Annotated in this window: 45 protein-coding genes and 1 pseudogene (1 of these 46 running past the window's edge); 24 read left to right on the top strand and 22 right to left on the bottom strand. The window is 50.5% G+C overall.

Annotation, left to right across the window (positions count from 1 at the left end; genetic code table 11):
- From rny to ACYVK4_RS27855, 6 genes are all read left to right on the top strand, one after another.
- A protein-coding gene (gene rny / locus ACYVK4_RS27880; protein WP_461130857.1) for a ribonuclease Y crosses the window boundary here: on the top strand, positions 1–1,075 show its 3' portion. 536 nt of this gene lie to the left of the window's left edge; only the last 1,075 of its 1,611 coding nucleotides appear in the window; its start codon lies off the left edge, out of view; it ends in the stop codon at positions 1,073–1,075.
- A 123-nt stretch (positions 1,076–1,198) separates the two neighbouring features.
- On the top strand, positions 1,199–1,852 hold the full coding sequence (locus ACYVK4_RS27875) for a DUF4230 domain-containing protein (protein ID WP_461130856.1): 654 nt from the start codon (positions 1,199–1,201) through the stop codon (positions 1,850–1,852).
- Between the two features lie 52 nt (positions 1,853–1,904).
- Entirely contained in the window at positions 1,905–3,911 is a 2,007-nt protein-coding gene (locus ACYVK4_RS27870) for a M1 family aminopeptidase (protein WP_461130855.1), read from the top strand.
- A complete protein-coding gene (locus tag ACYVK4_RS27865; protein ID WP_461130854.1) occupies positions 3,908–4,213 on the top strand; it encodes a VOC family protein in 306 nt (101 codons plus the stop codon). Before ACYVK4_RS27870 ends, ACYVK4_RS27865 begins: the two co-directional genes overlap by 4 nt.
- A gap of 46 nt (positions 4,214–4,259) precedes the next feature.
- The gene (locus ACYVK4_RS27860) at positions 4,260–4,388 is read left to right on the top strand and encodes a hypothetical protein (RefSeq protein ID WP_461130853.1); all 129 of its coding nucleotides are present in this window, start codon (positions 4,260–4,262) and stop codon (positions 4,386–4,388) included.
- A gap of 173 nt (positions 4,389–4,561) precedes the next feature.
- Positions 4,562–5,776, top strand: a complete 1,215-nt coding sequence (locus ACYVK4_RS27855; RefSeq protein ID WP_461130852.1) for a glycosyltransferase family 1 protein — start codon at positions 4,562–4,564, stop codon at positions 5,774–5,776.
- A gap of 189 nt (positions 5,777–5,965) precedes the next feature.
- Here the strand turns inward: ACYVK4_RS27855 and ACYVK4_RS27850 are convergent, their stop codons facing one another.
- On the bottom strand, positions 5,966–7,642 hold the full coding sequence (locus ACYVK4_RS27850; protein ID WP_461130851.1) for an NFACT RNA binding domain-containing protein: 1,677 nt from the start codon (positions 7,640–7,642) through the stop codon (positions 5,966–5,968).
- 291 nt (positions 7,643–7,933) lie between these two features.
- Here ACYVK4_RS27850 and ACYVK4_RS27845 point away from each other — a divergent pair, with 291 nt between their 5' ends.
- The 7 genes from ACYVK4_RS27845 (at position 7,934) to ACYVK4_RS27815 (ending at position 18,824) form a co-directional block, all read left to right on the top strand.
- Positions 7,934–11,185 (top strand): SusC/RagA family TonB-linked outer membrane protein, encoded by a 3,252-nt coding sequence (locus ACYVK4_RS27845; protein ID WP_461130850.1) that lies wholly within the window; start codon positions 7,934–7,936, stop codon positions 11,183–11,185.
- A gap of 13 nt (positions 11,186–11,198) precedes the next feature.
- The gene (locus tag ACYVK4_RS27840) at positions 11,199–12,947 is read left to right on the top strand and encodes a RagB/SusD family nutrient uptake outer membrane protein (RefSeq protein WP_461130849.1); all 1,749 of its coding nucleotides are present in this window, start codon (positions 11,199–11,201) and stop codon (positions 12,945–12,947) included.
- 121 nt (positions 12,948–13,068) lie between these two features.
- Positions 13,069–13,329 carry a hypothetical protein gene (locus tag ACYVK4_RS27835; RefSeq protein WP_461130848.1) on the top strand — a complete coding sequence of 87 codons (261 nt, stop codon included), beginning with the start codon at positions 13,069–13,071 and terminating at the stop codon, positions 13,327–13,329.
- Positions 13,330–13,430: 101 nt separating this feature from the next.
- Complete coding sequence (locus tag ACYVK4_RS27830) at positions 13,431–14,639, top strand: AGE family epimerase/isomerase (protein ID WP_461130874.1); 1,209 nt, start codon at positions 13,431–13,433, stop codon at positions 14,637–14,639.
- Between the two features lie 101 nt (positions 14,640–14,740).
- Complete coding sequence (locus ACYVK4_RS27825; protein ID WP_461130873.1) at positions 14,741–17,158, top strand: endonuclease MutS2; 2,418 nt, start codon at positions 14,741–14,743, stop codon at positions 17,156–17,158.
- Positions 17,159–17,286: 128 nt separating this feature from the next.
- Positions 17,287–17,949, top strand: a complete 663-nt coding sequence (locus tag ACYVK4_RS27820) for an HAD family hydrolase (protein ID WP_461130847.1) — start codon at positions 17,287–17,289, stop codon at positions 17,947–17,949.
- A gap of 95 nt (positions 17,950–18,044) precedes the next feature.
- Positions 18,045–18,824: a hypothetical protein gene (locus ACYVK4_RS27815; protein ID WP_461130846.1), complete on the top strand. Its 780-nt coding sequence runs from the start codon at positions 18,045–18,047 to the stop codon at positions 18,822–18,824.
- 20 nt (positions 18,825–18,844) lie between these two features.
- Here ACYVK4_RS27815 and ACYVK4_RS27810 read toward each other — a convergent pair whose 3' ends face one another.
- Together ACYVK4_RS27810 and ACYVK4_RS27805 are read right to left on the bottom strand one after the other, a co-directional pair.
- Positions 18,845–19,360, bottom strand: a complete 516-nt coding sequence (locus ACYVK4_RS27810) for an MOSC domain-containing protein (RefSeq protein WP_461130845.1) — start codon at positions 19,358–19,360, stop codon at positions 18,845–18,847.
- 251 nt (positions 19,361–19,611) lie between these two features.
- The gene (locus ACYVK4_RS27805) at positions 19,612–22,314 is read right to left on the bottom strand and encodes a DUF5686 and carboxypeptidase regulatory-like domain-containing protein (protein ID WP_461130844.1); all 2,703 of its coding nucleotides are present in this window, start codon (positions 22,312–22,314) and stop codon (positions 19,612–19,614) included.
- Positions 22,315–22,525: 211 nt separating this feature from the next.
- Here ACYVK4_RS27805 and ACYVK4_RS27800 point away from each other — a divergent pair, with 211 nt between their 5' ends.
- Positions 22,526–23,887 carry a M24 family metallopeptidase gene (locus ACYVK4_RS27800; RefSeq protein WP_461130843.1) on the top strand — a complete coding sequence of 454 codons (1,362 nt, stop codon included), beginning with the start codon at positions 22,526–22,528 and terminating at the stop codon, positions 23,885–23,887.
- 38 nt (positions 23,888–23,925) lie between these two features.
- On the opposite strand, the gene ACYVK4_RS27795 is transcribed toward ACYVK4_RS27800, so the two are convergent.
- The 3 genes from ACYVK4_RS27795 to fbaA form a co-directional block, all read right to left on the bottom strand.
- On the bottom strand, positions 23,926–25,053 hold the full coding sequence (locus tag ACYVK4_RS27795; protein ID WP_461130842.1) for an efflux RND transporter periplasmic adaptor subunit: 1,128 nt from the start codon (positions 25,051–25,053) through the stop codon (positions 23,926–23,928).
- On the bottom strand, positions 25,034–28,348 hold the full coding sequence (locus ACYVK4_RS27790; protein ID WP_461130841.1) for an efflux RND transporter permease subunit: 3,315 nt from the start codon (positions 28,346–28,348) through the stop codon (positions 25,034–25,036). Before ACYVK4_RS27790 ends, ACYVK4_RS27795 begins: the two co-directional genes overlap by 20 nt.
- Before the next feature lie 411 nt (positions 28,349–28,759).
- A complete protein-coding gene (gene fbaA / locus ACYVK4_RS27785) occupies positions 28,760–29,839 on the bottom strand; it encodes a class II fructose-bisphosphate aldolase (RefSeq protein WP_461130840.1) in 1,080 nt (359 codons plus the stop codon).
- 512 nt (positions 29,840–30,351) lie between these two features.
- Between fbaA and ACYVK4_RS27780 the strand changes: the two genes are divergently transcribed.
- From ACYVK4_RS27780 to ACYVK4_RS27770, 3 genes are all read left to right on the top strand, one after another.
- The gene (locus tag ACYVK4_RS27780) at positions 30,352–30,651 is read left to right on the top strand and encodes a hypothetical protein (RefSeq protein ID WP_461130839.1); all 300 of its coding nucleotides are present in this window, start codon (positions 30,352–30,354) and stop codon (positions 30,649–30,651) included.
- A 57-nt stretch (positions 30,652–30,708) separates the two neighbouring features.
- Positions 30,709–31,515, top strand: coding sequence for a sugar phosphate isomerase/epimerase (locus ACYVK4_RS27775; protein WP_461130838.1), 807 nt, complete (start codon positions 30,709–30,711; stop codon positions 31,513–31,515).
- 120 nt (positions 31,516–31,635) lie between these two features.
- The gene (locus ACYVK4_RS27770) at positions 31,636–33,207 is read left to right on the top strand and encodes a hypothetical protein (RefSeq protein WP_461130837.1); all 1,572 of its coding nucleotides are present in this window, start codon (positions 31,636–31,638) and stop codon (positions 33,205–33,207) included.
- Here ACYVK4_RS27770 and ACYVK4_RS27765 read toward each other — a convergent pair.
- Both ACYVK4_RS27765 and ACYVK4_RS27760 read right to left on the bottom strand, forming a co-directional pair.
- The gene (locus tag ACYVK4_RS27765; protein ID WP_461130836.1) at positions 33,176–33,406 is read right to left on the bottom strand and encodes a DUF2905 domain-containing protein; all 231 of its coding nucleotides are present in this window, start codon (positions 33,404–33,406) and stop codon (positions 33,176–33,178) included. The two genes, ACYVK4_RS27770 and ACYVK4_RS27765, sit on opposite strands and share 32 nt — an antisense overlap.
- Before the next feature lie 201 nt (positions 33,407–33,607).
- A complete protein-coding gene (locus tag ACYVK4_RS27760; RefSeq protein ID WP_461130835.1) occupies positions 33,608–33,856 on the bottom strand; it encodes a hypothetical protein in 249 nt (82 codons plus the stop codon).
- A gap of 23 nt (positions 33,857–33,879) precedes the next feature.
- Between ACYVK4_RS27760 and ACYVK4_RS27755 the strand changes: the two genes are divergently transcribed.
- Entirely contained in the window at positions 33,880–36,060 is a 2,181-nt protein-coding gene (locus ACYVK4_RS27755; protein WP_461130834.1) for a DEAD/DEAH box helicase, read from the top strand.
- Positions 36,061–36,178: 118 nt separating this feature from the next.
- Here ACYVK4_RS27755 and ACYVK4_RS27750 read toward each other — a convergent pair whose 3' ends face one another.
- Genes ACYVK4_RS27750 through apaG form a run of 3 tightly spaced genes read right to left on the bottom strand, consistent with a single transcriptional unit; the run spans position 36,179 to position 38,771 of the window.
- Complete coding sequence (locus ACYVK4_RS27750; RefSeq protein WP_461130833.1) at positions 36,179–37,543, bottom strand: monooxygenase; 1,365 nt, start codon at positions 37,541–37,543, stop codon at positions 36,179–36,181.
- 58 nt (positions 37,544–37,601) lie between these two features.
- Positions 37,602–38,381 (bottom strand): O-methyltransferase, encoded by a 780-nt coding sequence (locus ACYVK4_RS27745; protein ID WP_461130832.1) that lies wholly within the window; start codon positions 38,379–38,381, stop codon positions 37,602–37,604.
- A gap of 3 nt (positions 38,382–38,384) precedes the next feature.
- Positions 38,385–38,771, bottom strand: a complete 387-nt coding sequence (gene apaG / locus ACYVK4_RS27740; protein ID WP_012924864.1) for a Co2+/Mg2+ efflux protein ApaG — start codon at positions 38,769–38,771, stop codon at positions 38,385–38,387.
- A gap of 145 nt (positions 38,772–38,916) precedes the next feature.
- Between apaG and ung the strand changes: the two genes are divergently transcribed.
- Positions 38,917–39,582 carry a uracil-DNA glycosylase gene (gene ung / locus ACYVK4_RS27735; protein ID WP_461130831.1) on the top strand — a complete coding sequence of 222 codons (666 nt, stop codon included), beginning with the start codon at positions 38,917–38,919 and terminating at the stop codon, positions 39,580–39,582.
- 106 nt (positions 39,583–39,688) lie between these two features.
- On the opposite strand, the gene lepB is transcribed toward ung, so the two are convergent.
- The 9 genes from lepB to ACYVK4_RS27690 form a co-directional block, all read right to left on the bottom strand.
- Complete coding sequence (gene lepB / locus ACYVK4_RS27730) at positions 39,689–40,861, bottom strand: signal peptidase I (protein WP_461130830.1); 1,173 nt, start codon at positions 40,859–40,861, stop codon at positions 39,689–39,691.
- Between the two features lie 134 nt (positions 40,862–40,995).
- Positions 40,996–41,736 (bottom strand): 4-hydroxy-tetrahydrodipicolinate reductase, encoded by a 741-nt coding sequence (dapB, locus tag ACYVK4_RS27725; protein ID WP_461130829.1) that lies wholly within the window; start codon positions 41,734–41,736, stop codon positions 40,996–40,998.
- Positions 41,737–41,800: 64 nt separating this feature from the next.
- On the bottom strand, positions 41,801–42,649 hold the full coding sequence (locus tag ACYVK4_RS27720; protein ID WP_461130828.1) for a DUF5683 domain-containing protein: 849 nt from the start codon (positions 42,647–42,649) through the stop codon (positions 41,801–41,803).
- 68 nt (positions 42,650–42,717) lie between these two features.
- Positions 42,718–43,632, bottom strand: coding sequence for a ParB/RepB/Spo0J family partition protein (locus ACYVK4_RS27715; RefSeq protein ID WP_461130827.1), 915 nt, complete (start codon positions 43,630–43,632; stop codon positions 42,718–42,720).
- A gap of 102 nt (positions 43,633–43,734) precedes the next feature.
- Positions 43,735–44,517, bottom strand: coding sequence for a ParA family protein (locus tag ACYVK4_RS27710; RefSeq protein ID WP_041615784.1), 783 nt, complete (start codon positions 44,515–44,517; stop codon positions 43,735–43,737).
- Between the two features lie 253 nt (positions 44,518–44,770).
- A complete protein-coding gene (locus tag ACYVK4_RS27705) occupies positions 44,771–45,499 on the bottom strand; it encodes a beta propeller repeat protein (RefSeq protein ID WP_461130826.1) in 729 nt (242 codons plus the stop codon).
- A gap of 222 nt (positions 45,500–45,721) precedes the next feature.
- Positions 45,722–46,744: an SPASM domain-containing protein gene (locus tag ACYVK4_RS27700; RefSeq protein ID WP_461130825.1), complete on the bottom strand. Its 1,023-nt coding sequence runs from the start codon at positions 46,742–46,744 to the stop codon at positions 45,722–45,724.
- 42 nt (positions 46,745–46,786) lie between these two features.
- Positions 46,787–48,775: an alpha-amylase family protein gene (locus ACYVK4_RS27695; protein WP_461130824.1), complete on the bottom strand. Its 1,989-nt coding sequence runs from the start codon at positions 48,773–48,775 to the stop codon at positions 46,787–46,789.
- Positions 48,776–48,940: 165 nt separating this feature from the next.
- Positions 48,941–49,522, bottom strand: coding sequence for a hypothetical protein (locus ACYVK4_RS27690; protein ID WP_461130823.1), 582 nt, complete (start codon positions 49,520–49,522; stop codon positions 48,941–48,943).
- Positions 49,523–49,627: 105 nt separating this feature from the next.
- Between ACYVK4_RS27690 and ACYVK4_RS27685 the strand changes: the two genes are divergently transcribed.
- Together ACYVK4_RS27685 and ACYVK4_RS27680 are read left to right on the top strand one after the other, a co-directional pair.
- Complete coding sequence (locus ACYVK4_RS27685) at positions 49,628–50,695, top strand: Ldh family oxidoreductase (RefSeq protein ID WP_461130822.1); 1,068 nt, start codon at positions 49,628–49,630, stop codon at positions 50,693–50,695.
- 77 nt (positions 50,696–50,772) lie between these two features.
- Positions 50,773–51,759: an aldo/keto reductase gene (locus tag ACYVK4_RS27680; RefSeq protein ID WP_461130821.1), complete on the top strand. Its 987-nt coding sequence runs from the start codon at positions 50,773–50,775 to the stop codon at positions 51,757–51,759.
- Positions 51,760–51,822: 63 nt separating this feature from the next.
- Here the strand turns inward: ACYVK4_RS27680 and ACYVK4_RS27675 are convergent, their stop codons facing one another.
- Both ACYVK4_RS27675 and ACYVK4_RS27670 read right to left on the bottom strand, forming a co-directional pair.
- A complete protein-coding gene (locus ACYVK4_RS27675; protein WP_461130820.1) occupies positions 51,823–52,392 on the bottom strand; it encodes a hypothetical protein in 570 nt (189 codons plus the stop codon).
- A 140-nt stretch (positions 52,393–52,532) separates the two neighbouring features.
- Entirely contained in the window at positions 52,533–53,210 is a 678-nt protein-coding gene (locus tag ACYVK4_RS27670; protein WP_461130819.1) for a PepSY-like domain-containing protein, read from the bottom strand.
- Positions 53,211–53,510: 300 nt separating this feature from the next.
- Between ACYVK4_RS27670 and ACYVK4_RS27665 the strand changes: the two genes are divergently transcribed.
- The 3 genes and pseudogenes from ACYVK4_RS27665 to ACYVK4_RS27655 form a co-directional block, all read left to right on the top strand.
- The gene (locus ACYVK4_RS27665) at positions 53,511–55,016 is read left to right on the top strand and encodes a circularly permuted type 2 ATP-grasp protein (RefSeq protein WP_461130818.1); all 1,506 of its coding nucleotides are present in this window, start codon (positions 53,511–53,513) and stop codon (positions 55,014–55,016) included.
- A 151-nt stretch (positions 55,017–55,167) separates the two neighbouring features.
- On the top strand, positions 55,168–56,154 hold the full coding sequence (locus ACYVK4_RS27660) for a glycosyltransferase family 2 protein (RefSeq protein WP_461130817.1): 987 nt from the start codon (positions 55,168–55,170) through the stop codon (positions 56,152–56,154).
- Between the two features lie 76 nt (positions 56,155–56,230).
- Positions 56,231–57,671, top strand: a pseudogene (locus ACYVK4_RS27655) (gliding motility-associated C-terminal domain-containing protein); the annotation flags it as partial.

Genomic DNA, 57,671 nt, shown 5'->3' with positions numbered 1-57,671 from the left:
GAAAGCTGAAGCCGAATCAAGGGCGTCTTCTTACGTCAAAAACATCGTTGAAGAAGCGAAACTGACCGCCACTAAAGAGGCCAAAAAGGTCGTTATCGAAACGATTCAGCGGACGGCTACCGAACACGCCATTGAGAACTGCGTATCCGTTTTCAACATCGAATCCGACGATGTAAAAGGAAAAGTGATTGGTCGGGAAGGCCGGAACATCCGCGCCCTCGAAGCCGCTACCGGTGTCGAAATCATTGTTGACGATACGCCCGAAGCCATTATCATTTCTGGCTTTGATCCCGTTCGGCGCGAAATTGCCCGTCTGTCGCTTCACCGCCTTGTGCAGGATGGCCGTATTCACCCCGCCCGAATCGAAGAGATTGTCGCTAAAACCCGCAAGAATATCGAAGACGAAATCGTCGAGATTGGCGAGCGGACGGTTATTGACCTGGGCATTCACGGTCTCCACCCCGAGTTGATCAAAATGGTTGGCCGAATGCGTTTCCGTTCCAGTTACGGGCAAAACCTGCTTCAGCACTCACGCGAGGTAGCCAAGCTTTGCGCGACAATGGCCGCCGAGCTGGGCCTCAACGCCAAGCTGGCCAAGCGCGCCGGGCTGCTTCACGATATCGGTAAAGTGTGGCACGAAGAAGCCGAACTGCCCCACGCCATCCTGGGTATGGAGCTTGCCAAGAAATACAAAGAGAACCCCGAGGTTATCAATGCCATTGGCGCTCACCACGACGAAATCGAGATGACGAGCATGATCTCGCCCATCGTTCAGGTGTGTGATGCTGTGTCTGGCTCACGGCCCGGTGCCCGTCGCGAAATGATGGAATCGTACATCAAGCGGCTGAAAGAATTGGAAGAGTTAGCCGGTAACTTCCCCGGTGTTACCAAATGTTACGCCATTCAGGCCGGTCGCGAACTCCGCATTATGGTCGATGCGGATCACGTTTCCGACGAGCGTGCCGGTATTTTGTCGTATGAGATTTCGCAGAAGATTGAGAAAGAGATGCAGTATCCCGGCCAGATCAAAGTAACGGTCATTCGGGAAATGCGGGCCGTGGCCTACGCCAAATAGTTTGAGGATAGGAACGCAGATAGAACAGATTCAGAGGATTTGAACAGAGTAAGATCAGTTTCAAGCCGCACAATCTGTCCCATCTGCGTTCCTGTCATTTTACACGTGTTGGACTTAAACCAAATGGATTTCCTAACCACCGTTTTATTATTGCTCGTGGGCGCGGGCGGGGGCGTTGCGCTGGCCAATGCCTTACGCAAGCGTACCGGAATAACCGATGTCCGACGTGACTCGGTCATTCTGCTGGAGCGCATCGAGAAAGTATTCAAGGTGGTTATGGCCGAAGGTTATTTTTCGGAGATCTACAACTACCAGGATCAAAAGAAGATACTGTATCTGTTGAACGACCCCAAGAAAGCGATGGTCATTGCCAAGTCGAAGGTGCTGGTGGGGTTCGACTTTGCGAAAGTCCGCTTCCGGGCACCCGACAATGACGACAAAAAATTAATCATCGAATCGTTTCCCGAACCCGAAGTACTATCCATTGATACCGATTATACCTTCTACGACATTCAATCGGGTATACTGAATCACTTTAGCGGTGGCGATTACACGCAGATTCTGGACGAAGCCAAACAGGCTATGAACGAGCGCGCCATGCAAAGCGACCTGCCCAAAATAGCCAACAATCAGATACAGTACATGATGTATCAACTGGCTAATTCCATGGGCTGGCAGCTGCAGCTGCCCGAAGCCGAACAGAAGACGTTAGACATGCTAAAGGCACAGGCCGAAGAAAAAGGGCAATCCGATAAACTATTGCGATCGGGTAGCTAATGCCCGGCTAACTTACTACGGTAAATGTGGTTATAGTCAAAAAGCCAGGCTCATGCGTGTTCAATACCTTCTTCTGTTTTTTTTGCCCCTCTTTGCCAGGGCCCAGGATAATACTGATGGCGGAGTGTTTTGTCAGATAGGAAAAATCCGGTACCTAGATCGGGTGGCAGCGAACCCCAAAGCCAGACTGGCCTACCCCGGCGATGCCTCCATCGATGTTACCTATTATGGCCTCGACCTGTGCCTGACCACAACACCGGCCAGCCTGAAGGGAGCGGCTACCCTTACGCTCAAGAGCACCACATCCGCCCTTTCCAGTTTCTTTCTGGACTTGAATTCAACGTCGGCCACCACAGGCGAAGGACTCCGGGTTGACTCGGTAAAAACCGGCAACCAGAAGCTTGCCTTTCAACATGCCCAGAACAAACTGACGATTACCCCTCCCCAACCACTGGCCAACGGGCAAGCCTTCACGCTGACGGTATTTTACCAGGGTGTTCCGAACAGCAGTGCCCAGGGCAGTTTTAAATTCGATCGACATGACACGACCACCGATCCGGTTATCTGGAGTTTAAGTGAGCCCTATGGCGCACCCGACTGGTTTCCGTGCCGGGATACACCTGCCGATAAAGCCGATTCATCATCGGTTCGTATTACGGCTCCTGCCCAGCTGGTGTCTGTTTCCAATGGAAAGCTTATCAGCACCACGACCAATGCCGACGGTACCCGCACCTTCCTGTGGCGCAACAGTTACCCCATTGCCCAATACCTGATTTCCATCGCCGTATCGAACTATTCGCAGTACGACACGCCGTTCACATCTGGCAATCAGACCATGCCTGTCACACATTACATTTACCCCGAAACATTACCGCAGGTGCAGGCCAATCTTACCCTGACCCCTACCCTTCTTCAACTGTTTACGAATCGATTTGGGCCTTATCCGTTTTTGCGGGAGAAGTACGGCCATGCTCAGTTTGCGGCCAACAACGGTGGCATGGAGCATCAAACAATTTCCTCCATGGAAGCCCGCGCCTTTACCCCTGCCGTAATTGCTCACGAACTGGCTCATCAATGGTTTGGCGATAAAATTACCTGTCGCGATTGGCAAAATATCTGGCTCAACGAAGGCTTCGCTTCCTATGCCGAAGCCGTTTATACTGAGTTTGCCAATGGTCAGGCAGGGTACCGAACAACCATGAACAGCTTTATGGCCAGCGCCCGTAATGCCCGAGGCTCCATTTATGTACAGGACATCAGTAATGTCAATAACATTTTTAACTCCAGTCGTACCTACGCCAAGGGGGCAACGGTTTTGCATATGCTTCGGGGCGTGGTGGGCGACAGCACCTTTTACCGCACCCTGCGCACCTATGCCGCTACGCCAGCCCTCGCTTATCAGACAGCGATAACTGAAGATTTTCAGGCCGTAGCCGAGCAGGTTTCAGGCAAGAATCTGGCCTATTTCTTTAAGGAGTGGATTTATGGCGAAGGCTACCCAACCTATAAAGCAACGGTATCGCCGGGAGCTGCGGCTAATACAGCAACGGTAAGGCTGGAACAGCGAAACACAATCGCCACCAACCCTGGTTCATTTACCATGCCCATCCAGATGCGGGTACAATCAGCGGCTGGCGATACGACGGTCACGATCCTGAATGATCAGGCCGATCAGACGTTCACCTTACCCACGCGGGGAGCTGTGACCGGCTTAGTGATTGACCCGAACAACTGGATTCTGAAAACGGTAGAATCCGTTACGCTGTCGACTTCGGCTGTTGTAACGGCCATTACGGAACCCGCCCTGGGTAACCTACGCGTATACCCAAATCCAACCTCAGAAACACTTCTCGTTGATTTTTCTATGTCGACCCGTGGATCGGCGGGATTATCATTGACCAACCTACTGGGTCAGCGTGTCAAGACCATTCAGGAGCCAACACTTCCGGCGGGCGATCATACCCGAACGTTTAGCCTGCGGGGTTTGCCAGCCGGGCGCTACACCGTGACGCTCGAAACAAAAGACGGCCAGCAGAGCCGGATAGTTGTAGTGCATTGAGCGCTATTGAGCGCTTTTCTACATATAAAAAAGTAGTAGCTCTCATCCTGTTTATTGTTCCTGTACTCTTCTGTGACACCGTTTTCGGACAGGATATTGGCGTTACCCGCCACAATCATCTATCAATTCATGTTAAGGATGTGCCGACAAGCGCGGCTTTTTACCGGGATGTGATTGGCCTGAGGTCCATTCCTATACCCGAAAATCTGAAAGCGATTCGGGCCTGGTTTGATCTGGAAAACGGCCGGCAAATTCACTTGCTGGATGGACAAAGCGAACAGCACACACGACAAAAACGGTAGCCATTCTGCCTTGTTTGTCGAAGACATCAATAAAGCTGAACAGTACTTGAAAACAAAGAACTTACCCTATCACCGACAAGTTCGTTTCGATGGTATCGTTCAGATTTACTTCTCTGACATGGATGGGTATCTCTTTGAATTGGATGAGGACAAGAAACAATTGACGGCAAATTGAGCCATTTCAAGAATTAGTTAAGCTTTTTTGAGGTAGTAACTTTTCACTAAGCCACTACCTCAAAAAACCAGTAGTGGCCTAACATTTACTGGCTGGTTTGGTTTGGTTAGTAGGACTTACCAGCCTGTTCACTAGTTGATCAGGCCACTCTTATACAATTCCCTTCTAGCTTTATGAAAGTACCAGACTCAACGCACAGCGTAGGCAAGAATGCCACTTTATCAACACAATCTACTCTATCTACCTACTCTCATAAGTCGGTATTCGATTCAACATTAAGCGATGTCGCCGATTTGATTTGCTTCTCGCATTTACGCTGGAACTTTGTATACCAACGTCCGCAACATTTACTGGGGCGTGCTGCCAAGAATTATAGAGTTTGGTTTATTGAAGAACCTATCTGGGGAGATAGCCTGCACATGAGCCGTTGTCAGCAAACCGATCGTCTCACGGTGCTCGTACCCCATTTGCCTCATGGTACAAGTCCTGAGGAAGCCCTTGGCCTTCAGCGGCAGCTTCTCGATGAGTTTATAGCCACTGAACGTATAAATTCTTTTATTGCCTGGTACTATACACCCATGGCTCTCTTGTTCAGCGACCATTTACAACCAGCGCTGACCGTATATGACTGCATGGATGAATTGTCTGCCTTTTGGGGCGCCCCTGCCCAATTACTGGATCAGGAAAAGCGATTGATTCAACGGGCGGGCGTTATGTTCACAGGGGGCTATAGCCTGTATGAGGCCAAGCGCAATCGTCACCCGCACGTGTTTGCATTTCCAAGCAGCATTGACTTTGCCCATTTTTCCCTGGCCCGGCAGCCGCAGCCAGACCCGGCTGATCAACGGTCGCTGCCAAACCCCCGAATTGGTTTTAGTGGTGTGATCGATGAGCGATTCGACTACCAACTTCTGGGAGAGCTAGCGCAACGCCGTCCGGAGTGGCAGTTTATCTTACTGGGGCCCATTGTAAAAATTGATCAGGCTTTACTTCCAAAGAACGCCAATGTTCACTATCTGGGCATGAAAGCGTATAAAGATCTACCGGCTTATTTCAGCAACTGGGACGCAGCCATACTACCCTTTGCTCTGAACGATTCAACGCGTTTTATTAGTCCAACAAAAACGCCAGAATATCTGGCAGCTGGCCTGCCCGTTGTATCAACGCCAATCCGGGATGTTATTCGCATGTACGGGTCGAAAGATTTTGTGCAGATTGCTGATACGGCACAGGCGTTTGAGAAAGCAATTGAACAAGCTTTAGCTTCCCGCAACTCAGGCAGCTGGTCAGACATTGACGCATTCCTGAACGAAAACTCCTGGGATCACACCTGGAACGAGATGAACCGCCTGATGAAAGCACAAATGAGTGTAATGGTGGAGCAGTAAAAGAGTCGGTAAGTCAGTAAGTCAGTAAGTCGGTAAGTCAGTAAGTGGCTGGCGCAAAACCAACACTCGTGCGTCAGCTACTGACTGACTTACTGACTTACTGACTTACTGACTTACTGACTTACTGACTTACCGACTTACTGACTTACCGACTTACTGACTTACCGACTTACTGACTTACCGACTCTTTCACTCCCCTCTCGGAGCGACCATGACAACATCCTCTTTCTCGACTAAGACCTGGCCTTCAGCCAGGCCTTTTGGTTTACGAACGTATTTTTTAGGGGTTACGATAACCGGGCATAAACTATCTGTCCGTCGTTTGGAGTACCATGCAGCCAATTCAGCTGCCCGTTCGATAACAGTTTTAGGAAACGTTTTTCCTGCCTGGTACTTAATGATTACATGCGAGCCCGACACATCGCGGGCGTGGAGCCAGAGGTCATCTTTGTAAGTGTATCGTTGGGTGAGCAGGTCATTATTTTTCGCATTCCGACCTATTAATATACGGAAGCCTTCATGAATAACCTCTTTAAACAAGGCAGCCACTTCACCCGTGCTGGCCAGCACATCTTCTCCCAGTAAATTGTGCTGTTTAATGTATCTACGCAGCTCTTTCAGGGATTTAATTGCTTCCAAGTCTACTTTCTGCTGACTTATCCGAACCAACTCAGCTTCCCGGGCAGCGATCTGGTCGCTCAGGTGCTGCTCTTCAATTTTCTCATTTTTAGCTTTCCGGTAATAATTTTCAGCGTTCTTCTGAGGGCTTAGATCAGACTTGAGCTTGATGTCGATAGGTTGATCGCGATAGAAATCGTATAGGGATAACCGTTCAGGTGACTTAAGACCGGGGCTGGACGGGATCTCGTGTAGATTAGCCATAATGATATGGCCAATTTCTTCATGGCTGGCCCCCTCGTCCCGCATCATAAGCCGCTGTAGCGATATGTCAATCTGGGCTTCGGCTCGTTTTCGGCGTTTTTCTATCAATCGCAGAAGATTGGACTTTTCCAGCTCGAACGTTGATAGCCCATTAAACGCAATAAAAAACCGGTTCGTGGCTTCAATGGGATCCGTAAATTTCCGTTGTGGCGGTTGTTCCGGTGAGTCAGCAAAGGGTAATAAACTCAGTGTTGGCTTGTGATCCAGCTGCAATAGGTAATAATGCGGTTGGTCTAGTTGATGCAATGCTTCCTGAATAACTGGCCATTCAGCTTCTCTTCCTTTCTCAATACCCCTCTCAAGCAGCCGTTCGTCGATCCATCTGTTCACCACTTTGCCAAACGTTGGAAAAACCTTTCGCCGGTCGAAATGTGCTTGTTTGAAGGCGTCAAACGACTGGTTGATGGGCCGATCAAAACTGTCCAGCTGAAGTGCTTCATCGGTTGCCAGCTGACGGTTAAACAGGTCAATTACCTCATTGCCACGAAAAGCCAGTAAATTGGGTCGGTTACCAAAAAATTTAAAGACCAGCGTCAAATCACCCTCCAGGCTGATAGCCAGACATCGTTCGTTCAAAAACGACCGCACACCAGTAACTACCCGACCATTGCCATCCTCGTCCAGTACAGTATCAAACAGATTTACACTATTTGTCCGGGCACGCTGTACCGTCTCGGGGAAGAGTAAACCGGAAAAGTCGGGGCGGAGTGTCGCTTTGATGTAGAATGGCCTGTAATAATTGATTTTCCCTTTAGCCTGAGCAAAGATCAAAACGACTTCATCACGATCCTGGCTGAAGCATTCCATAAAACGAAGTCCCGGGGCATACTCATTCGTCTCTACAGAATTCTGGGTATAACTACTTAATAGATGTAATTCCAGAGCGGGTGCCAGCTGCTTCAGGAAGTAATAGTTAGTATGCATAATAGCTCAAAAGTACGTCAGGAATCACTTAGACTGCCTAGTTAATATGCAGTTAATGATATGTAAATTATACTCATAAATTTTATAATTAAATTGATTTTTATGCAATATACGAAAAGTTAACTTGTTGATTAACAATCATTTAACTTTCGAAAAAATATAACTATTTCATTATTTAATAATCTTTTATCATTGTATACATAGTATAATTATTAAGATTTCTTTTTGAAATATAATTTAATCGACATAATATTGATGCGTTTAACTAAATATAAAACCAACCTAATCTTCATGAAAGCATTGTTCTACAGGTTTCTGCAGACCGCTTTTCTGGGCGCAGTATTACTGCTCTGGGGCCTAACAGCCACTGCCCAAGACCGTCGTGTGACGGGTAAAATTACGGGTACCGATGGCGCAGTACCCGGTGCCAACGTTGTTCTGAAAGGAACACAAACCGGTACTGCGACAGATGCGAACGGCGATTTCTCGCTGAATATCCGGGGAGCCAACCCAGTACTGGTCGTATCGGCCATTGGCTTTAAAACCCAGGAAATCACTGTTGGCAACCGCACTTCCATTAGCTTAAAGCTCGAAGACGATGCGACTGCGCTGAACGAGGTAATCGTAACGGGTTATACTACGGACAGTAAGCGCGACAATACAGGCGCCGTTTCGACGGTGAAAGCCCGTGCGCTAACCGCCGTACCTTCAGGTAACGTTGAGCAACAGCTACAGGGCCGCGTTTCTGGTTTAACAGTTATCACAAATGGACAACCCGGAACGGCTAGTCAGGTGCGGATTCGTGGATTTGGTGCCTTTGGTGGTAACGAGCCTTTGTACGTAGTTGATGGTGTACCTGTTAGTTCTACTAACTTTTTGGCTCCTGACGACATTGAGACCACGACGGTACTGAAAGACGCAGCTTCGGCCTCTATTTATGGAGCACGTGCCGCTAACGGTGTAATTGTTTACACCACGAAAAAAGGGTCGAAGACGGCTAAGCGCCTGAGCATTAGTTATGATGGCCAATATGGTGTAACGGATCCGGGTAAAGGCCCTAACAACCTGAACCCAACCGAGTTCGCCGATTGGACCTGGCAGCAGTACCGGAACACCGCGTTCCAAAACGGCACCACGCCTATTTACAGCCACCCGCAGTTTGGCACAGGCAGCTCTCCTGTCATCCCTGATTATATCAATGTTGGGGGCCGGGCCGGTGTTGTAGGTTCTGTTGACCTTGCGGCTGAAAGACTCAAATACAATGTTGATCCTACAGCTGGTGCTATTTATCAGGTAGTACGCGCTAACAAAGAAGGCACCGACTGGTTCAAAGCCATCACACGTCAGGCCGCCCTTCAGCGCCATTCGCTGGGCTTTTCAGGCGGCAGCGAGAACAGCCGTTTCTACATTGGTATGAGCGCGCAAACCCAGCAGGGTATTTTGCTTGAAAATGATTTCAAACGCTACACCTTCCGGGCTAATAGTGAGTTTAACCTCTCGAAGCGTGTTCGTGTTGGCGAAAACATTCAATTCACCTATCTGTCTATTCGCGGTCAGGGTGGTGCTGCCGGTGGTCAGGGTGTTGCTGCGGATGAAAATGACTTCAACTTAGCCTACCGTATGCCTTCCATCATTCCGATCTATGACGAATTTGGTGGCTATGCCGGTACAGCTGCAAAAGGCTTTAACAACCCTCGTAACCCGGTAGCCAGCCGTCAGGGACAGGCTAACAACAACAACTTCAGCATCAATGGTTTTGGCAACGTCTATGCCGAATATGAGCCAATTGATGGATTGACGCTGCGTACCAGCCTTGGTGGCCAGATCAACAACAACTATGGTGTAGGTTATGGCCGTATCCAGTACGAGAACTCCGAAAACAACTCAGCTACGAGCTATAACGAAAATGCCAGCTACGGATACTCGTATGTATTTACCAATACCGCTAACTACAAGCGTCAGTTTGGTTTGCATAAACTCGATCTGTTAGTCGGCCAGGAAGCCCTTAACACAGGCGTAGGTCGTAATATCTCAGGTAACGGACAAAATCCATTTTCGTTCGATCCTAACTTCATCACGCTGAACACGGTATCCTCAACGGGTCGTACAGTAGGTAGTGGTTATGGTCTGGGCGTTAATTTCTACTCGCTCTTTGGCCGGGCCAACTACTCGTTCAATGACAAATATATTGTAACAGGTCTGGTTCGGAGAGATGGTTCAAGCCGCTTTGGTGCTCAAAACCGTTATGGTGTGTTCCCGGCTGGTTCGGTGGCCTGGCGTATCTCGGCTGAAGAGTTCATGAAAAACCTGCCGTGGGTTAGCGACCTGAAAATCCGGGGTGGTTATGGTATCATGGGTAACTCTAACAACGTGGACCCAAACAACCAGTTTAACCTGTACACCGCCAACCTGGGTAACTCAGCCTACGACATCAACGGTAGCAACTCCAGCACTGTAGACGGTTATTATCGGTCACGTATCGGTAACCCCACAGCCAAATGGGAGAGCTCCATTACGACCAACATTGGTTTAGATGGTACGTTCTTCAACGGCAAGCTGGATGTTATTTTAGACCTTTGGCAAAAAGATACGAAAGACTTGCTCTTTCCTGTGCCGATTCCTGACGTAATTGGTAACTACGCAGCTGCCCCATCTGTAAACATTGGGCAGATGAGAAACAAAGGTATTGACCTTCAGATTATCAACAGAGGAAAGCTTGGCGGTGAAGTAGGCTATGAAGTCAACGTAACAGCCAGTGTTTTAAGTAATAAGATCGTCTATCTGGCTCCCGGCCTGACGTACCTGACTACTGTAAACCCAGGTTTCCGTGGTATCAACCCAATCCGGAACCAGTTGGGCTACTCTATCTCGTCCTTCTACGGGTACCAGACAATGGGTCTGTTCCAGAGTAAAGAAGAAGTTGCTGCTGCTCCCAAACAGGATGGTGCAGCTCCGGGTCGTTTCCGTTTTGCCGATATTAATGGCGATGGCAAAATTGATGCTGATGACCGGACGTTCCTGGGTAGCCCGGTGCCTAAATTCACGGGTGGCCTGAACCTGCGGTTTACGTACAAAGGCTTCGATGTTGAAACCTATGCCTATACCTCAATTGGCAACAAAATCTTCAATGTCTCGAAGTGGTTCACGGACTTCTACCCATCATTTGCCGGTGCGGCTATCAGTGCCCGTGTGAAAGAGTCGTGGGTACCAACCAATCCGAATCCAAACGCAACTGTACCCATTTTCGAATCGGCGGCTAACTTTAGCACCAATGGACAGTCGAACTCTTACTACGTAGAAGATGGTTCGTACTTCCGGTTACAGAACTTCTCGATCGGTTATAATTTCCCAGCATCGCTTCTAAATCGCCTGAAGCTACAGCGCGTTCGGGTATTTGCTTCAACCAATAACCTGTTGACGATTACCAAATACTCGGGTATAGATCCAGGTGTAGGTGGTAACGCTGATACTAACTTCGGTATCGATGTAGGTAACTACCCCTTAACACGGCAGTTCACAGGCGGTTTGAGCATTGGCTTCTAATCAAAAACATCAAATGAATCTTAAAAAACAAATTCTCATTCTTGGCTCTACCGCAGCGATATCGCTGGTGGGAGTTGCCTGTAAGGATACCTTTCTGGAGGTACCCGTAACGGGGCAATTGAGTGTTGCCCAGCTTAATACCAAAGCAGCCATTGAAGGTTCGCTGGTATCTGTTTACTCGCTGCTTAATGGCCGGGGAGACCGGAATGCTTCGTTTGCCAACTGGGTTTGGGGTGGCATGCGCGGTGGCGATGCCAATAAAGGCACCGACTTTGGCGATGGTACGAACTTTGTACCTATCCAGCGCTTCGAGACAATCCCAACGGGTGATGTTGCCGGTACATGGGCTCGGAAATACGAAGGTATTTCCCGCGCGAATACAACCCTGCGGCTATTGGCTACCGCTGGCTCCGATGTATCTGCCGCCGACAAAATCCGTATCACTGCTGAAACACGCTTTCTACGCGGTCTCTACTACTTCGATCTGAAGCGGCTCTATAACATGGCTCCGTATATTGATGAAACGGTAGATTATGGATCCGGTATCGAAAAAGTACCTAATAACACGGATCTGTGGCCAAAAATTGAAGCCGACATTAAATTTGCCTATGACAACCTCCCCGAAACACAATCGGCGGTGGGCCGGGTAAATAAATGGGCTGCTGCTGCACAATTGGCGAAGACGTATTTGTATCAGAAAAAATTCACAGATGCGAAAACCTTGCTTGACCTTGTCATTGCCAATGGCAAAACGTCTAACGGTAAGAAATACGGTCTGGTAGCCAAGTACGCTGACCTGTACAGAGCCACCAATGACAACAACGAGGAATCAGTGTTCGCGATTCAGGCAGCTGCCAATACCGGCAGTGTCAACAATGCGAACCCGGAGTTCGACCTGAACTACCCTTATAACACCGGTCCGAACGGCCCAGGAAACTGCTGCGGCTTCAATCAGCCAAGCTTCGAGTATGTAAACTCGTTCCGTACTGACGCCAATGGATTACCTTTACTCGATAACTCGTACAACACCGGTGCCAACCAGGTGAAAAACGATATGAATATCCTGAGTAAAGATCCATTCACGCCTGACGCTGGTAACCTCGATCCTCGACTCGACCATGCTGTAGGTCGGCGTGGTATTCCATACCTCGATTGGATGGATCACCCAGGTGCCGACTGGATTCGTTTGCAAACGAGCGGTGGCCCTTACTCACCTAAGAAGTTCACTTACTACAAGTCAGACCGTGGTTCGCTGCAAGACAATAGCTCTTGGACACCAGGCTATACGGCGCTTAACTTCCCCCTTATTCGTTTTGCCGACGTATTGCTGATGGCTGCTGAAGCCGAAATTGAGGTGGGTTCATTGTCAAAAGCACGTGACTATGTAAACATGGTACGGAAGCGGGCTGCCAATCCAGATGGCTTTGTAAAGCGGGCCGATGGAACGCCAGCGGCTAAATACGTGATCACGGAGTATCCAGCTTCGGTATTTGCCTCTAAAGCATCTGCGACAACGGCACTTCGTTTCGAGCGTCGTTTAGAGTTGGGCGACGAAGGTCACCGTTTCTTCGACCTCGTACGTTGGGGAGTTGCTGCCCCTGTGCTGAACGCATACCTCCAGTATGAAGGTGCTGCGGCAAGGCTTCCAACAGCCCTGGGAGGAGCCGTCTTCACAGCCGGTCAGGATGAATATCTGCCTATTCCACAGGCACAAATCGATATTCAGGGCAAAGATATCCTGAAGCAAAACCCCGGTTACTAAGTCAATCACTTAGCTAACCAAGTCTAATAAAAGCCCGATCTGCTGTGCAGATCGGGCTTTTATGTTTAAAACAATTCATTCGCCCATGGGTTAAAAGTCTACTCAACAAATAGATAAAGTCATGGCAAATCACAAAACCACAGACCAGCCGGGTTCAAAGGATTTACAGGCAAATCACGAACGAACCCGCAACTACGAAGCTCACGACACCGCTAAGGATCGCCCGCAGGGTGAACGGTCAATGTCTAATTCAGACAAGAGTGTACAGCGAGAAGAAGAGAATCACGATGTTGAAGCAAAAGGCGTAAACGAACTTGCCGACGAACGCGGAGGACACGGCCACTCAGGTCATAGCAATAGTCGGAATGGCAGCCGTAAATAACAGTAGAAAAGGGTGAATGATGAATTATGAATGATAAGGGCAAACGGGCTCTGTTCGCAGACCCGCCATCCTTCATCATTCCTAATTCATCATTGATCGTAATGGACGTAAAGCAACTTCGCGCCGAACTGCGGCAGGAACATAAAGACATACTCGCTTACTGGACCCGCCATGCGCCCGATCCTGAACATGGCGGTTTTTATGGACGGGTCAATTACCAAAATCAGCCTGACCCAAACGCAGAGAAAGGTATTGTGCTGAATGCGCGTATCCTGTGGACGTTTTCGGCCGCTCTTCGGCACACACAACACGAAGACTATCGCCCCATTGCCGATCAGGCTTTTCAATACATTCAGAAGTACTTCATTGACCCTGAGTATGGTGGCGTGTATTGGTCGGTGGATGCAACCGGCCAGCCCAAAAACACGATCAAGCACCTCTACGGGCAAGCCTTTACACTATACGGGCTAAGCGAGTATGTTCGCGCTACCAAATCAGCACCCGCACTTGCTCTGGCTAAAGATGTGTTTCAGCACATGGTAAAACATGCGTACGACCCAAAGAGAGGTGGGTATGTCGAAGCCCTCGCGCGCAACTGGTCACCGGCTAACGATTATATTATCAGCAAATACGACAATCAGGAGATAAAGACGATGAACACACACCTCCACATTCTGGAGTCGTTTACGTGTTTGTATCACGTCTGGCCCGATAAGTCCGTAGCCGAACAAATGCGTGGTATGCTGCACATGTTTCAGATCCATATTATTGACCCGACAACCTATCGGATGAACCTGTTTATGGATATGAACTGGAAAGTCCGGCGGACAGCCGTTTCCTATGGTCACGACATTGAAGCTTCCTGGTTACTCCCCGAAGCCGCTGACTTGCTGGCATCCAGAAATCCATCCGATAAGCCGTTACAGAAAGCATTTCATCACATTGGCGTAAAAATGGCGCGGGCAGCATCTACCGGTTTCGACCCTACAGATGGGGGTATGAACTACGAACTTGAGCCTGACGGTCACCTTAATAAAGAACGCTCATGGTGGGTACTTGCCGAAGCCATGGTCGGATTCATGAATGCGTACCAGCTTACCCATGAGAAACAGTTTCTGGATAAATCAGTAAAAAGCTGGGAGTTCACAAAGAAGTACCTGCTCGACCGCCAGAATGGCGAATGGTACATGGGTGTTACCGGCGATCATAAAGTGGTCGGGAACGATAAAATCAGCATGTGGAAATGCCCCTACCACAATAGCCGATCCTGCCTTGAAATGCTCGAACGACTCGATCATCTGCATGGCTAGAACGAACCCACTGCCCTCCCCTACTGTTATCTATATACAGCATTTACACCCTGCTCATAGATAACTCTTTGCTGCTCCGGCACACCGGTGCTTACTACTTAATGCTTTATCCCAACACCTTAGAAAACAAACTAGGTTTCGATACCATCCGCGAACGACTCAAAGAGGCATGCGTCAGTCCACTGGGGCAGGATTATGTTGAGAAGATTCGTTTTACTGATAACGTCCAGCTTATTGACAAACTGCTTCGTCAAACAACCGAATTTAAGCAGATCGTTCAATATGAGCCGGATTTCCCAACGAGCAATTACATCGATGTACGCCCGCATCTGAACCGGGCCCGCGTAGAAGGATTAGCCCTGACGGAAGCTGAATTTTTCGACCTGAAATTAGCCCTGCGTACCATTCAGGACTGTCTGCGCTTTTTATCCAAACGGGAAGAAGATAATAATTTCCCGTTTCTACGAGAACTGGCCGGACCGGTTGGTGTCGATAAAAAGTTGACGGATGCGCTCGAACGCGTTGTCGATGACCGGGGCAACATCAGGGATTCGGCCTCGCCCGAGCTGGCGAGTATCCGTCGGCGCATTATTGGCGAACAGGCCAACCTCCGCAAACGGCTGGACAGCATCCTGCGGCAGGCCCGGCAAAACGGCTGGATTCCCGATGATCTGTCGCTGACCATACGCGGAGGTCGGTTGGTAATTCCTATTGCCGCCGAACACAAACGCAAGATCAAGGGGTTTGTGCACGATGAATCCCAAACGGGACAAACCGTGTTTCTGGAACCCGCTGAGGTATTCGATGCCAACAACGAAATTCGCGAACTGGAATACGAAGAACGACGCGAAATTTACCGGATTCTGCTCGCCCTCACCGACCAGATCCGACCTCACCTCGACGATCTGAAGAAAGCCGTCAATTTTCTGGCCCAGATCGACTTCATCCGGGCCAAGGCCAAGCTGGCGGTTCAGTTGGATGCCATCATGCCTAAACTGCACGAGCGCCCGTTCGTAAACTGGACGAATGCCCGTCACCCGCTGCTTTACCTATCGTTTTCAAAGCAGGGAAAAACGGTCGTTCCATTGAGTGTGAAACTGGACGAGAAAGCCCGAATCCTCATTATTTCCGGTCCTAACGCCGGTGGAAAATCGGTATCGCTGAAGACAATCGGCCTTCTTCAGTACATGCTCCAGTGCGGGCTGCTTGTCCCCATGGCCGACTATTCAGAAATGGGTGTTTTCCAGAATCTCTTCATCGACATCGGTGATGAGCAATCGCTGGAGAACGACCTGAGTACCTACTCCTCGCACTTGACGGCCATGAAGCAGTTTCTGATCGGTGCCAACAAGCGAACCCTTTTTCTGATCGACGAATTCGGAACGGGTACGGAGCCGGGCCTCGGGGGTGCCATTGCCGAGTCGATTCTGGAAGACCTCAATAAATCAGGTGCGTATGGGGTCGTTAACACCCACTATACAAACCTGAAAGTAATGGCCGATAAGACGCCGGGCCTCATTAATGGAGCCATGCGTTTTGACGGTGAACATCTGGAACCGCTTTATAAATTAGAGATCGGTCAGCCGGGCTCGTCGTTTGCGTTTGAGATTGCGCAGAAAATTGGCCTGCCCAAAGGCGTAATCGACCGGGCCAAAGATAAACTCGGTACTCAGCAGGTAAACTTTGAAAAGCTGCTGAAAGAACTGGATATTGAAAAGCGCGTTTTCTCGGAGAAAAACATCGAGATCGGTATCAACCAGCGCAAACTTGCCCAACAACTGGCAGAATACACCGCACTGAAAAACAGGCTCGACAACGATCAGAAGAAGATCGTTAACGATGCTAAGCAGAAAGCGAAAGCCCTCGTTCAGGAAGCGAACCAGCGCATTGAGAACACCATCCGCGAAATCAAAGAGAACAAAGCGGAACGAGAGCCCACCAAACAGGTTCGGCAGGAGCTGGAACGGTTTGAGCAAAAAGAGCTGAAACCCGAACCCGTCGTCGTGGAAACCCCGAAACAAACCGAAGAGGAGTTTGAAAAAGACAATGGCGTCATTGCCATTGGAAGTTATGTACGCATTGCCGGGCAGAACACCATTGGCGAAGTGCTGGCCATACGGGGTAAGGACGCCGAAATTCGTATTGGGGATCTCAAATCGAACGTAAAATTAAACCGGCTCGAAAAAGTAAGTAAAAAGACGTTTAAAGAAGCCACCGATGTTCGGGATGATCGCCCACGCAGCCAGGGTGTCGATATGAACGAGAAGATGCAGAACTTCAGCTTCAACCTCGACATTCGGGGGAAACGCGGAGAGGAAGCCCTTGGCGAAGTCGACCGTTTTTTCGATGATGCGTTGATGCTTGGTTACCCGGAACTACGCATCGTTCACGGCAAAGGCGATGGCATTCTGCGAACCCTCGTTCGTAATCACCTGCGCGGCTACAAGCAGGTGGGTAAGATGGAAGACGAACACGCCGACCGGGGCGGTGCCGGGGTTACGATTGTGAAGATGAAATAAGCTTACGTAAATGGACAGGAGTAATGGGTAATGAATAACTGGCAATGGAAAATGATAAATTACCGTGTTTCATGAGAATTCAGTATTCATTACCCACTGTCCATTCATTTACATAAAACCACTATCAGATGAAAGCTGTAATTTTTGACATGGATGGGGTCATTGTTGACACGAATCCGCATCACCGAATTGCCTGGCGCGATTATTACCAGCGCTACGGCAAGACCCTGAGTGATGAAGACTTTGTGCAGTATGTTTCAGGAAAGCATAACGACGATATACTCAAACATCTATTTGCCGGACAGGACCTTACGGCCGACGAATCGAAACGGCTGGCTCACGAAAAGGAAGCCCTGTTCCGGGAATTATACCAACATGAGATTACGCCGATCGAGGGCCTTATTCCCTTCCTGAAGGTATTAAAAGAAGCCGGTATACGTACGGCTGTGGCGACCTCGGCCCCTGTCGAAAATCTTGACTTCATTATGGATGCGCTTGGCATTCGGACTTATTTCGATGTACTGCTCAACGAAAGTATGGTTAGCCATCCGAAACCTGACCCCGAGATCTATCAGAAAGCGATGAGTATGCTGGGCGTTGAGCCCACCGACAGCGTCATTTTCGAGGACTCGATGACGGGTATTCAGGCCGCTAAGGCAGCAGGAGCCACCGTTGTTGGTATGGCCACGACGCAATCGCCCGATGAACTGTGGCCGTTTGTTGACGACGTAGCGCATGACTTTACCGCTATGACCGTTGACCGGCTGGAAAAACTGCTTAAGGTTTTTTAACAGGATTAAATCCAACCAAACTGTATTTTTGTGTAAAAGTCGGTAACTCAGGTAAGTTGACTTGCCGACTTACTGACTTTCTAACTTAAGTTTTTATGCCTGCCAAACTCCTGCTATCCGGTTATCTAATCTGCCTCTTGGGCTGGTCGGGTGGTGCGTGGGCACAAGGCAAATACGTGGTTGGAACGGTTGTCGACCAGATAACAAAAGGGGGCGTCGACAAAGTAACGGTAGTGAATCAGCGAACGCGCCAGCGGGCTCGCACGAATACAGCCGGCCGTTTTTTTCTGACGGTCCAACCCGGCGATTCGCTCATCTTAACCAGTCAGCTATATAATCGTACCGGCATTCGATACGATGGTTCGGACAATCCAACCATTATTGCCCGTGCCTTGCCCCCTATGCCCTATCGGGTGGTCGATCTGGCCGAAGTAACGGTAAAAGGGAAACGCTACGAAGAAGTAAAACGCGAAATACAGCAAGTTCTCGACGAGCCAACAGCCTCCAAAAAAGTAACCGGCGAGCAGGCGTTTGACCGATTGGCTGACGGGGCGGGGGTAACTTTATTGTATGAGTTATTCGCCAAACGGCCCAAATCCGACCGGAAAGCGTACTACATTATGCAGCAGGACCGCCGACATGCCTTAGCCATGGAGCGATTCCGGCTTCTGGTAGAGCAGTCGACAACCTTAAAGCCCGATGAGGTAGATCGTTTTTACGACTTCTGTGACTTAGACGATGAGTTTTTGCTCAAAGCCGAAGATTACGATCTGATCAATACCATTCAGCAGTTACGCAACCGGTATGGCCAGGGGTTCAATCGCCCAAGCCGTATATCGGCCGATCCTGCGACTCCGGCACCGAAGCAGCCCTAAGCCCGGAACACTCGCTTTCCTCAGGGCTGGATAACAATAACATCGTCTCCTACGCGTATCTCCCCACCCGTTAGAACTTTGGCGGTCATACCGCCGTGTCCCCGCATGGCATTGTAACCACCAGCGCCCAGAGCCGTTTCCATTTTGGAGCAGGGATGACATTGCCCCGTAATCTGAAGAATCGCATTACCAATCTGAATTTTCTGGTCCTTTAGGGCCAGCAGGTTCAATCCCGAAACAACGATATTCCGGCGAACCAAAGCCGGATCGAGCACATCACGCCCCGTCAGCGAGGCCACAACAGGCAAGTGTTCCGCCTGAATCAGCGTGACATGACGATTGCCGCTTTGCCCGCTGTAATGATCGCCCAAAATGCCTTTTTTTTCAGTGACTTCGATGGAATCGACAACCGCTACAGGTTCGCGTCGTATAGGCCGAATGCCAATCCACTCGATGCGGCCAGCCCGCGGAAATACGTTGAATAAGTCTTTGATATTGTCCAAAACCGGGATTCGTTTGATTTGTGTAATTACCATGATTTTGCCTCCAGCTAGAGCTGACACGCGACTCATAGCCTGTATACTACCAACAGCGTTGGACAGTTAAAAATCCCTGGCTCACAATTTGCTCTTTTCGCTCAACGACTTCTTATCCACCTTTGCCAAATGGCCGCTGGCGGACCGTGAGTTATCTGCCCCTGACGTATTTTTCGGGGTAATCCCCCAAATATCAATAGTCACGGATGTGAATTTTTCTTGCCCGGGGGTGGCCGTTCTCTACCAGCGCCCTACCGTCCGAACTTCAGCGTTGTGCCAATCCGGAAGCCCAATCCCTGATATTTGGCGTCCTGCCACTGTGAAATAACTTCGACCCGGAAGAACGGCAGCACCTGCGGAATCAGGCCGTCCAGACCATAACCGACTTCAGTATAGTTTTTTGATGCCGGTGTATAGAGATAATGCACGAACAGGTTCTCTTTCAAACCCAACAGCCGAACCAACGTAAGCTGCGTCACGAAAAACTTACGAAACTCGGCCAGCACGTGGGCTTCGGCAAAGCGCTTCGCGGTGCTATACTGGTAATATGGAAGCAACCGGTAAGTCGATGCCACATCGCCCTGCTGAAAGAAAAACTGGTTTCCTTCGAAATGTTTGAAATCCGGAAAATATACCCGCCTGTCGTTCAAAAACGAGCCTGCACTGAGTTTGTAGTTCAACCGGCTCCGAATACCGGTCTCGAACGAATGGCTGATACTGGCCTGCAGAAAGTCGTAGTCAACATCCTGCATGCCTTTCCGATAATTGAGCGTCAGCAAGGGCGCATCGTTATCTCGCCGGGCAATCCGCCGACCGTTGCGGATGGTGTATTGCGTAGCACCCAGTTTCGCCGAGGCAGTCAGGTTCAGCAGTAGCGCATTGTGCATGGGAAAGGCGGTCGTTTCTACCTCCGAATTATCCGGGCGGTTGGCTGTAAACGTCCGTTCCCGCCAGTTAATCCATGGCTTGAGGTCTTCCCGGTAGTTGGCCAGTTCGGAACGATGGGCGTATTCCAGACTACCCGTCAACGACACCCGGTCTTTGAACGGGGAGGCCGTCACGGTCAGATTCAGGAAATCCTTTTGGTAGAGTTTCGCGAAATTCTGCTCAAAGACCAATGTTGTCAGCGTATTCAGGAAAGGGCTAATCGGGTTATCCGGGTTGTACTGATACAGATAGCGCCCGCCCGATACACTCAGTTTCGTGCTCTTGTACTGATAACTGCCCAGTCCATAGCCAACAAACCCCTTCCGGCCAAACTGATACCGCCCGGTGCCGCCAATATTCCACTCCCCCAGCGGAATCTGTCGGAACCGATTGACTGAATCGACTTTAGCCCGGTAACGCAAATTCAAGGCTCCTTCCACCGTGTATCCTTCAACGGTATTGTATTCGATACGCTCCAGCGGACTAGTGTAAATCAGCGAACTCTGTTTGGTAAGCCGCCAGGTATGGCCACTCAATAGCTGACCTGGTGAAAACTTGTTGGGCGACTTTTTCTTTTTCGCTGACGCGAGGCTATCCCGCTTAAGACTATCTGCCTTAGTAAGCACTTTTATTTCTTTGACCAAACCCAGGCTATCGGCTTTTCGGTAGCTCTTGATTTCAGCCGTTGTCAGCGGCACCGAGCGCAGTGAATCCCAGAACACATTGGAGCGTTTGCGGGCCAGCGAGTCGACAACCAGTGAATCGTCGCGCACTACAGTTACGTCCTCTTTCCGATTTTTACGCGCCTGTTTCTCCTGCTTTTCGTATTCTTTAACCATCTGACGCAGGTTTTTGGTCGAGAACTCCTTCTGCTTCTTCACAAGCTCATCCAGGTTACGGCCCTTAATTTCGCCTTTGGACAAAGTCTGGGTGGGTGGCGCTTTCTTCTCGTCGGCGACTTCAATATCTTCAATGAAAGCGGGATTGACCACGAACTCGCTGAAGGTCAGGTTTCGGATGTAGTAGCCCGTCGCTTTGACGCCCAAGTACGACCCTTTGCCCTCATACCGCTGATTGGTTGGCATCCAGACGCCCTGAATCGGGGTACAAATGTGACGCACCGCAATTGACACGCCAATGTTATTCACCGTCTCCAGTTGCAGGCTATGAATGGCCCAGGTGTTTTCCAGAATGTAGATAGTTCCCCGAAAAACGCCCTCGCCATACTGCCGGGGAATCACCTGAATCTTGCTCACCTCTACCCCGCCCGGCTCCCGAAACGTACCTTTGTACTCGAATTTATAATAGGCAAAGGCCTTCGGCGATAAGGGGGAAACCGCTCCGGCAATGGTAGGGCTGTAGAAACTGGCGTTATAAAACTGGTTCGGACTGAGGAAATCGCCCTGCGAATTTCGGTTGGCAATGATGCGCTGCCGATACGTATTGGGTTGACTGAAGGTCACTTCGGCCACAGTTTCATTGAGCAACGGCACCCCTACTTTAAAGTTGGCTTCCTTTTCGGCTTCTTTCAGTTGTTTTCGAAACGCCATTTCGGCCAGGTTCGGCAGGTCAATGACGGTAAAGGATGATTTCGTATACACCCGCGCTTTGAAACGCTGTACCTGCAACTGATGAAACCGGCTTTTGGCAATGGCCCGGCGCATAATCGTGTAAGCCGGATCTTCATTTCCGGCTTTGGTCTGCACCTCGGCTAGCCGGAGTGCCTGTTCTTCCAGAGTAGCATCCAAGGTAACGAAACCCGTACTAATCTCAACAGGTTTTTGTATTGTCTGGAAGCCCAGATATTGAAAAATGATATCGTATTTACCCGGATCCAGCGCGATTTCATAGCGGCCTTCAGCATTGGTTATGGTTCCTTTTGCGGTCCCTTTTATAATGACAGCTGCAAAAGGAAGCACTTCCCCCTGCGCATTTTTAATGGTACCCCGCAGGCCCGTGGTAGCCGTTTGAGCAGTAATGGAAAGCGAATACAGGCAGGTAATGACTAAAAGTAGTATAGACTTCATGCAGGCATGTGTTGACAAGTGTACGAAAGTACTCGTTAAACGAAGGGTTGTCGCTATTTTTTCTACAGATAATGAATTTTCATTGACAACCGGATAAATGGCTATCCTAAAGGCAAGATGCACATTGACCGGCAAACGTTGTTTACCCCCCTGTTAAAAATCTATAACGTCTTTGCGTATCTTGCTACAAACTGTTGATACCCTGAACTCTATGCACCGATCAGTACACTTCCTGATTAAATTATTCACATTTTCACTTGTTCTACACACGGCCCAGGCCCAAAATCCGTCGCCATCCACTGTTTTAACCGAACGCGACCGGTCGCGGGTGATCGACGAAATTCTGGACGACCGCTTCACTAATTTCTTGCCTCAGCTCATGCGTCGCGAGGGTATTGATATGTGGGTGATCATCTCCCGCGAATACAACGAAGATCCCGTTCTGCGAACCATGCTGCCCAGCACCTGGCTCTCGGCGCGCCGGCGGACGATCATCGTTTTCTTCGATAACGGGAAAGAACTGGAAAAACTGGCCATTGCCCGCTATGATGTTGGCAACCTGCTCAAAGGCGCGTGGGACATCGACGTTCGGCCGAATCAATGGGAAGCTCTGGCGAAGATCATCGAAGACCGCAAGCCGAAGAAAATTGGTCTGAACATGTCCACCAATTACGGTCATGCCGACGGGCTTTCGTTTTCGGAGCATGAAGAGTTCGTCAAAAAGCTGCCCGGCGATTACCAGAAGCGCATCGTGTCGGCGGAGAAGGTAGCGGTTGGCTGGCTCGAAACGCGGACGGAAAAAGAAATGGCCATTTACCCGCTCATTTGCCGATTGTCTCACCAGATTATTCAGGAAGGTTTTTCGGAGCAGGTAATCCAGCCAGGCGTAACCACGACCGACGATGTGGTCTGGTGGTTTCGGCAGCGCATCACCAACCTGGGGCTCGACACCTGGTTTCACCCAACAGTCGATGTGCAACGGTCCGACAAGGAGGACTTTAATCACCTCCGCACCTTCTCCAAGCGCCCCGACAAGCAGGTCATTATGCCCGGCGATCTGATCCACGTCGATTTCGGCATCACCTACCTGCGCCTGAACACCGACCAGCAACAACACGCTTACATCCTGCGCCCCGGCGAGACCGACGTTCCCGAATCTATCAAAGCCGCTTTCAAACAGGGCAATCGTTTACAGGAGATCCTGACCGAACAGTTCAGCGCGGGCAAAACCGGCAATCAGATGCTGCTGGCGGCTCTGGAGCAATCGAAAAAGGAAGGAATTAATGGCACTATCTATTCCCACCCTATTGGCGTTCACGGGCACGCGGCCGGTCCAACGATTGGTTTGTGGGATCAGCAGAAAGGTGTTCCCGGCCCCGGCGACTACCCATTGTTAGCCAACACCGCCTACTCCATTGAACTCAATGCCGCCGTAGAGATTCCTGAATGGAAAAAGGTGGTACGCATCATGCTCGAAGAAGACGGTTTTTTCGATGGCAAAACCTTCCGGTACATCGACGGTCGGCAAACGGAGATTTTCACGATTCCGAGGAAATTGGGATATGTAAAATAATTTTAAAAGTGCGAGGCCGGAGCCTCGCGCTTTTAAAATTATTTTACACTTACCGACGCACCATCGCGAATCTCTTCGGTAGCCGACGTAATTAGTTTGTCGCCTTCGTTAACAGCACCGAATATTTCGATTTTATTATCGACTTCAAGTCCTTTCTTGACCGGCACCCACTCCGCTTTCTGATTATTGACGCGGATGACAAAGACCCCGGTAGTTGAATTAACAATGGCTGATTTCGGGACCACGAAGGTACTCGTTTTGGTTGGCAGCGGCAGCGTTACTTCAGCGACCATGCCCGGCAGCAGTTTACGGTCATTGTTGATGACATCCACTTCTACCCGCTCAGCACGCAGGCGCTTGTCCAGCGCACCGGAAAGCCGCTTGATCTGGCCCGTAAATTTCTTGTCGGGGAACGTCTTAACCGTAAAACTAACCGGGTCGTTCTGATCGACATAACCGGTATACGCTTCCGGTACGGAAATCACCAGGCGCAACCGCTTCTGTTCGGTTAGCACAAACAGGGGAAATTCGGAGCCTTTGCCCGACGGCCCGATGTACGCGCCGGTGCTGGCGTTACGGGCACTGATGATCCCGTTGAAAGGGGCTCTGATTTCGAGGTATTTCTTCAGATCAGCCACTTCGCGGTAAGCCGATTTGGCGGCATCCAACTGAGCCAGATCGGCATTCCGTTTGGCCAACGCCAGATCCACGTCGTTCTTCGATACGGCCCCGGAGAATTTACTGGCTTCCAGCACCCGCTCGTAATTGGCCCGGCTCCCGATGGATACCGCTTCCTGCGCTTTCAACCGCGACTCGGCCGAGGTTAGTTGTGCACTCAATTCGGGGGCTTCGGCCAGGGCCAATAGTTGCCCCTGCTTCACCTCAGACCCCACATCTACCTGCAGCGATTTGATAAAGCCACTCACTTTCGCATAAATATCCACATCACGAAAGGCTACCAGTTCGCCGGGTATATGCAGCGAAGACGCCAATTTACCCTTCGACAGCGCAAAGGTTTCCAGTGCTGCGGGGGCTTCTACCGTTTCCGTTTCTTTGGACTCTGCTTTACTCTCGGGAGACTGACAATTGGTTAGCACACTCGCCAGCAACAGGCTGCCTGTAAGGGTAAGCAAACTGCGCACTGGTTTATTGATTAGCCGTTTCATACGAAGGGGAAATGTAATGTTTACTGTCTTTATCTTCGGGATCGAGGGATACCGATTCGGTTGAGGTCTTGCCCTGTACCCAGGCAAAGGCTAGGGGTAAAATGAATAAGGCAGCGAAGGTCGAGGCCATCAGACCACCAATAACGGCCCGGCCCAGCGGAGCCGACTGCGAACCGCCCTCGCCCAAACCCGATGCCATCGGAATCATCCCAACCACCATCGCGACACTGGTCATCAGGATAGGGCGCATCCGTAACGATGCTGCTTCCCGAGCCGCCAGCATCGCATTTCCGTTTCGCATCCGCAATTCCTCGGCATTAGTCACCATCAGCACCGCGTTGGAAATCGACACCCCCACCGACATAATCATGCCCATGTACGATTGCAGGTTGAGCGTTGAACCGGTCAGCATCAGCAGTACCAGCGAGCCAACCAATACGGCAGGCACCGTACACAACACCACCAGCGAAACTTTGAAAGACTGGAAATTTGCCGCCAGCATCAGGAAAATAACCACGATAGCCGTGATCAGACCCGTTTGCAGACTATCCAGCGTGTCGATGAGCACTTGCGTCAATCCCTGCATTTTAACGGTTAAACCGCGGGGTAACTCGCCCAGCGAGTCGATGGCTTTTTGCACGTCGCGGGCCGCGGTTCCCAGGTCAATATCGTTGAGGTTAGCCGTTACCGACAGCACCGGTATAGCACCAATATTATCGTTTTCGCCGTACGTGGTTCCCTCCTGCAAGGTCGCCACGTCGCTGAGCACCGGCCGGTTCGAGTTCGGCAGAATGGGTATTTCGCCCAGATCATTAACACTGGTCATCCGGTTTTCAGGAACCTGCACCTGAACGGTGTAGGTCTGGTTTGATTTAGGGTCGATCCAGACGCTTTTTTCGGTATAGCGCGACGAAGAGGTAGCCGCAATCAGGGAACGCGAAATGGTGGAAATATCCGTACCTAACTGGGCGGCCCGCGTCCGGTCGATGTTTACGTTGATGGCCGGAGATTTGGTAGCCTGCCCAATCTGCACATCCCGCAGGTACGGAATCTTGTTCAGTTTAGCAATTACTTTGTTGGCGTACTCTTCATTCTGCTGTTTATTCTTACCCGATAGTTTGACCTCGATGGGCGTAGGCGACCCCTGGCTAAGAATCTTATCCGTCAACTCAATCGGCTCAAAGGAAAGTTTCACTCCCGGCAGCGCTTGCTTCATGCTGGCTCTGAACCGGTCTTTCAATTCATCCAGATCAACATCGTAGTCGTGTTTCAGGCTTACCTGCAAAACACCTTCCTGAGGCCCGGCCATAAAAAGGTAGATGGGACTCGTGGAGAATTGAGCCCCGTGCATACCAACCATGGCGGAGGTAATTTCTATGTTTTCTTTACCGACCATCTTATTCAGCACGTCGATGGTCTTGAGCATGGTCGCTTCGGTCTTTTCAAGACGGGTGCCGTCGGGGTTACGCAGACGAACCTGGAACTGCCCCCCACCCGCTTTGGGCAGCACATCGCGGCCAATGGAGTTGATCAACAAAAAGGCAACCGCCAGCGCACCGACGACATAGACGCTTACAATGACTTTACGGTACGGCAGCATTCGGCCGATCGACCGCACAAAGCGGGCACGTATCCGCTCAAAGAAGCTGATCTTACCGTCATTATTCAGATCGACCCGGTGCGCAATCTTTGTCTTTTCCTGCAATATATCATCCTGCGTATGCTTACCGTTTACGCCTGCTTTCCCGTTTCCGTTCGCCGAAATCGCATGGCCGTTAACGTGTTCTGACTTAGTAGCTTTCCCATTGCTGGCGGGATGGTGCTCTTTCATCATCCAGTTAGCCAGTACCGGCACCAGCGTTTGAGCCATCAGGTACGACGTAACCATAGAGAAGCCAATGGCCAGTGCCAGCGGCAGGAACAGTGCCCCCGGGATACCCGTCATGGTGAAAGCAGGAGCAAACACCGCGAGGATACAAAACAGAATCAGCAGCTTCGAAAAAGCGATTTCCTTACAGGCGTCCCAAATGGCCAGGGCTTTGGGTTTGCCCATATCCATATGTTGGTGGATATTCTCGATCGTTACGGTGCTTTCATCGACCAGAATCCCGATCGCCAGCGAGAGCCCACTCAGGGTCATAATATTGATCGTCTGCCCGAAAAGCGATAGGAATAACACGCCGGAGATAATACAGGTCGGAATGGTAATGATCACGATCAAAGCGCCCCGCCCATCACCCAAAAAGAGCAGCACCATCAAACCCGTCAGAATAGCCCCAATGGCCCCTTCGGTCATTAAACTCTCGACAGCGTTGATCACGTACACCGACTGGTCGAAGGTGTAGGTGAGCTTGACATCTTCGGGCAGCAGCGCCTGAAAACGAGGCAGGGCCGCTTTCAGATTCTGCACCACCTCCCAGGTCGATGCATCCGCCGATTTGGTAATGGGCAGATATACCGACCGTTTTCCGTTGACCAGCACATACCCCTGCGTAATATCGGCACCATCTTCAATGGTGGCCACATCTTTTAGGTACAGGTTCTGAACGGAGCCGGTATAGAGCGGAATATCCCCGAAATCCTGAATATTTTTGACGGTTGTATTGGCGGGCGTAAAGTAATTGAAGTCGCCAATACGCACATTCCCCGCCGGGGTTGCCTGGTTGTTGATCCGCAGGGCGGCTACCAACTGATCGGGCGTGAGGTTGTGTGATCTTAATAATTCCGGATCGGCTTTAATCACAATGGAGCGGGCGTTGCCGCCAAAGGGAGCTGGCGATACCAGTCCCGGAATGGATGTAAAGCCTGAGCGAATATAGACGTTGGCTAAATCCTGTAGTTCGTTGTTAGTCCGCTGCGGGCTGCTCAGTACCAACTGCCCGACCGGCAGCGTTGAGGCATCGAAGCGGAGAATAAACGGCGGTTGCGACCCCGGCGGGAAGCTGGACTGCGCCCGGTTTGAGTAAGCCGACACCTCCGCAGCTGCCTGGGCCATATTAGTACCTTCGTAGAACGATAGTTTCAGAAGCGTTATACCCTGAATGTTCTTCGTCTCAATACTTTTCACCCCCGATACATACAACAGCAGGTTGACATACTGCTTCCCGAAGAACGACTCCATCTGGTTGGGTGTGTAGCCGCCAAACGGTTGGGAAATGTAAATAACCGGCAGATTCAGGTTCGGGAATATGTCAATCTTAATCGTGCGAACAGCACCTATACCGAAGTAAAAAAGGCTGGCTACGAGTACCAAAATGGTAATTGGCTTTCGTAACGCAGAGCGGATCAAATTCATATTAATTTAAAATCATCTTAAATGAATAACGTTGTTGAGTCATTTTCCTATTTCTTCTTTTCAGCTCATCACTTGTATAGAAGGAGAATCGAATAAAACCCAATTTTTTCCACAATACATCACATAGAGCGGTATATTATACTGAAAGTTAAGGAATTTATACGATTAAACACCGGTCAGCTATCCCCCTTTTAGAGGCTTTTAACCCGCCTAATCTACTATAAAATCATCGACATAATTTCTACTCAGGTTACTAGTTAAGTAGAAACACTCAGCAGATTTAAAGTCTATTTTCAGCTTGAATTGGCCAGGCATACCACACGCAAAACGTCCTTTAAGCTGGCAACCGCATAAAAAAAGTGCCGGGTTGATTAACCCGGCACTTCTACAAGTACTGAAAACCAAAACTGACTATGCCAGGCGGTTGATACAGTTCAAATCTTCGAACGCAATTTTCAGGCGCTGCACCATGCTTTCTTCGCCTTTACGCAGCCACACACGTGGATCGTAATATTTTTTGTTTGGCGAATCGGCACCTTCGGGGTTGCCCAGCTGCGATTGCAGGTAGCCTTCTTTCGATTTGTAGTATTTCAGGATACCTTCCCACATTGCCCACTGCATGTCGGTGTCGAGGTTCATTTTCACAGCACCGTAGCGGATGGCTTCCCGAATTTCTTCGCGGCTTGAGCCCGACCCACCGTGGAATACGAAATTCACCGGCAGCGCTCCCGTGTTGTATTTCTCCTGAATGAATTTCTGCGAGTTGTCCAGAATGATTGGCGACAGCTTCACGTTACCGGGCTTGTAAACACCGTGTACGTTTCCGAAAGCAGCAGCAATCGTGAAGTTTGGCGAAATCTTGCTCAGTTCTTCGTACGCATAAGCCACTTCAGATGGCTGCGTGTACAGTTTCGAATCATCAACATCGGTATTGTCGACGCCATCTTCTTCACCACCCGTTACACCCAGCTCAATTTCGAGCGTCATGCCGATTTTGGCCATGCGCTCAAAGTATTTTGCGCAGATCTCAATGTTCTCTTCGATTGGCTCTTCCGACAGGTCGAGCATGTGCGACGAGTACAGTGGTTTGCCGGTTTGATCGAAATGCTTTTCACCAGCGGCCAGCAGGCCATCAATCCAGGGAAGCAGTTTTTTGGCGCAGTGGTCGGTGTGCAGAATAACGGGAACACCATACAGTTCAGCAATGTGGTGAACATGTAAAGCACCCGAAATAGAACCGGCAATGGCCGCTTGTTGCTTATCGTTAGGCAGCGACTTACCGGCGTAAAAAATACCTCCACCGTTCGAGAACTGAACGATTACCGGAGAGTTAACCGCTTTTGCTGTTTCCAGTACGGCGTTGACGGAGTCCGTGCCGACAACATTGACGGCGGGAAGGGCGTAATCATTTTCGTTGGCGTGGCGAAAAATTTCAGCAACGCCTTCGCCGGTCACAACGCCGGGAGCAAAACGGGTGGCTACTTCACTCATAATTGGGATTTATTTTGGATTCGTTCAAGAAATAGTTTACCGAAAAAGAGGACGGCTAACCTATTTGACTTCTGTTGGTAAAGTTGGGGATATTGTAAAAAAAATACTAATCTTACGAAAAGGCTTCTACCCCTATGGATAACAAAATAGGAATACTTTTCATTGTTTTTACTTTAGTACTATACAACCGCCCCACCCATGGGCAGTCTGCCTATCCTGCTTTACCCCAACAAGATTATACCATATATACTGTCATTATCAACTCATTCCCGGCTTGTAATGACTCAGGCAAAGCCTACCTTCAGAATAAGCTTCTGCTTCTTCAACCCGTTTCCGAAACACGAAGTCGCTATGGATTCCGGTTTGACTTTTCACAAGCTCAGACAAGACTTGCCTATTTGATTCGACCTCGTTCTTTACTAATTCGCCCTGAATCGTCCTTTTATACGGAGCCCGCCTGGAAAAATTTTATTGCAACCCTGGATACCAATCAGTTTACAAAATTTACGTTAATGCAGTCGATTCAACCCCAATGCCAAAAAGTAATCTTGTGGCCCGACGAGCGGATGGAGTATTACTTTGGAAAAGAGACAGCGAACTATCGTGGCTATGCTGCTTTACGAAAAGATCATGAAGATTTTGGTGGTTTTCTTCGTTTTTCCAAAGTTGCTTATTCGGAGGATGGCCGAAAAGCATTGTACTACTATTCGACTGTTAGTGACGGTAGAGCCGGGGAAGGTAGCCTGATGTTTTTAGAGAAGTCGGGCGAATCCTGGAACATTGTCGGCAAAGCGGTTCTTTGGGTAGCCTAGCGATTTTTTCGAAGGTATCACCTCGTTCTTAAATCTGTACATTTAACCCTTACACCTGTGAAAACCCTTTTCTTCTGCCCGCTCTGGGGTATGGAAAATCTTGGCTACACCGAAGCCGCCAAACGCGTGAAAGCCGCCGGGTACGACGGCATGGAAATCTCGGCCGGACCCGATAAACGAAACGAAGCCGTTCAGGTTACGCATGACAACGGCCTGCAGTTGATTCTCATGGCGTTTGGCGGTGGCAGCAACTTCAGTGAACACAAGAAGAAGTACCACGACGACCTGCTGGACATTGCCGCCTATAAGCCGCTGTTTATCAACGCCCATACCGGTCACGACTATTTTACGTTCGAGCAGAATGTCGAGTTAATTCAGGTGGCTATGGCGGTGGAAAAGCAAACGGGTGTTCGGATTCTGCATGAAACACACCGGGGTCGGTTTTCGTACAGCGCTCCGGCCATACAGTCCTATTTGCTTAAAGTGCCGGAGTTACGCCTGACTGCCGATTACTCGCACTGGGTGAACGTGGCCGAATCTTACCTGACTGACCAGATGGAAAACGTAAACCGAGCCATCCGGGTTAGTGACCATATCCATTGCCGCGTTGGGCACCCGGAAGGGCCGCAAGTAAATGACCCGCGTGCGCCGGAGTGGAAAGACGCCCTCGAAAGTCATGCCAAATGGTGGGATGCCATCCGGGATCGATTCCAGAAGGCGAATGCCCCTACCCTGACCGTCACCTGCGAGTTCGGTCCGGCGGGGTATTTGCCAACCATTCCCTTCACCCAGCAACCGGTTGCCAGCCAGTGGGATATAAATGTATTTATGAAAGATTACCTGAAAAAACGCTGGGCAGTCTGATTCTTTTTTACCGGCGCGTCAACGATCGTTGTGGGTAAGGGGTATGATTTTTGTTGCGTATTCTGAGTAACTTCGTAGAGCCTGTCGTCAGCCGGGCCACCTGGTCGTAAATTCATCCACATGCCTCGTCTTTTATTCATCGTCTGTCTGTTTCTGTTGGCCCTTGGTGTCAAACCCGTGTGTGCGCAGCTGGCGCAGTCTATGCGGATCGAGATTCCATCTGACCCCAACGAAGCCGAGTCGTTTGATGTAACACCCCTGGGCGAACAGGGCGTACTGATGACTATTCGAACCGGCAGCTTTTTGGATCGGTCACCCATAAAACTAAACTTCCAGAAGTACGACGTTAACTTTAAACGGCAGTGGCAAACCGATTATAAACAGGACATCGAATTCAAGCCGGTAGCCTCTTACGAATCAGGTCAGTATGTTTATCATCTCTTTCGGGAGTACGATGGCGACCAGTTTCAATTTCTGAGGCTAAATCTCGATGATGGGGTCATTGACACGTTTGACGGCAAATTAATTGACCAACTGGATGTCGATCAGTTTAAGGTCATGGGCAGTCAGGCGTTCGTCAGTGGCCATCACCACGGTCGGCCTGTTGTGCTGTCGTTCTCATTTTTCGACAATACAGTAAAAGTACTGCCCGGCCTGTATGCCAACCGGATGGAAATAAGCAGTCTCGAAATTGACGAAGCCCGGCAGGAAGTCAATGTGCTGGTGCATGCGCTCCGACGTCATTGCAAATTTTCAATCCGCACGTACAACTATGACAGCAAACTCCTGAGAACCATCGACTTCGACGGGGCACAGAACAGCCTGGTTTCGGGAAAACTACTCCCTGTAAACCTACAGGAGTCTATCCTGGTCGGCAATTACTCTACCGATTGCACGCCGTACTCGCAGGGTATCTATGTAGCCCGTATCCATCATGGGGAGGGCGGCAGCGTGTCTACGACAGAAACGATCAGCGACATTCAGTACATCGAATTCTCCCAGCTCCAGAACTTCTTCAATTATTTAAAACCCCACCGACAGCAAAAGCTGCTGGCCAAGGCACAGAAAAAGAAGGAAGAAGGCAAGGATTATAAATTCCGTTATCGACTACTGGTACACGACTTGACCCCTACCCCCGATGGCCTGACACTCGTTGCCGAAGTCTATTACCCACAATACCGGGGCAGTACGCTGGCTTATGGCGGTTACCTGCGCGGGGGCGATCGCTATGAAGGTTTCCGCTACACGCATGCGTTTATCTGTGGTTTCGACAAGCAGGGGAAACTTCTGTGGGACAACTGCTTCCCGATCAAGGAACTACTCAGTACCGAACTGACCGAGATGGTGCAGGTGTCGCAGCACAACGATAAAATGGTACTGGCTTACCCCAACGAAGGCGAAATCACTACGGAAGTGATTCAGGGCAGTAAGATTCTGAAAGAGACGGAAAAATTTAAATTGAAAACGAACGCTGAAAACGAGAAAGTAACGTTTTCGGCTCAGGACAACCTGATGGCCTGGTATGACCGGCATTTCATAGCCTGCGGCTTTCAGAAAATTGCAGCCACAAAAAATGCCAACGCTGGCCAGCGGGAGGTTTTTTACCTGAACAAATTGACCTACAGCGAAGACAACGATTCGTCGGGAGCGGAGAAGGCAACTACCCGAAAAAACGACGGATCAGAACGATAAGCAGGTTTAAAACGATACTGACCACAATACAGGTCACGATGGGAAAATAGAAGCCACCTCCGTTTTTCCCTTCAATGCGAATGTCGCCCGGCAATCGCCCCAGCCAGCCCAGCTTATCGCCGAAGAAATAAACGATCAGGCCGACGAGCACCATGACAGCACCAATCAGTATAATGTATTTGCCAGCATTAGGTGTCATAAGCGAATATAAATTAAAGCCAACTATTTCTTGGAAACAAGCCAGCTAGCTTAGCTGTTTCTCAAATAAATACAATATTAGCAACACGCCACTTGCTTTTTGGTAAAAATATACGTACTTTTGCACCAGATTTTACAAGCGACATCCGTTCGCGTCTCTGTTTCTCTCCTTTTTTACGTGTTGAGTTAGGTCTGACAGAGCTTATGTACGGATGTACAGGATGGGTTTCTGTGTGGACGCTCCCGAGTGGGGCACTCGGAGTGAATTCTCTTGCGCGTGGGCTAATCGTCGAATGGTCGTACCGGTAGATCCGGTCGTTGTCTTTATCCCCCTTGAAGAGGTACGGGGTGATGGTCCTGTTGGGTCGTTTGGGCAGCTTGGTTCGTTGGGCAATTCTCGCATTATCGCGCCGTTCACTGGCACATACTCGTCTTCGTTTGGATGATTCATTTTATTTAATCATTTCCAAATTAATGAAAACGAAAACAACTAAATCAGCCAATCAGGATGACTTCCTGGATATTGAAAAAATAGCCACGGAAATGGCCGCCAGCGCGGTCGCTCCTGCTGATTCGGCAACTACCGAAGCTAAAACAGCTAAGGTTCCCAAAAAGAAAGTAGCAAAACCAGCCGTTGAAGCCGGTTTTGATGATACCGCAGCGGAAATCGTTGCAGAAGGTGTGGCCGATAAAGTCGTTATCGTGGCCGATGAGCCCCTTGCTCACGTTGAAGAACCTACGGCTGCAGCTCCCAATGCGCCTGCAGCAGAAGTAACAACGCCTAAGGTTGACCCCAATCAGATTTTATTCTCCAGCCTGGCCATTTCAGCCGAGGTATTGCAGGCTGTTACGGATATGGGCTTTGTTAGCCCGTCGCCCATCCAGGCCGAAGCGATTCCGCCAATTCTGGACGGTCGTGACGTTATCGGACAAGCTCAGACAGGTACCGGTAAAACGGCAGCCTTTGGTATTCCCGCGCTGGACCTGATCGACGTTCAGGATCGCTCGGTGCAAACGCTCATTCTTTGCCCAACGCGTGAATTAGCGTTGCAGGTAGCCGAAGAGATCAAGAAACTGGCGAAATACAAACGCGGTATTCGTATCGAAGCTATCTATGGTGGCGACTCCATCGAGCGGCAGATTCGGTCACTCAAAAGCGGTGTGCACATTGTAATCGGTACGCCCGGTCGTGTGATGGACCACATGGAGCGGAATACCCTCAAACTCAACAACGTTAAGATGATGATTCTTGACGAAGCGGATGAGATGCTGGATATGGGCTTCCGGGAAGATATTGAGAGCATTCTGGAAGAAATGCCCGAAGAGCGGCAAACGATCCTGTTCTCGGCAACTATGTCGAAGCCGATCATGCAGATCACCCAGAAGTTCCAGAAAGATCCTGTATTGGTGAAAGTCGTCAAGAAAGAATTGACGAACGTGAACATCGAACAGGTTTATTTTGAAGTAAAAGCCAAAGCAAAAGTGGAAGTAATGTGTCGTCTGATCGACATGTACGACCTGAAACTGCTGCTGGTCTTCTGTAATACAAAGCGTAAAGTCGACGAAATCGTTGAAGACCTGCAAATCCGGGGCTATCAGGCCGAAGGTTTGCACGGCGACCTGCGCCAGGCGCAACGGAACAACGTCATGAGTAAATTCCGCGCCGGTACAACCAACATTCTGGTTGCCACTGACGTAGCCGCTCGTGGTATCGACGTTGACGATGTTGACGCCGTTATCAACTTCGACATTCCCCTCGACGAAGAATATTACGTACACCGGATTGGCCGGACAGGTCGTGCGGGTAAATCGGGCCGTGCGTTCTCGTTCGTGGGTCGCGACGAGAAGTATCGCTTCCGCGAAATTCAGACTTATACGAAAGTGAAGGTTGAGAAAGGTGTTATTCCTTCCTTCGAAGATATCGTTGGTGTGCGCAAAGCCCGTTTCATCGAGCAACTGCAACAGACGATTCAGGAAAGTAAAGACCTGAACCTGTATGACGATTTACTGACGCAACTCAACCATGCCGGTTTCTCGACCGAGCAGATTGTAGCCGCGCTGGTAAAACGCAGCATGGGTCTGGAGAAAAACGAATTCGCTGATCAGAACCTCAACCTGGAAGATGATCGCCGGAATGGCCGCGACAAATACGCCGACCGTGGTCGGGGTGAAGGTGGCGGACGCTTCGAAGATCGTCGGGGCGGGTCACGCTTCGGCGACCGCGATGAGCGAGGTAACAGCTCCCGTTTCGGTGACCGCCGAAATGATGGTGGCGCCCGTAGCGACGGACCGTCCCGCTTTGGTGACCGCCGGAATGACGGTGGTGATCGGCCACGTTTCAACAACGACCGGGACCGTTCGGGCGCTGGCAAACCTTACTTCGACCGCGACGACCAACGTGTTCCCCGTGAGCGCGAAGCGAACATGACCCGCCTGATGGTGAGCATTGGCCGCAAAGATTTCGTCCGTCCGGGCGACATCGTAGGTGCCATTGCCGGTGAAGCCAACATTCCCGGAAACAGCATCGGCAGCATCGATATCTTCGATAAGTTCACGTATGTCGACGTTCCGAAAGATGTAGCCACCCGCGTTGTCGACGCTATGGAAGGCAATACCATCAAAGGTCGCCGGGTAAATATTGAAGTAGCACGGTAAGATATAGTCAATAAGCGGCTTCGCCTAAGTCGGTAAGTCAGTAAGTGGCTGACGCGCGAGCAAAACTCATGCGTCAGCCACTTACTGACTTACCGACTTAGGCGAAGCCGCTTATTGACTATTCCTCATAATAATACCCAAAAATAATCCCCATTTCATCTTCACTCGTGAGGCCGAAGTTGACGGCTTTGCTGGTGGTGTTATTATAGGTTATTTCGGACATAAGCCCCTCTCCTTTCTGTAAGTCGATGGGCGTTTTGAAGGTGATGATTTCAGGGTTTTCCCAATCGGTGGAGGTATAAACGATTTCACCGTTGCGGGCTCCGCCAACAATTTTAATTACAAACTTCTCGCCCAGCTTGTGCATGTGCGACGTGAGGGTCAATATTTTCCGGGGCTTGCTGAAAGTAAACGTTTTGGTCAGCGTTACGCGAGTCTTGGCTGGTAAGGGCAGGTTTGTATTGCCTAAATCGAGCGTTTGAACAATGTTCCTGACCTTTGATTTATCGACTGTGTACAAATTGATCTGAGCCTCACCCTTCCGCACTGCCGTCGTTTTATTGACGAAGTGCGAGTTGAGGTCGAACGAAGCACCCGCCGGGATGAGCAACGCAGCCCCTTCTGGAAACACATAATCCTGATACTGCGCCTGCGAACCGGCCAGATACACGTGGTTCGACATGGTCAGCACCGTCAACAGGTTCAGAGAATTATCTGGATTACGTAGATCGCGGATGTCATTCAAACTAGGCAGCGACGTTTTATTCCGGAAATCGTACGCAACAAAATGGTGGCTTCCGCTCTGCATTTTGGTCTCGTAGCGATTGACGTACACATCCTGCATATTGCCCAGCACTTTTCGGGTAAACAGTTCCCGTTCAAAATTTGGCTGTATGTCGAACGACGGAACGGCCATCTGAAAACCGGTTCCGGCGGCCGGAACCGTCAACGGCTCGTAGGCTGTACCGCTAACCGTTTTATCGTCCAATAAGGCGGCATCGGCTACGGTACCGGTTTTGGGAGCCCCCGCATCGATCCAACGCCGGACAAACTCAACCTGTCCATCAGACAAGGCTGCGCCCCCCAATGGCATTTGATTGCCATATTGCTTCCCACTATGATGGCTGGCGGTTGTCGTAATTTTATGGTAGAGCAGACTCTCCAGAGAAGCAAAAGCCTTCACCCGCTTCAGCCCATCCGCTTTGGCACTGGTATTCTTAGGGTCAACCCCCACCAGATTCTGATACGCAGCACCTGCGGCTAAGACCAATGCATGTTGAAAGTACGTAGCATCCTTGTCCGACAAATGACATCCGGACGTAGCACAGGAAGGCGTCAGGATTTTTTGCTGGATCAGATCGAATGAAGACACTTCTGCTGATGTGGGCGTATCCGTGCTTTCTTTGGTGCAGGATACCAGGTTCAGCAGGATCGCCGACACGCCAACGGTCAACGTTAATCGGGTATAAGTCAGGAAGTTCATAGTCAGTTTACGGGCCGAAAAGCCGTCAGAAAGGTAACGTAATTTACGGTTACTTTCGTCAAAATTGGAGAACGAAATCCTGCCTGGGCTGTTCCTTCCGAAAAAATACCAGTCCTACCCAAAACAAATCGACCGTTACACGAACGGACGGGTGAGCTTTGATATAACTCCACGCCTGCTCCATCTCTTCCGACCAGTGAATATCATCAAACACGAATACAGTATCGTTATGGATGTTGGTCAGACAGGTTTCAAAATAGCGAACTGTTGGTTCGTACCGGTGGTTGGCATCAAAAAAGATAAAATCAGTCGGAGGCAGGGCGGCAATAGCCGGGGCAAGTGTCTCGTCAAGATTACCGACCACTACCTCTACATTCTGAATAGCCAATCGATCAAAATTCTGCCGGGCTACTGCTGCCGTTTCCGGGCACCCTTCAAACGTCAGCACATGCCCGCCATACGGTTTGGTAGCTTCGGCCAGACAGGCCGTTGTCATGCCCAGCGATGTACCCAGGTCAACAACAACTTTGGCGTCGAACCGCTGAATCAGCCGAAACAGGAGCCGCCCAAAACGAGCTGGCTTTTGGGAGTTCCGGGCAATATCGCCAATGGTGCGCTGCCGGGATGAATTTACTTTGGACCCTGCCCCCAGATCGGCGATTGTAATGAGCTGACGACTTTTACGAAGTTCTTTTCTAAGTTTTCGGATAGGCGCAAAAACGGCTTTCGATCCGGTTTTTGCCCGAATGACTTGAAGATACAGCGAAAAGAGAAATGGAGAATGAAGCGAATGTTCGTCGCGGGCGCGACTTAAATACCGAAGATAAGCGAGTAACAAAAATTAGTTCAGTTTATACGGCACCACCATGGTGAACTCAGGGATACTAACCCGAAGTTGTTTGCCATCAATAATTCGTTCGACAAGATACGTTCCTGCCATCTTGCCAATGCTCGACCGTAGATTACAGCCCGATACATATTCATGGACCTCACCCGGCTCGAGTACCGGCTGCAGCCCAACAACACCTTCCCCTTCTACCTCTCGAACGGTACCATTGGAATCAAAAATCAACCAATGACGCCGGAGTAACTGGATTGTGTAGTCACTCGCATTCTCGATGGTAATCCGGTAGGTAAACACGTAATGCGCCTGGAGTGGACTAGAGTAATCGGCCTGATACTCAGTCTTCACGCTAACTTTCACGCCTTCTGTGACTGACGAAACCATAAATATTAGTGCCGTTTTGCAACCTTACAACGAAAATTAAGTTGATTAGTTTTGTTACGCAAGAACCACTCTTAAAAAATTTTTGTAAAGGGGTTTCCGGCGTTTGTAGGCCTATAATGCCTAATCACTCTTATCAGTTCCCTTCATGAATGTATCTATTGCCGAATCCTGGCGAAATCGGTTGCAGCCCGAATTTGATAAACCGTATTTTAGTGAGCTTGCCCAATTTTTGCGACATGAATACAGCACCCAACGCGTGTTTCCGCCGGGAGCGTTGATGTTCAATGCGTTTAACAAATGTAGTTTCGATGACACCCGGGTCGTTATCCTGGGGCAGGACCCCTATCACGGCGAAGGGCAGGCTAATGGGCTGGCTTTTTCGGTAGCTGATGGCATAGCCAAGCCTCCTTCCCTGATCAATATTTTTAAGGAGATTCAGGATGACCTGGGTAAGCCTATCCCAAAATCGGGTAATCTGGAGCGCTGGGCCAGCCAGGGCGTTATGCTGCTCAACGCTACGCTTACTGTTCGCGCCGGGCAGGCTGGGTCGCACCAGGGCAAAGGTTGGGAAACGTTTACCGATGCCGTTATCAAGTTAATTTCAGAAGAGAAAGAGCATGTCGTTTTTATGCTCTGGGGCGCTTTCGCCCAAAAGAAAGGAGCCGTCATCGACGGTAAGAAACACCTGGTCCTAAAAGCAAAACACCCATCGCCCATGGCGGCCAATTACGGCGGCTGGTTTGGCAATAAGCATTTCAGTCAGGCCAACGCGTATCTGGAGAGTAAGGGGTTGGCCCCGGTGGAGTGGTAAAAAGGAGTAAAAGGAGGAGGGGGAGTAGAGGGAGGAAGGGGACGAGGGGGATGTAGTCACCACCTTTTTCTCCCTCTCGTCCCTTTACTCCCCCTCCTCCCTTTTTCTAATCGATCGTTCTGAACAACCGGTTCCAGCGGATTTTATTCCAGATGTTGGCCGGGTTGGGGTCAAGCGACATCCAGACGAATACGGCTTTACCTACGATGTGATCTTCAGGAACAAAGCCCCAGAAACGCGAATCGAGGGAGTTATCCCGGTTGTCGCCCATCATGAAGTAGTAATCCTGTTTGAAGGTATACGACTTGATCGGCTGACCGCCAATTTTTATTTCTTTCGGCGCTACTTCGACCTTTTCGTTCCCTTCATACAACTCAATAACTGGCCCGTAGAGGGCAATCGTCTGTTCGTTGATCTGGATCGTAGCTCCTTTTTTCGGAATGGTGATCGGACCGAAATTGTCATGGTTCCATTTGAAGGTGGGCGCGCCATAGATCATGGGGGCTGCTTCACCGGGCTTTTCGGTCATGGGTTCGATTCCTTTTATGAAATCGAACGCCTTGAACTTCGCAATGACATCCTCTGTGGTATTGACGCTGTAGCCAACCATTGTCGATGTTTTCGTCGAGTCGTTGTACTGCTCCAGGGGTTTCCAGTTTTCGGTTGGCTGGCTTGGGTCGCGGTAGTCATTAACGATCTCGTACTTGCGGAAGAATGTCGCGTCGAGGACTTCGGTCGTTTTCAGGAAATACTTCTGCTCAGCGCGGGGGGGCGTTGGAAACGGTTTGCCGTTCACGAATACGGCCCGCTGCCGAACCTCCAGCACATCGCCGGGGATGCCGATACACCGTTTGATGTAATTGGTTTTTAAGTCGACGGGGTAGTCAATGTTGTCGTTCAGGTACTTGGGCGGTACATTGAAAACAACCACATCGCCATTCTTGACATGCGTGAAGCCCGGTAGCCGATAGGATGGCAACTGAATAGCGGTGCTGTAAGACGGGATGTTGGTCCCCCATATTTTCTGGTGCGTCAGCGGCACCTGCAATGGCGTGCGGGGTGTTCGGGTGCCATAGTGCAACTTACTCACAAACAGAAAGTCGCCCACCATCAGGCTGTTTTCCATCGACGGGGTTGGAATCGTAAACGCTTCCATAAATAACCATCGAATGAGTGTGGCCGCCACAACGGCGAACAAAACAGAATCGAACCATTCCCGAATGGGCGATTTTCTGGCTTTAGCCGCTCTTGTTTCGGCCTTCGTTTGAGTTACTGACATGTATGCTACTGATAAATTGTAACGGGTGGCATCGGCCATCCGACGCCCAGGTGGTGATATGTATGAACCGGTGATGAGAATACGGTGATCAGCTACGAAATTACGAAGATGATCTGGTTTTATTTATCCAGCCATCATTTGTAATTTCCCAACAGGTCATCCATACTAAAAATACCCTCACGACCAACGAGCCATTCAGCAGCGACAACGGCGCCCAGAGCAAACCCCTGGCGACTGTGAGCGGTGTGGGTAATCTCAATACGATCAACGTCAGATTCGTACCGAACGGTATGCGTTCCCGGTACAGTTCCTTCGCGAAGTGACTCAATCGCGATGGCATCCTCCCCTACCGGCAATGGCTCTCTTCCAGCTTCGTTAGTCACCCAACGGTGTTTGCCGGGCAACTGTTCCATAACACCTTCGGCCAGCGTAATGGCTGTTCCGCTGGGAGCATCCTTCTTTTCGGTATGGTGAATTTCCGTCATCGACACATGGTATGACGGATAGTTCCGCATGAACTGAGCCAGCACTTTATTCAGCCGAAAAAACAGGTTGACGCCAATGCTATAGTTGGATGCATAAAAGAAAGCCCCTTTCTTCTGCTGGCAAAGAGATTCAATCTCGGCCTTATGACTAAGCCAGCCCGTTGTTCCGCAAACCACCGGCCAGCCACGTTCCAGACAGTAGGTGATGTTGCCAGACGCCGACTCGGGCGAGCTGAATTCAATGGCAACGTCTACGTCTTCGGTTTTGAGATTGAGCAGATCGGTATGGTTGTCAGCATCGATACGGCCGGCAATATGGTGTCCCCGATCGAGCGCGATCTGCTCAATCGTTTTTCCCATCTTACCATAGCCAAGCAGAAGAATATTCACGTTTGTTTTAGGTTTGGTGTTTGGCAAACGCAGTCCGATTTATTTCGAACGGCGACGTGCAAACTTATTTAAAGGTAAACGCTACCCGAACGCCCGGAACAAAACCCACACCTGCCGTAGGCAATACGTTAGGCTCCACACGCATCGAGATGTCGTCAGTTAAATCAAAGGTTTTCAAATGTGCCGCTACGTTGGCTTCAATAATATTGACCGCCCACAAAACACCCGACAACAGCAAGTTTAAATCCCGGTAACGCCGGAACGTATCGTAAGCATTTTTGGCATTGGCCGATGTCCGAAAAACGACTTTCTGATCATTGAACGGACTTACACCAATATTAACAGACTCTACTGGATTGTACTGAGTGGGGACATATACTTTATCGCCGATAATGTTCGGATAGATGGCAGGGTCCAGACCGACGGAATAAGCCTCACCTACCCTATCTCCATACAGCAGGCGGCTGTAGCCAACGGCGGCTTCTTTAGCGAGGCCTCTGTATTTCACGAAGAGATACCCCATGACGCCAAAGCCGACATAGATAAACGGGATTTTATAATATTGCCGGTTGTAGGCCTGCCCTAAGCCGGGAAGCATCAGGGAACGCATCGTGGCTTTTTTCGGGATGATCTTATGGATTTGTGCTTCCTGACGAGCCGACACTCGAACCGTATCGGGGCTATCCAGCGATGTGGAATCATCTGCCGTCAGCTCCGACCGACCGACCTTAACCTTCACGCCATTGCGTCTTACGGCTGACGGAATGGTATCAAATGCCGATTGCCCCTGTCGGGTCGAATCGATAGCGACTGGTGTTGGAGCCGGGCGAACAGCCGGGCGTTGCGCCCATGCGTTCGTAAAAAGCAGATTGAACGAAACGGCTATCAGCAGAAAGTAGGAAGATGGCTTCATGCCCACAAAACGTCTCAAAGCCCACCTTTCAGGCCGCTTATTCGCCCGTTTAAGGTAATTTAACACAGTTACGCTTGCGAGTTCAGCACTTCGAGAATTTTAGTCAGCTCCTCCTGAGAAGTAAATGGAATCTTGATTTCCCCCTTGTGCTTCTCATCCGCTTTGATCGATACCCGCGTACCAAACAGCGACGACAGCTTAAATTGCAGACTGCGCATTTCCTGCTTAGGCAGCGTGACGCTCCGGGTGGGTACCAGATCACTGACTTCGTCGGACAAGTTCCGAACGGCCTCTTCCACTTTCCGTACCGACCATTCCTCATCAACAACTTTCGTAAAGAGCCGGATTTGGGTTTCCGGGTTTTCGATATTGATAATGGCGCGGGCGTGGCCCATCGAAATTTTGTTATCACGCAGCGAAGCCTGGATAACGGGCGGTAATTTTAACAACCGGATATAGTTGTTGACCGTTGTTCGGTTTTTACCCACACGCTCGCCCAGTTCTTCCTGCTTCAGGCTACACTCGGTAATGAGCCGCTGGTAGCTGAGGGCAATTTCTATGGCGTTTAGATTTTCACGCTGGATGTTCTCGATCAGCGCCATTTCCAGCATTTGCTGGTCATTCGCCGTTCGAATATAAGCTGGAATGTGGGTCAGGCCAACGATTTTGGAGGCCTGTAAACGTCGTTCCCCAGCAATCAGTTGGTAGCGCTCTTTCCCTAATTGCCGAACCGTGATCGGCTGAATAATTCCCTGCGTCCGGATGGAATCGGCGAGATCCTGTAGGGCTTCTTCGTCGAATCGGGTTCGGGGTTGAAATGGATTCGTTTCAATCAGCGTAACGCTGATCTCGGTCATCGTACCGATAGACTCAAACGGCGATGGTTTTGATTGTCGACTAACCGATTCACTATCGTGCAACAAGGCACCTAAGCCACGGCCCAATCCTATCATCTTCTTATTCGGTGCTTTGGTGTTGTCCATAAGACAAGTATGTACGATGTATGATGTATGGTGTATGATACAGGACAAACGTGTTGAATCATGTCATCCTATATCATACGCCATACATCATACATACTTGATTTAAGCTTCCTGCGGCATCATGCCGTTCTTGATCAGAATTTCGCGGGCCAGGTTCAGATAACTAACGGCTCCTTTGCTGTCGGCATCCTGCGCCAGGGCAGGTACCCCAAAGCTGGGCGATTCGCTCAGCCGGATGTTACGCGGAATGATGGTACTGAACACCATTTGCTGGAAATGGCTCGTAACCTCACCAACGACCTGATTCGACAGGCGAACGCGCAAGTCGTACATTGTCAGCAAAATACCTTCGATAGCCAGGTGCGTGTTCAGTCGCGACTGGATGATCTTGATGGTATTGAGCAGTTTACCCAACCCTTCGAGGGCAAAGTATTCACACTGAACCGGAATAATAACCGAATCGGCGGCTGTAAGGCTGTTGATGGTTATCAAACCCAGCGATGGCGAGCAGTCGATGATAATGAAATCATAATCGTCCCGAATACTATCGAGCGTTGTTTTCATCTTATCCTCCCGATTCTGGAGGTTGATCATCTCGATCTCGGCCCCGACAAGGTCGATATGCGATGGCAGCAAATCCAGATTCGGAAAGTCCGTCTGGATAATAGCGTCCTGTGGGCGTACGCCCTCAACCATGCATTCGTAAATGCTGTTCTCGATTTCTTTCGGATTGTAACCGAGCCCAGACGTAGAATTCGCCTGCGGATCAGCGTCAACAATGAGCGTCTGAAATTCGAGGGCGGCCAAACTGGCGGCCAGATTAATCGTAGTTGTTGTTTTACCGACGCCACCTTTTTGGTTGGCGATAGCAATGACTTTACCCATGGGTCTGTGCGATGCAGTCCCAAAGATGCCGGATAGTTTTCACGAATGCAAGAACTGTTTCACGGAATGTTTCACAAAAGTGAAAGGGCGAAAGCATGAAGGCGTGTAATAAGCAGAAGTTGATGGCACCCCAGCGCCGTGAAACGGCTGAAACAGATAATGGCTGTTATCAAGCGGGTGCTGGCAACCCAAATGCAAAAATACAGCGGTTATGACGACTTACTTCCTGCAAAGTCTGTTGGGCGACTCTTCGTTATGGCAATGGCTGCCTGGAAACATACACGACTCCACGCCCATTTTTACTGTTGCAAAAGGAAAAGGCCTCGCCTGAATGACCCCGTCCACAAACGGCATCCGTACCGGATATATAGAGTCGTTGTTGAGCATCCAAATACAAACTATGCAACTGATGCAACTGCGGAAGATCAATCCGACGGCCATCGGAGGTAATAATCCCCGGCGTTTCAAACCGACCCGATGTAGCCGTTGGACCATCCAGAAAGACCTGGTTGATCTTATAAACGGTACCCGTCGATGCGGTTACCGGATTAATGTACAACTTCGGGTCGACAGTACTGGTGGCTGGCCGGTCAAAGAACGGGTTATACTTTCGGTAAGCTTGCCAGGTCTTTCCCTCGTCGACACTATACTTACTCACATTGGCCATGATCTGCGTAGTTGATCCATTCAGTACACCGGTCATAACAAAGAGCGTATCCTGGTGGTCTACTATGCCCGATAGGCCCTGGTGGTGCTGATCTACCTGCTGCCAGTTTTTGCCCTGATCCGTTGAGCGGAATACATTAAAGGTTGTAGCGATTAACAGTGTTTTATCCCAGTCTCCCCAAACCGCCTGAATCTCCTCGTCAATAGGGGCTTTAAGGGTGTACCAATCCAGATACTCAGGAGCAATTGTATCCAATGCAGTCTTTTTACAGGAGAAGATACCAACCAGTATCAGAAAGCAAATTACTGTTTTCATCGTCGTTGAGCGTTTTAATACCTATCTCTTAAAGAGACAAACGTTAACCGGCTACTAACGGAATGTTTACGATAACGGCTATAACATAGTATCTCTGTCAACTAAGATCCTAAAATACAGACAGTTTATTCCTGGGGAGGCATGCAAAAAGTAACCGAAACCCGTGTTTCTGACAAGATCGAAAAGACGTTTAAGCCCCGCTTTCCTTCTCTCGCTCTTTCATTAGGCCCAAACTTTGGTGCCTTCGGTGCAGTTGCGGCACATTTCTATTTCGGAACGGGAGCGTAGTAAGGTTTGGCGGAACTGGTTATAAGCGGAGCCCTGCCAGAGATCGGCGAAGGATTCGGTCTGGAGGTCGCCCAGCCGGTGGTGTGCGTCTTTGTCGAAGCAGCAAGGCACGACAAGGCCATCCCAGGTGATCACGCAGGAATGCCACATCTTCCAGCAGTGGTCGCCGAAACCGTTCTTGATGCGGTACGTACCATCCGTTTGCGGAGCGTACCGGCTGTATTGATCCAGGGTCGGAATCAGGTCCGAACCGTGTTCGTAGTCGTAGATTTGAGCTGTTTTCAGGCCCACTTCATCAACGCCCAGCTCGCGGGCCAATCGGTTAACCTCGGCAATCTGGTGTTCGTTGGGTTTAACGACCAGAAACTGAAAGACGACGTGAGGTGTCCGCGATTTCAGTGCTTTTTTCCAGCGTATAATATTCTTTGTGCCCTCCAGCACTTTTTCAAGCTTTCCCCCTACCCGGTACTGTTCGTATACTTCCTGCGTCGTGCCGTCGATAGAAATAATCAGTCGATCAAGTCCCGACTCCACCGTTTTTCGGGCATTGGCATCGGTCAGATAATGCGCATTGGTGCTGGTAGCTGTGTAGATATTCCGGTCGGTAGCGTAGCGCACCAGTTCCAGGAACTGCGGATGCAGGTAAGGCTCGCCCTGAAAATAGAAAATCAGGTAAAGAAGTGTATCGTGGAGTTCGTCGATGGTCCGTTTGTAGAGGTCTTCGCCCAGCATCCCGGTCGGACGGGTAAAGGAACGAAGTCCGCTGGGGCATTCGGGACAGCGCAGATTACAGGACGTTGTTGGCTCAAACGACACCGACATGGGGAGGCCACGCTGCGTAGCGTTGCCCGTTCGCCGTGACTCATAATAACTGTACACCACTTTCAGCGCATTGATGATGCGCTTGGGCGTTAGTTTGGAAGCGAAATTGAGCCCGTCGAGTAGATTGCGATTCATATGGTAAAGGTACAACTAGTTGCCATTGTCACAGCAACCCATCTAGGAGCGTCTATACACCCGGCAGCCTTCCTCCTCAAAAACCACCGTTTCTGCCTCCATGCCGGGGATTATATCGGGCAGCGGTCCCGTCATGCTGGCCGCAAAAATATAGCCCGGCGATGCGGTGGACTCGCTCTGCGTCCAGACGATATAGTCAGGTGAATTAAGCCAGCGGGTTGCTTTGCCTGCAATATCCGGCCAGATGCTTTCTGCGAACGCCCGCATCCGGCCAATAGCCGCGAACTGATCCGCGTTTTGCCCCCATTCAAATGACCCGTGCGTTACCTTATCCGGCTGACGATCATCTTCTATTCTGAACACATATAATTTCGTATACTCTTCGTTTTGGCCCCGCTGTTCATGTAGGTTTCGCACCTCAAACCCCAACCCGACATAACTGGGCATGTCGGTTAGAAACAGGGCGACGAAATAGCGGAACAGATTACCGGTTCGGTAAAACGCATCGAAACGCGGATCATCTTTATCGGCCGTCATCACCGTGAAATTCGGCGCGAACCGGCGTGTCTTCAGGTAATCGACATAGGCGGCAAACTGCCGTCGAAACTCCGTTGATCCAACCACCATCGATTGCAGGTCGCCAAGGGTCGAATCGGCTTCGATGGCTTCCAGATGGTCGAGTTCGTCACCGTAACCCATCGTATCGGGCGGGGCCAGAAACGTTTCAGCGAAGAACGCATAATACGGAACACCCTTTTCCTGTACATATCGCTTGATGGCTCGCAGGGGATCATAAAAAGCATCGGGTTCAGCCGGAACACCCTCGGGTCGCAACTGAACGTGGGCCATGTCGCCCCGCATGAAATCGAAATTGTATTTCTGCTGGCAGTCTTTAACTTTTCGGCAGATATAATCCCAGGCTGGCAGATTGGGCCGATCGAAATCAAGCTCCCATTTTTTGTTGTTATCCTTCGATTCATAGAACCGGTACCGCGCCAGTGGCCCGAATACCCGCGACATAGCTTGTGGTTCATTGAAGGCATACTGGTACCAGACTTGCCCATAATCATCGGTCACGAAATCGTTGGCGTCGATGTGCAGCCCCCGGTAGGGCGGGGCCATTGTCATGGGTAATGTTTCCAGCCCCTGGGCAACGAGGTGGCGAATGAGGCCCAGTCGCCGACTCAAACGCCCGTTATAATCATTCGGCAAACCGAACAGGATACGCTGGCGTTGCTCATCCGACAAACCGGGAGTGCTGGCCGTGGGCGTATGCATGGAAAAGAAAGCATCTTTGGTAAACGTCAACGGCGTACCATCGGCCGATCCTCTAAACTTGAGAAACTGCCAGATAGCCTCCTCCGCATAGCGGTACACCAGGCTGGAATGATCAATGAGCATGGCCGGTTTCTTGCCTTTCTCATCCCGCTGGACCCACTCAAACAGGGAGGGGCAGGTCAGCACCATTTCCGAGAAACGATCGGTATGCGGAATCACATCCATACCCACCGTTCGACCCATGGCATGGAGCAGATTCATAACGACCTTCAGTTGTTTCTCCACCGAATCGAGGGCGGGAACGTAGCGAGCCAGCTCCACATCGAAAAACTCCGGGTTGATCTGCCAGCTCACCATGCCGTAGAGACTACCGACCACCCCTGGCTCCCAAATTGGCAGCAGGTGAATGCTGTCGTGACTGGCCGGCAAAGTCATCACATAACTGACAAGCTTCCAGAAAGAGCCAATGGTTCGCACATTCACCCCAACCATATTACTGCGTTTGAGCCAGGACCCATCCATATATATTCTGGCAGGACTTTCAACCGTTTCGGCAGGGTCCAGGGCTCTGCGAAGCATCTCATTTCCAAGCCGTTTATGCAAGATTTCCAGCGTTTGATACACGGAAAACTGCACGGCCGTTTGCGGTAGCAAGTTCGGAATATACGACGAACGGCCTGACTGATAAGCCTCTGTATAAGTGGCATACTGCTTATACCAGTCAGCTTGTAAGGTTTCGAGGGAGGTTGGCATAAGACAAATGTAAAACGGTTTTACTAAAACCACACATGCCAGCCTTTGTGTTGATCCGACACAGAAAACAAAGGTTGAATGACTAATTTACTTTCTTTTCAGAAACGTTTATGCCTGCATTTTTCCCACAAACAAGTCATACAGGTTGACGTATAGTTTATCTAATCAGTAGGTCCGTAATACTTTCAGCCGGTGGTTTTTATTGATGCGAATGTTCGGATTACTGATAATGTGAAACAAGGCTCCACTTAGCACCAGCGTACTTACGACAGGGAGCGTATTGCTATAAAACCCCTGATTGTTGACTACGTCGGCAATGAGATAAACACCCCCGGCAATGGGAAACAAGGTACCAGCCGCTGTAATAAAAGGAATTCGGCGGTGCAGATAAACTTTCTGAATGTCATCGAACCGAAACGTTACCGGCTCATCCCGATTCATGACCTGATTGGCCATCAACACGCTGAATGTGCTGTCGGTTACGTCGTACAACTGTTCCCGGTATTTTTCGCCCCCGGATTTGAAGTGTAATTCATCGCCTATAAAAAACCGGTATCGATGAAAGCCCCCCAATAAGTGATTGACATCGAGGGCGAGGTAGCGGGATGGACGAAGTAAGGCCGAATAAGCCGTGCCTTTGCGTTGCAGAAGCTGTTCGGTGGTAAGGGTATCCTGGGGTTGGGCGACGGCATATTGACCAATCACCATAAAAACCAGAACAAATAGCCGTTGAAAAAAAGACGTCATACGATGTAAACGTGAATGTATGGTCAATAACAGGAAAATTTGGGTAGTGGGCCCATTTTTTAGAAAAATTTAACCCATTCGCCAAGTGTTGGCTAATTTGCAGCCATGATTAGCGCTGACCAACTTCGAACATTTACTGAACAAATTTTTTTAGCCATTGGCTGTTCTGAGACCGATGCCCGTTTAGCTGCCGATGTACTCGTCAGTGCCGACCTGCGGGGCGTCGATTCGCACGGGGTGGCCCGCTTGCCGGGCTATATCCGGCTGTATGACAACGGCCGCATCAACCCCCAACCGCACATTCGTGTCGTACACGAAACACCGTCGACGGCCGTGGTCGATGGCGACCGGGGCCTGGGGCTGGTGGTGGGGCCGTGGGCGATGAAGGTAGCCATCGAGAAGGCTCGCGTTGCCGGAACGGGCTGGGTGGCGGTGCGCAATTCCAACCATTTCGGCATTGCCGGTTACCATGCCATGCTGGCCGCCGAACACGATATGATCGGCCAGGCCATGACCCATGCAGCTCCCCTTGTTGCCCCCACCTTTTCACTGGATAAGTTACTGGGCACCAACCCGATTGCCGTTGCCATTCCGGCGGCTACCGAGCCTACCTTCCTGGCCGATTTTGCCTCAACGGCAGTTGCCTACGGCAAGCTCGAAATTCTGCAACGAAAGGGGCAGGATGTGCCGCTGGGCTGGGCGCAGGATGCCGAAGGCCAGCCTACAACCGATGCGAATGCCATCCGTAACGGCGGAGCACTGCTCCCCCTGGGCACCGACCGCGAACACGGTTCGCACAAAGGGTATGGGCTGGGGGCCATTGTCGATATTTTTTCGGGCGTGCTGTCCGGCGCCAACTACGGCCCCTGGGTACCGCCTTTTGCGACAGCTGGCTTTATGCAGGCAAACGAAGGCGTTGGTAGTGGCACCGGACATTTTTTCGGAGCCATGCGCATCGATGCATTCCGGCCGGCCGACGAGTTCAAAACGCATATGGATACCTGGATTCAGCGTTTCCGTCAGGCCAAAGCCGTAGAAGGCAAGCGCGTGCTGATCCCCGGCGATCCCGAACGGGAAATGGAAGCCGAGCGGCTCGCCAACGGCATTCCCGTTGTTGAGCCCGTCGTTAAAAGCCTGGAAGAACTCGGCGAACGATTCGGCATAAAATTATAAAAACCTAACAAACCTATCAGGTTTTTGAAACCTGATAGGTTTAACTTAACCCTTAACCAACGAAGTTCACAGTAGTTATGAATTACAGAAAACTCGGTAAAACTGGCTTTACCATTTCCGAAATCAGCCTGGGCACCTGGCAGGTGGGTGGCAAATGGGGCGATCCGTTCAGCCACGATAACGCCGACCGAATCCTCAACGAAGCCGTCGACGCGGGTATCAATTTCATCGACACGGCCGATGTGTATGGCGATGGAGCAAGTGAAAAAGCCGTTGGTCGCCTGGTCCGCTCGCGGTCCGAACGGATTTATGTAGCCACCAAATGCGGCCGTCGGCTGCAGCCGCATACCAACGAAGCGTATCAACCCGGCGTTCTCCGCCAGTTTGTGGACGACAGTCTACGGAATATGAGACTGGAAACGCTGGACCTGATTCAACTCCACTGCCCGCCCACCGACGTTTTTTACCGCCCCGAACTATTCGAAGAATTCGACCGACTGAAAGATGAAGGAAAAATTCAGCATCTGGGCGTTAGCGTCGAGAAAGTGGAGGAAGCGTTAAAAGCGATTGAGTTTCCAAACGTCACGACGGTACAGATCATTTTCAACATGTTTCGTCAGCGCCCCGCCGAGCTATTCTTTACCGAAGCCCGGCGACGCGATGTTGGGATCATCGTTCGGGTACCGCTGGCCAGTGGTTTGCTGACGGGTAAATTCAGTGCCGACTCAACGTTTTCGGCCAATGACCACCGGAACTTCAACCGGCAGGGTGCGGCTTTCGACAAGGGCGAAACGTTCTCCGGTGTCGATTACGAAACAGGATTAGCTGCCGTTGAGGAACTGCGGGCTGTTTTTCCGGGCGATACCAACCTGGCTCCCGATGCTCTGCGCTGGATTCTCACCTTCGATGCTGTCAGCTGCATCATTCCCGGTGCCTCCAAGCCAGACCATCTGGTATCCAACCTGGAAGCTACGAACCGACCGGCTCCATCCGCCGAACAAATGGCCGCCGTAAAGAAGATCTACGACGAGCGCATCAAAAATCCGGTACATTATTTATGGTAAAAACGTTGGTTCTGCTGCTGGAGTTGGGGTCAAACGCTGGCCTTCATCAGCAGAACCCGCCTTTTATTTTCCGAAATAGACCTGAAAGCCTAAGCTAATATTCAACGCATCGGGCACATTAGGTGTCAGGGCATTTGCCCCACCGGCCAGTAACGTATTCACCACGCCGGTACTGCCACCCGTATAGGTCAGTGCCACATCGAAGCTAACGGATTTATTGATAAAGAAGGCGACTCCTCCCGTTCCGCTATAGAGCGCATTCGTTGATGAGGCCGTGTTCGATCCGCCACCTGACGCAGACGTATTCACAACACCTACTGATGCCCCAAGAAAAGGCTTCACCTGAGAGGGGCCGATAAAATAACGGACGAAAGGCGCGAGACCTATCTGCGTAATGCCGCCCCCTGATGCGCTGATATGGAAAAAAGGAATGCCTGCGCCTACCGCCAGACCATCACTCACAAACCAACCATACGTTGGCTGAAGGCTTATGATGGTACCGGAACCACCAGACGTTGGAATAATAAAATTACCAACCTGAACCCCGGCCAGATGATTACCTTTTTCCGTTTGGGCCAGAACGGACGAAAGGGTGAAAAGTAAAAAAGCGAACGTAAAGAATGTAGTTTTCATACTATGCTGATAAGTTGTTTTATACCATACCGCATGACCTTAAAAATGTTTCTTTCGTTGGAAACAAACCTGTGATCTACGAAAAAAGACCCGGACATCATCCGGGTCTTTTCTAATTAAAGGCTATTCTTACTAATCAACTATCGTCCACTTACGGCTTTCTTAAACGTGCCATCCGATCCGAAAATCAGAAGAACCCGCTTGCTGTCGGCGGTAGTAATGGCAACAACGTAATCGCTGCTGGTTGTCTCCTGCCCGGCTTTGTTGATCGTTGCCCCGGCGTAGTTCGTATTGATATAGGTCGTAATGGCAGCAGGCAGACTCGACACAGCTACGGTCGTCAGATTCGGACCTTTGCCGGGCCGAGGACGGTGAAGGGTGTCGCCGGGGGCATGGTGGGTTGAGTCACCCCGCATATGATGGAGGGAGTCCTTTTTGGCATGATGGGCCGAATCGCCGGGGGCGTGTCCGCGCTTGCCGCCATCCAGTGCCTTTACAAAGGTACCATCGGTGCTAAACAGCAGTAGCTTAACGGCGCTGTTGACGGTGATCGCTACCACATAATTTCCGGCCGCATCTTTAAACGCTTCCTTAACGGTAGCACCTGTATAATTGGTGCTGATGTAGGTAGTAATAGCGGCTGGTAGCGTTGTTGCATCCACTGCCGTCAGGTTACGCGGACCGGTAGCTGAGGTACTCGTTACGCCCGCAGTTCGGGCAGAGGCATCGTCAGCTGCCGGATCAACGGCACTTTTGTTGCAGGCGACCAAACAGGCTACCAGAGCACTCATCAAGCTGAAAACAAGCAATTTTTTCATAAATGATCTAAGTTGGTAAGTTGTTTTGTTAAAAAAACATAAGGGCAAACGAAACGGAAACAAGATCCGTTTAGCGACACTTTCCATAGTACGCCTTGTTCACAGGCACCGTTGCAGAGGGCAAAAAAAATTGGCAAAGTAGACTAGAGGTCAAGTATAGTTACCTTCGGGTGCGTTGCTCCGGAGACAGTAAAATTGCTTCCTCCTGCAAATCTTTGCCTTTACGATGCTTTCTTTGTACATTCTTCCGCCAAACCCGATTCCGTTTGGCAATTCACCCACGTTGCCATATATTGTTCCATGAAAAAACAGAACGCCCGTCAATCACAGTCGCAAACACTCAATGGAATGACTCAGTCACAGGGTCAGATCAATGGTAATTTTTCCTTCAGCGATTATCAGACAGAAAATTTTTTTGATGAGATGTTCGCCAGCGAAACGCAGGTGAGACCGGGTTATGCTCCTTTTCAGCAACGGGTGCAGCAACTCACCCGCGAAGATCTCATTGGGCGTCAACATGCAGCCGAGCGGGCACTCATGAGCATGGGTATCACCTTTAATGTCTATTCGGAAGGCGAAGGCACCGAGCGGATCATGCCCATCGATATCATTCCCCGCATCATCGAATCGGCGGAGTGGGACCGGCTGGAAGAGGGGTTGATTCAGCGCATAAAAGCCATAAATATGTTTCTGGACGACGTATACAACGAACAGCGTATCCTGAACGATGGCGTTGTACCCCGTGATCTGATTGAGTCCAGCAAATCGTTTTTACCGGGCTGTATGGGGGTAAAGCCTCCTAAAGGCATCTGGTGCCACATTACCGGCACGGACCTGATCCGGGGTGACGATGGTACGATGATGGTACTCGAAGACAATCTTCGCTGTCCGTCCGGCGTGTCATACATGCTCGAAAACAGGGAACTCAACAAGCAGACATTTCCCGAAGTACTGGCGCAAACGGGCGTTCGCCCCGTATCCGATTACCCTACCCGTTTACTGCAAATGCTACAGTTCATTGCCGACCGACCGAATCCGACGGTGGTGGTTCTGACACCGGGCATTTACAATTCGGCCTATTTTGAGCATTCGTATCTGGCCCAGCAAATGGGTGTCGAGTTGGTGGAAGCCCGTGATCTGGTTGTTTCGGGTGGGTACGTAAAGATGCGTACTACCAAAGGTTTCCAGATCGTCGACGTAATTTATCGCCGTATCGACGACACTTTCCTGGACCCCCAGGCGTTCAATCCCGATTCGATGATTGGTGTTCCGGGTATTTTCGAAGTCTATAAAAAAGGGCGTGTGGCACTGGCCAACGCCCCCGGCACCGGCGTTGCCGACGATAAGGTAATTTACGCCTATGTACCCCGGATCATCAAGTATTACCTAGGCGAAGAGGCTATTATTCCAAACGTTAAAACCTACATCTGCCGCGAAGAAGAAGACTGTGCGTATGTCATGGAAAACATCGAAAAGCTGGTCGTGAAAGAAGCCAACGAAGCAGGTGGATACGGCATGCTGATCGGCCCCAAAGCGACATCGGAAGAGCACGATTTATTCCGCCAGAAGATCAAAGAGAACCCGCGTAATTATATTGCCCAGCCAACTATTTCGCTCTCCCGGGTACCCTGCATCGTGGGCGACCACGCCGAGGGGCGTCACGTTGACCTGCGCCCGTACATCCTGTATGGCGACGGCGTAAACGTCATTCCGGGCGGTCTGACGCGGGTAGCCCTGCGCAAAGGCTCCCTGGTCGTCAACTCCTCACAAGGCGGGGGTGGTAAGGATACCTGGGTGTTGTATTGATTGAGTCGGTAAGCGGCTGCGCCTAAGTTAGTAAGTCAGTAAGTGGCTGACGCGTGAACAATACTCGCGCGTCAGCCACTTACAACTTACTACTTAATGACTTACTGACTTACTGACTTAGGCGTAGCCGCTTATTCTCTATCTTTGTCGAATGTCTGTTCCGGATCTTTCGATTATCATTGTCAATTACAAAACGCCCCAGCTCATTCTCAACTGCCTGGAGTCGCTTTATACCTACACAAAGGGCATTTCATTTGAGGTAATTGTCGTCGACAATCAATCGGGCGATGATAGCCAGACTATTATCCAGACGGCTTATCCCGCAGTACAGTGGTATCAGATGGGCTATAATTCGGGGTTTGCCCGCGCCAATAATTACGGCATTCGTCAGGCCACGGCTCCGCTGGTTCTGTTGCTTAATTCCGACACACTACTGATTGACAACGCGCTGGCCAACTGTGTGCGGGTGTTGACTGAACGACCCGATGTGGCCGCCGTGAGTGCCGTGCAGCTTCAGGCCAACCGGCAAGTGCGCCCCAATCTATATACCAGTTTTGGGCAGATGCGCCGGGCATTCTATATCCTGCCCGGCGGGCTTGCTACTGAACGGCTTTTGGCCCGACTCATGCCTGACCCGGTCTATACCGACCCGAACCAGGTCGAATGGCTCTCGGGAGCGTTCCTGATGACCCGCAAGTCGGTGATTGACAAAGCGGGCATGATGGACGAGAACTTTTTCATGTACGGCGAAGATGTGGAATGGGGCTATCGGCTGGGCAAGCAGGGAAAGCTTCTGCTCCTGCGAGACACGCAGTTCATCCATCTGGAATACGGAAGTAGTGAAGATAACCAGCAGCATGTTGTCACCCATATCAACCGGTTCAAATCGCAGGTACAGGTCTCGCAGTTGTTATGGGTTCGTAAACAATATGGCGTTTTGGCTTATCTGGTGCTGATGTTGCACTATGTTCTGATGATTCCGGTTGTGTTTATCTGGAAACTAGCCGTCAATCTTCGCGACCGCCAGCCGGTCTTGAGTGGCCTCGAGAGTCAGCGTGCCTTCACCAAACAAGTTGGCGTATTCCTCAAATTTTTCTGGAAAACGTTATTCAATAAACCGGGATTTTATAAAGTTTAACAACTTAGTTAGTAGAAGCTAAAAAAGGATACAGGTTTTCCGTTTGACATCGTTTAGATGAAAATGGAATGATCCTATGCGATTCCTTTCTCTACTCAGCGTTACAAGTCTTTTTCTCGGTGTCCTTTTCTATTCCACAAATAGTCAGGCCACCCACGTGCGGGCCGGTGAAATCACCACCAAGCTCATCTCCAAAACCTCCCTGACGTACGAGATTACGTTTACGGCCTACTACGATTATACGTCAGGGCCAACGGGGGGCAAGCAGGCAGCCGATGCTGCTACCGAATACACCATGTGTTTCGGCGACGGCACAACCGAGGTTGTGCCACGAAGTAAAATAACGTATATCAACGGCAATACATCGTCAATAAATATTTATAAGACGGTGCACACCTTTCCGGGCCCTGGCACCTATACCATTGGCATTACGGTCGTGAACCGTAACCAGGGGACCATTAATTTACCCCCACCCGGTGCCTCGCAGAACATTCCGTTCTTTGTGTCCACGACGATTTACGTCAACGCAGCTCTGTTGACCAACTCCACGCCGGTGATGCTCAACCCGCCCCTCGACTCAGGACGGGTAGGCCAAAAATTCTGCCACAATCCGGCCGCTTTCGATGCCGACGGCGATAGCCTGGCGTATCGGCTGAGTGTGCCCAAAACCTCCCCAACAGATGCCGGTTGTTTGGGTAGACCAATACCGGCTTACCAGGACCCGACCCGCTTCAGCACCGCCAGCGAGAACGGGGGTGCTGCCACCTTCTCCATCAACCCCATCACCGGTGAGTTATGCTGGGATGCACCGGGGCAGGCGGGTCAGTTTAACTTTGCGTTCATCATTGAGGAGTGGCGCAACGGCGTACTCATCGGTGAGATCACCCGCGATATGCAGATTTTTGTGGTCGACAGCCCCAACAAACGGCCCCTTATTCAGCCCATCCCGGACTTGTGCGTGGAGGCCGGCACCCTCATCAACCAGCCCGTCACGGCCACCGACCCCGACGGACAACGCGTCATCATCTCCGGATTCGGGGGCGTCTTCAACATCGGTCCCGACCGACAGCCCCTGCCGGCCGCCGAACTCATCCAGCCCGCCTACGCCCGGCTCCTCAACGGCGATATCACCCAGAACCAGCCCGCCACGGCCACCTTCACCTGGCAGACCAACTGCAACCAGATCCGGCAGGCCCCCTACGACGTCACCTTCAAGGTCTCCGACGTGCCCCTCCGGCCCACCCCCTCGCTGGTCTCCTTCCAGACCTTCCGCATCCGCATCGTGGGACCCGCCGTCAAAGGACTCACCGCCCGACCCACCGCCACTCCCAACGGACGGGCCATCCAGCTCGCCTGGACCCCCTACGCCTGCGGCAACCCCGGCACCTTCCTGACCATCTACCGCAAAGAGGGCTGTGAGACGGTACCGCCGGAACCCTGTGTAACAGGCGTCCCACCCGGTTACACCCTGGTGGCCCGCGTGCCCATCACGGCCACCACCTACACCGACACCTCCG

It is taken from the genome of Spirosoma aerophilum, from assembly GCF_054782495.1.
This window is presented reverse-complemented; position numbering and strand designations above follow the sequence as displayed.

Bases quoted from the DNA above. Each gene is read 5' to 3' on its own strand.
- ACYVK4_RS27875 (WP_461130856.1), top strand. From the start codon at position 1,199: ATGGATTTCCTAACCACCGTTTTATTATTGCTCGTGGGCGCGGGCGGG.
- ACYVK4_RS27870 (WP_461130855.1), top strand. From the start codon at position 1,905: ATGCGTGTTCAATACCTTCTTCTGTTTTTTTTGCCCCTCTTTGCCAGG.
- ACYVK4_RS27855 (WP_461130852.1), top strand. From the start codon at position 4,562: ATGAAAGTACCAGACTCAACGCACAGCGTAGGCAAGAATGCCACTTTA.
- ACYVK4_RS27850 (WP_461130851.1), bottom strand. From the start codon at position 7,642: ATGCATACTAACTATTACTTCCTGAAGCAGCTGGCACCCGCTCTGGAA.
- ACYVK4_RS27845 (WP_461130850.1), top strand. From the start codon at position 7,934: ATGAAAGCATTGTTCTACAGGTTTCTGCAGACCGCTTTTCTGGGCGCA.
- ACYVK4_RS27840 (WP_461130849.1), top strand. From the start codon at position 11,199: ATGAATCTTAAAAAACAAATTCTCATTCTTGGCTCTACCGCAGCGATA.
- ACYVK4_RS27835 (WP_461130848.1), top strand. From the start codon at position 13,069: ATGGCAAATCACAAAACCACAGACCAGCCGGGTTCAAAGGATTTACAG.
- ACYVK4_RS27830 (WP_461130874.1), top strand. From the start codon at position 13,431: ATGGACGTAAAGCAACTTCGCGCCGAACTGCGGCAGGAACATAAAGAC.
- ACYVK4_RS27825 (WP_461130873.1), top strand. From the start codon at position 14,741: ATGCTTTATCCCAACACCTTAGAAAACAAACTAGGTTTCGATACCATC.
- ACYVK4_RS27820 (WP_461130847.1), top strand. From the start codon at position 17,287: ATGAAAGCTGTAATTTTTGACATGGATGGGGTCATTGTTGACACGAAT.
- ACYVK4_RS27815 (WP_461130846.1), top strand. From the start codon at position 18,045: ATGCCTGCCAAACTCCTGCTATCCGGTTATCTAATCTGCCTCTTGGGC.
- ACYVK4_RS27810 (WP_461130845.1), bottom strand. From the start codon at position 19,360: ATGGTAATTACACAAATCAAACGAATCCCGGTTTTGGACAATATCAAA.
- ACYVK4_RS27805 (WP_461130844.1), bottom strand. From the start codon at position 22,314: ATGAAGTCTATACTACTTTTAGTCATTACCTGCCTGTATTCGCTTTCC.
- ACYVK4_RS27800 (WP_461130843.1), top strand. From the start codon at position 22,526: ATGCACCGATCAGTACACTTCCTGATTAAATTATTCACATTTTCACTT.
- ACYVK4_RS27795 (WP_461130842.1), bottom strand. From the start codon at position 25,053: ATGAAACGGCTAATCAATAAACCAGTGCGCAGTTTGCTTACCCTTACA.
- ACYVK4_RS27790 (WP_461130841.1), bottom strand. From the start codon at position 28,348: ATGAATTTGATCCGCTCTGCGTTACGAAAGCCAATTACCATTTTGGTA.
- fbaA (WP_461130840.1), bottom strand. From the start codon at position 29,839: ATGAGTGAAGTAGCCACCCGTTTTGCTCCCGGCGTTGTGACCGGCGAA.
- ACYVK4_RS27780 (WP_461130839.1), top strand. From the start codon at position 30,352: ATGCAGTCGATTCAACCCCAATGCCAAAAAGTAATCTTGTGGCCCGAC.
- ACYVK4_RS27770 (WP_461130837.1), top strand. From the start codon at position 31,636: ATGCCTCGTCTTTTATTCATCGTCTGTCTGTTTCTGTTGGCCCTTGGT.
- ACYVK4_RS27765 (WP_461130836.1), bottom strand. From the start codon at position 33,406: ATGACACCTAATGCTGGCAAATACATTATACTGATTGGTGCTGTCATG.
- ACYVK4_RS27760 (WP_461130835.1), bottom strand. From the start codon at position 33,856: ATGAATCATCCAAACGAAGACGAGTATGTGCCAGTGAACGGCGCGATA.
- ACYVK4_RS27755 (WP_461130834.1), top strand. From the start codon at position 33,880: ATGAAAACGAAAACAACTAAATCAGCCAATCAGGATGACTTCCTGGAT.
- ACYVK4_RS27750 (WP_461130833.1), bottom strand. From the start codon at position 37,543: ATGAACTTCCTGACTTATACCCGATTAACGTTGACCGTTGGCGTGTCG.
- apaG (WP_012924864.1), bottom strand. From the start codon at position 38,771: ATGGTTTCGTCAGTCACAGAAGGCGTGAAAGTTAGCGTGAAGACTGAG.
- ung (WP_461130831.1), top strand. From the start codon at position 38,917: ATGAATGTATCTATTGCCGAATCCTGGCGAAATCGGTTGCAGCCCGAA.
- lepB (WP_461130830.1), bottom strand. From the start codon at position 40,861: ATGTCAGTAACTCAAACGAAGGCCGAAACAAGAGCGGCTAAAGCCAGA.
- ACYVK4_RS27720 (WP_461130828.1), bottom strand. From the start codon at position 42,649: ATGAAGCCATCTTCCTACTTTCTGCTGATAGCCGTTTCGTTCAATCTG.
- ACYVK4_RS27715 (WP_461130827.1), bottom strand. From the start codon at position 43,632: ATGGACAACACCAAAGCACCGAATAAGAAGATGATAGGATTGGGCCGT.
- ACYVK4_RS27710 (WP_041615784.1), bottom strand. From the start codon at position 44,517: ATGGGTAAAGTCATTGCTATCGCCAACCAAAAAGGTGGCGTCGGTAAA.
- ACYVK4_RS27705 (WP_461130826.1), bottom strand. From the start codon at position 45,499: ATGAAAACAGTAATTTGCTTTCTGATACTGGTTGGTATCTTCTCCTGT.
- ACYVK4_RS27700 (WP_461130825.1), bottom strand. From the start codon at position 46,744: ATGAATCGCAATCTACTCGACGGGCTCAATTTCGCTTCCAAACTAACG.
- ACYVK4_RS27695 (WP_461130824.1), bottom strand. From the start codon at position 48,775: ATGCCAACCTCCCTCGAAACCTTACAAGCTGACTGGTATAAGCAGTAT.
- ACYVK4_RS27690 (WP_461130823.1), bottom strand. From the start codon at position 49,522: ATGACGTCTTTTTTTCAACGGCTATTTGTTCTGGTTTTTATGGTGATT.
- ACYVK4_RS27685 (WP_461130822.1), top strand. From the start codon at position 49,628: ATGATTAGCGCTGACCAACTTCGAACATTTACTGAACAAATTTTTTTA.
- ACYVK4_RS27680 (WP_461130821.1), top strand. From the start codon at position 50,773: ATGAATTACAGAAAACTCGGTAAAACTGGCTTTACCATTTCCGAAATC.
- ACYVK4_RS27675 (WP_461130820.1), bottom strand. From the start codon at position 52,392: ATGAAAACTACATTCTTTACGTTCGCTTTTTTACTTTTCACCCTTTCG.
- ACYVK4_RS27670 (WP_461130819.1), bottom strand. From the start codon at position 53,210: ATGAAAAAATTGCTTGTTTTCAGCTTGATGAGTGCTCTGGTAGCCTGT.
- ACYVK4_RS27665 (WP_461130818.1), top strand. From the start codon at position 53,511: ATGAAAAAACAGAACGCCCGTCAATCACAGTCGCAAACACTCAATGGA.
- ACYVK4_RS27660 (WP_461130817.1), top strand. From the start codon at position 55,168: ATGTCTGTTCCGGATCTTTCGATTATCATTGTCAATTACAAAACGCCC.